The organism is Novosphingobium chloroacetimidivorans (assembly GCF_014204535.1).
Classification (GTDB): Bacteria; Pseudomonadota; Alphaproteobacteria; order Sphingomonadales; family Sphingomonadaceae; genus Novosphingobium; species Novosphingobium chloroacetimidivorans.
On the sequence record NZ_JACHLR010000015.1, the window covers coordinates 1 to 56,835 of the forward strand.

The window sequence follows — 56,835 nt, forward strand, 5'->3', positions numbered from 1 at the left end:
TCCGTCAAATCAAACCGCGCCATATCAATCCCCTTCTCGGAGAATGAATCAGATCGCCGCCCCTTTGGGAATCCTGTTTATGGGTATGTGACCTAGACCAGCGCGAACACGCGCCCGGCGAGCCAGCCCATCCCGATCGAGACCACGACCGCCATCAGTCCGTAAAGCAGTCCATACTGGTCCGAGAACGCCGCGATCGCGCGCTCCACGCCGATCTTGCGCACTTCGACCGTGCTGCTCGCCGACGCGACCACGCGCCCCTTGCTGACCGCGAACGTTTCGGCGGTATATGTACCGATGGGCACGCGCGACGGAAGGCCGATGCGCGCCTGGTAGAGCACTTGCTCGCTGACCTTCACCGCGCCTTCTTCCTGCCGGTAGAGACCGTTGCCCGAGTTCAGAGCGACGAGCCCGGACGCGAAACGGGCCTGCTCGTCCGGATCGATCGAGCCGATCGGCGAAAGCTGCAGCCACTTGAGGCCGAGCTCGTAGATCGCGGCCGTCTTGTCGTCCACGATCTGGTCGATCGGCCGGGTGGACGCTATCGCGTAATAGGACGGAGCGGAGCGCAGTTCGGCACTGTCGACGTTAATCCAGATCCCGGCGACCTTCTGCTTTTCGCGCACGACGATCGACTGGGTCGGCCCCTTGAGCACGACGATGATATCGTAGTCCTGCGCCGCGCGCGTGCCCTCGGGGTTGAGCACGGCGCCGAACAGCAGCAGTTCGGTCCCCGTGAAGCCCTGGCGCAGCAGGACTTCGTGCTGCGAGACTTCGGGCACCAGGATCGGGTCACGCGCGCCCCCCAGGACCAGCAGAAGCAGCAAGGCGAGGAGCGGCCTCAAAGCGGGGCCACCGTGTAGATCTCGTCCGGCCGATAACCAAGACCCAGCGCCATCCGCAGCGCCACCATGAGGACGATGACCGCGAGCAGCAGGCGCAGCTTCACGGGACTGGCCTTCTGCGCGAACTGCGCACCGATCTGCGCGCCGGTGACCGAACCGATCAGCAGCAAGGTGGCGAGCACGATGTCGACCGCCTTGGTGGTCAGCGCGTGCATCATCGTGGTCGCCATCGTCACGAACAGGATCTGGAACAGCGAGGTGCCGACGACGACGTTGGCGCTCATGCCCAGGATGTAAAGCATCGCGGGCACCAGCACGAAGCCACCGCCGATGCCCATCAGCATCGTCAGAATACCGGTCGCCACGCCCAGCAGCAGCGGCGCCAGCGGCGAGATGTAGAGGCCCGAGCGATAAAATCGCCAGCGCATCGGCAGGTTGGCGACGAGCGGATGGTGACGCCGCTTGCGCGCGGGCAAGGGAATGCCGGTGCGCTCGGCCCGCAGGGTCTGGATGCTCTCGCGCGCCATCAGCCCGCCGATCGAGCCGAGCAACACGACGTAGAGGATGTTGATGACCGTATCGATCTGGCCGAGCCGCTCCAGCAGGTTGAACAGCAATGCGCCGATGCCGGTGCCGATGATGCCGCCCGCCACCAGCACGCCGCCCATCTGGTAGTCCACCCCGCCCCGCCGCGAATGCGCGAAGGCACCCGAGACGCTCGCGCCGGTCACCTGGCTGGCGGCGGACGCGGCCGCGACGGTGGGCGGTATGCCGTAGAATATCATCAAGGGCGTGGTCAGGAACCCGCCGCCGACGCCGAACATGCCCGAAAGCAAGCCGGTCAGCAGCCCGAGGCCCACGATGATGAGCCCGTTGACCGACAGGTTGGCGATAGGCAGGTAAACGTCCACGACCCAGCGTCGCTAGCCTACCCATGTGGCCGAGGAAAGGCGCGTCGCAGCATCCGGCGTGGCTTTATACGCTTCGCGGCACGGCTTGGCCCGCGGCTGCCTGGTCCAAGGCTATCGCTCGGATCCCCTGCCCTCGCCCGCACCCGAGGTCGCCAGGTCGCGCTCGACATGGCCGAGCGAGGTCAGCCTAGAAGCCGGTCGCCACGGTCAGAGCCGGCCCGGAGTCGGGCTCCGCGTTGCCGGCCACGCGAAAGCGGTAGTCGAGGGCGACCCGGCCGAACATCTTGGACGTCAGCGGCATCGTCACCGTGGCGCCCGGTCCGGCGTCGAGGCGCGAGGCACCTTTCTGGATACCGCCCCAGGCACCACCGCCGACCCTCGCCTCGATGCGGCCGACTGTCAGCAGCGAGCGGTCGACCCGCACCTGACCGTCCGCGAAGGGGGTAGCGTAGCGTCCGCCGACGTAGCCTGCCTGACCATAGACTTCGGCCCGCAAGGCGCCAGGAAGCGCCAGTGGCGGCACCTCTGTCACTGCGAGCACGGCTGGCTGCACCCGGCGCGACCCGTTGGTATCGGTCACCCGGCCTTCGATGGCGGCGACGATCGGGATGGCGGGCAAGGGCCGCCCGGAGAAACCCAGCGCCGCCGATGTCTCTTGGATGGCACCGAGCGATGTCGTGGTGCGAGCGTAGACCGTCGGTCGGTGCGCGTCCTGGCGACTCAGGCGATAGCGAAAAACAGCGCCGGTCTGGCTCGCCCCATACGTCGCCGGCAGCGTGCCGGCGGCCGGGGCAAAGCCGTTGTCCTTGCGCAGCAGGGCCCAAAAGTCGCCTGACCAGCGGCTGCGCTCCCTCGTCAGCCGATCCATGCGCCCGCCCAGCAGCGTTCCCGGCTCGCCCAGGCGAGCGGGCGCTGCCGGGAGCGGCGAGGTGGCGAAGGTGCCGAACTGCTCCTCGCGACGGAATGCCGCGATCGGCCGATCCTGCGGGAAGCCGGGGTAGAAGCCGGAGCCATCGCTGGCCGCCAGAGTGGCTGATGATGGACGCACAGCTGATGCGTCCTGCATCGGTCCGGCCCCATAATAGACAGGCACGTACTGGACGCGGGGTGCGAACATCGTGGGCGGGGCGGCGTAGACTTGCAGCGGATAGGCCTGGCTCGGGTATGACAGCGGTCCCACGTAGTAGCCCGCGCCGCGGGGCTCGAGCCGGACATCGGCGGCCGCGGCCGTGGCGGTGCCGACGGTCAGCACTGCCTCGGGCAGGTTGAGCCCACCTTCCGAGAAGCTGGTGATCCTGGCGCCGGTCCAGCCGAGCAGCAGCGCACCGAGCACCACCAAGGGCTGTCCGCGCAGACGACGAGCGGACGCGTTCATGCCGCGGCCTGCAGCGTTGCGGGATGGTGGCTGTGCTCGGTCTTGTCCCAGACCACCGCCGCACCTCGCAGCGTGCGCATGTAGGACACGAGCGCGCGCCGGCCGGCCATGATTGCGATGATGTTGGCGACGAACATTCGCGGGATCGAACGCAGGCCCTCGGCCAGGCCGTATTCGCGCGCGGTGAAGGCCAGGCGCATGGCGATGCGCCAGAGCATGCTAGCGAGACACACCCAGAGCATGATCTGGAGCCCGGGGGATGTGCGAGCCGGCACCACTAGGCCTGCCAGCTTGGCGACGAACAGCACGCCGGTGAGGCAAAGCCACGCATAGGCCGCCGCGAGGACCACCGCCATCAACGGTCCGCGGCGGTCGCGCAACCGCATCCACACATCGACCGGACGCCGCGACCAGCCCAGGCGATCCCAGCCCTGCAAGGCGATGCCATGAATCCAACGCGTCTTCTGGCGCACCGCCGTCTCCAGCGTGGCCGGAAAATACGCGCGGGTTGCGACAAGCCTGCCGTCCGCATCGCGTTCCCGAAGGAAGCGCGAGCGACCGCCGCCGTGCGAGAACAGGAGGCCGAGTTCGTAATCCTCGGTCAGGCACTCGGATGCGAACGGGCCGTTGCCACCCTCCGCTTCGCGCGCGGTAGCGAGCGAGCCCAGTCGCTGGCGACCGAAGCCGCAGCCTACACCTGCCGCCGGAATCGGCGCGCCCAGGGCGTCGCGCACCACCAGCGTCTTGCCGTGCGCCTCGGCGAACTCGTCCGAGTAGTGCCCCGCGATCCAGGGCGAGCTTGGCTGCGGCTCGGGCAGAACCGGCAGTTGCACGAAGTCGGCATCGGCAAGGCCCGCAGCGATCACCGCGATGGCATCGGGGTGCACCATGTCCTCCGCATCGTGCATGACGACGCCGGCAAAGCGGCGACGCTCACGCGCTTCGTCGGCGCACATCGCGCGGTAGACGCGGTTCAGGCAGTCGGCCTTGGTGGTCGGGCCGGGCCGGTCGTGGATCACGATGCGCAGGCGCGGATCATCCCCGGCGCCCGCCATGGCCGCGGCGACGGTCGCCGGATCGTTGCCGTAGCAGCCGACATAGAGCCGCAAGTCGCGCTGCGGCCAGACACGCAGCGCATGGCCGATGGTATGGCCGATCACCTGCGACTCCTTCCAGGCCGCGATGAAGACCGCGATCGCGCGCGGGTCAGGCCGTGCAGCGCAGGGCTTTTCCGCCTGCTTGCGAAACAAGCGCAAGAACAACCAGACGCAATCGACGGCGAATTCGTCGAGGGCACCGAGCACGAACCAGAACGCTGCGAAATACAGCAGCTCCTGCTCCAGCAGCTGCACAATCGACAGCATCGTCCGCAACACGTCTTCAGGCATGGTCTGAACCCCCGAAGCGCATCGTACGAATACTGAGTGAGTCGTGCTATTTACAATTCTGTAACCACGTTTCAGGCGCGCTTACGTAACGCCCGCGGCTTGTCTTGCGGTCCGACGCTCGCGGCACGGGAACGTTACCCCGCTACCCAGCCAAGCCTATCGCCTCAGCCGGTAAACGCACACGCTCCACTTTGGATGAAGGGTCGCTTACCGGCCTGCCCCTCGCTCACCAGCTTCCGACGTTGGGCATGCTCGCCCAAGGCTCCCGCGCCGGCAGGCGGCCGTCCTGCAGCAGCTCTACCGAGATGCCATCGGGCGAGCGCACGAAGGCCATGTGCCCGTCCCGCGGGGGGCGGTTGATGGTGACGCCGGCATCCTGGAGGCGCTGGCACGTCTCGTAGATGTCGTCGACGCGATAGGCCAGATGGCCGAAGTTGCGGCCGCCGGTGTACTCCTCGGGATCCCAATTGTGCGTCAGCTCGACCTCAGCGACGCCCTCCTGGCCCGGTGCCGCCAGGAAGATGAGGGTGAAGCGCCCTGCTTCGTTGGAGACGCGGCGCACCTCCTGCAGTCCGATCAGCTCGAAAAAGCGGATGGTCGCATCGGGATCGCTCACGCGGATCATGGTGTGGAGGAATTGGGTCATGCGCAGCCTCGATCATCGGTTCTGGCGCGAGCGTGTGGCGCCCACGCGTGTCAAGCGGGGCAAGTGCCCGAACAAGCGCGGTTTCGCAAGGCGAGGCGCTCTTGCAACCTTTGGGAACACTGTTGCTTTTCGGGCACTTGTTCAGGATCAGGCCACGTCTTGCCCACTAAGGCGCGAGCGGATATGGTGCAGCGCAACACGATGAAAAGCTTACTTCGCAAGCTCACAGGCCGATCCGCGCAGCCACCTCGGCTCACCGCGCCCGCCGCGACGGCGCCTGGAACCCGGGTCTACGCGGTAGGCGACATTCACGGCCGGCTCGACTTGTTCGAGGAGATGATCCGCTCGATCGAGGCCGACGATGCCAGCCGCAAGCCGGCGCGCACCAGCGTCGTCCTGCTTGGCGACTTGATCGATCGCGGCCCGGACAGCGCCGGCGTCGTCGCCCGTGCCCGTGCCTGGGCCAAGGAGCGGGCGATCAAGCTCATCATGGGCAACCATGAGGAAATGTTCCTCGACAGCTTCAGCAAGCAAGGCATCCTGCGCAGCTTCATGCGGTTCGGCGGACGTGTGACCCTGCTGTCCTATGGCGTGCCACCGCGCGTGCTGGCCGAAGCGGATGGCGAGGAACTGCAGCGGATCATGGCGGACGCCGTCCCGCAGGAAGATCGCGATTTCATCGCCGGGTTCGAGAAGATGGTGCGGTTCGGCGATTACATCTTCGTCCATGCCGGCGTGCGCCCCGACATGCCGCTCGAACGCCAGACCGGACAGGATTGCCGCTGGATCCGCGAGCCGTTCCTCAGCCACGACGGCGATTTCGGCGGCATGATCGTGCACGGGCACACGGTGACCGAGCAGCCCGAACTGATGCACAACCGCATCGGCATCGACACCGGCGCGTTCATGAGCGGCAAGCTGACCGCGATCGGCCTCGAGGGCACCGAACGCTGGCTGATCCAGGCCTGCGAGCAGGAAAGCGGCAAGATCGCCTCGTTTGCGCAGGCAGCCTGAACGCATTTCGACGGCACCCGGTGAGATAAACGGTCTTACTCTCCGTTAAGCTTATCTTGTCGACTATCCCTTAGGCCCATGTCAGGAATTCTTGGTGTGGGTGATGCACGTCGATCTTCTGACACTTTACTGCCTTGCTGTCGGCACCCTCCTGCTAAGCGCCGCGATGACGCTGTGGGAGTGCCCGGCCCGGCCGAAGCGCTCGCGAGAGATGGGCGTGCTCGCCGGGGGCTACTGTGCCCTGGCGCTGGGCTGCGCGATCGCCACCGCCAGGGCCGCGCTCCCAGGGGCCTGGGGCGCCGCACTCAGCAACGTGACGATGCTCGGCGGCTATCTGCTGGTGCTGGACGGAGTGGCGGCCCTCGACGGAAGGCATCACCGACCGGCCAGCATCGGCCTCCTGGTCCTGTCCGCCTGTACCTGGGCCATCGGTGGCGCGGTTTGGCAAGCGCAAGTCTGGAACTACCTGAGCGCGCTGCCGATCGCCGTCGTCAGCGCCGCAACGGCCTGGGAAATGCGTCGCAACCGGTCCATGGGCACCATGCGCGCGCATCGCGTCGTCATCGCGGTGGCAGGCATCCACGCGCTGTTCTATCTTGCCCGATGCTTTGCCCTGCCCGTGCTGGCGGCCGCCTATGGCGCGCAGGCCGTGACGGTTGCGGGCAAGCTGACGATGTACGAAGGCGTGCTCTACTCGGTCGGACTGCCGATGGCGCTGCTGGCGTTGATCCGCGAGGAGGCGCATGCGCAGCTGCTGGAGGCGTCGCACACCGACTACCTGACCGGGCTCGGTAACCGGCGCTGGTTCTTCGAGCAGGGCGAGGCGTTGCTGTTTGACCAGCGAGGCGCCGCGGTGCTCGCCTTCGATCTCGATCACTTTAAAGCGATCAACGACCGGCATGGCCATGCCACCGGCGACCAGGTCCTCAGCCACTTCGCCGATGTCGTGCGATCCGTGGCCGGTGCCGACGCTCTGATTGCACGAATCGGCGGCGAGGAGTTCGCAGCCGTGCTGCCGGGCCATGATCGCCAGCAGGCGAGTCTCGTCGGCGAAGCGGTCGCGAGGCGATTCGCGGCCGTCGTGGTGCACGATGGGCATGACGAGCCTGTCAGCGCCACCGTGAGCATCGGCGTGGCCGAACTCGGCTGCGACGGCCTCGATCTCGGCTCGCTGCTCTCCGCAGCCGACCAGGCTCTATACCTGGCCAAGGCGCGGGGTCGCAACCGCATCGAATTCGCACCTTCCCCCATCTCCGCGGCTGCCTGACTCGGGCACTTGTCGCCATCCATTGCTCCCTGCGCAGGCGGGGGCCTGCTGCTTGTGAACGGGCGCGAGCCAACGAGGAACAAGCGGGGTTACCGCCTGCAGGGGGGGACGACTGGTAGGTCGCGGGACAAGTCGACCGCGGCGTAACTTGCGCCCATCCCTTCATCGTCGCACGGAATACGCCGGGGAGCCTGTAAGCCGGGTTCTGTCTTGCGGTCGGTATCCGTGGACCCAGCCCGCATGGGCAGCCATTCCTCTTACGCGGCGCATCGCTGCACCGCTCCAGCGACCAACCCGGGCTGTCGGGTCCGAAACAGACCCGCCTTTGGCCAGAAGCCTCGGCGCGCAGCCCCTATTCGGTCTTGCTCCGGGTGGGGTTTGCCATGCCGCTTGCCGTTACCGGAAGCGCGGTGCGCTCTTGCCGCACCCTTTCACCCTTACCTTGGCTTTGAAAAGCCTTGGCGGTCTGCTCTCTGTGGCACTTTCCCTAAGCTTCGCAGTTCCGAAGAACCACTCGCCCGGCGGGCGTTACCCGCCACCCTTGTTTCGTGGAGCCCGGACTTTCCTCGGCACCTCAAACGGGGTGACGCGGCTGCCCGGCTCCCCGGCGCGGGGGCTCACCTAGCACGACCGGTGTCGCGTTCCAACAGGAGCTCGAGCAGGATGCCGCCGATCTCCCCGTCGATCTCGCCATCGATGTACTCGGGCCGAAAGCGGCGCTGGAACGCGGCGACGGCGGCGCGGCCGTCGATGATGTCGTAGCCGAACCGCTCCAGCGCCAGGTAGAACGCACCGGGGTTGTCGTAGAACAGGTTCATCTTGGCCTTCGGGATCTCGAGCGCGAGGCCCAGTTCCCCCAGCCGTGCCCAGTCGAAGTACTCGCCCGGATCGACCTTGCGCGCTGGCGCCACGTCGGAGTGACCGACCACGTTGGCGCGCGGGATGTCGTGGCGGTCCATCATGTCGGCGAGCAGCGGCAGCAGCGCATCCATCTGCGGCTCGGGGAACGGGCGATAACCGAACTCGTGCCCCGGATTGACCAGCTCGATGCCGATGCTGGCCGAATTGATGTCGGTCACCCCGCGCCAGTATGACTTGCCCGCATGCCAGGCACGCTTGTCCTCGGGCACGAGGTTGATGACGGTGCCATCCTCCTCGATCATGTAGTGGGCCGAGACTTGCGAGGATGGATCGCACAGCCGCGCCAGGGCTTCACCCGAGGTGCGCATGCCGGTGTAATGCAGCACCACCATGCTGATCGGCAGCAGCCGATCGTTGAAGTTGGGCGAGGCGATGACCTTGTTGACCAGCCAGCGGTTCATTGGTGCGCCCCAGCCTCCCCTCGCTCGCCGCCGAACCCGTCAGGCCGCGTCCGGCAGCATCGCGCCCAGCACCAGCGCGTCGTCGCCCAGCATGTACTGCAATTGCCCGCCCACCGTCCCGGCCAGCGCGGCCAGCATTGCCGATGGCGCGGTGCGGCTGGACAAGTCGGATGCGGGCAGCTGCGCTTCGAGAGCACGACCGATGTCCCGGTCGAACGCGATGCGCGGACCTTCGGCACGCACCACGATCTCGCTGGCGCCCTCCCGCTGCTCCGCCGCGAGGGAGAGCACTCCGCCGCGCGGCAGCGCCTCCATGCCGATCAGCGCGAAGTTCAGCAGCGTCTTGATCGCAGGCTTGGGCAGGGCGTCGCTGCCGAACGCCCATTCGACGGTGATGCGCGGGTTGTTGGCGACCAGCGCGTCGACGAGCACGCGCGCCTCGTTCACCGGCACCAGTTCTCCGAACCCGCCCGCCGCGCCGAACGCGAGGCGGAAGAACTTGAGCTTGTCGGCCGAGATCCGCGCGCTTTGCTCCAGCAGCTCGAAGCAGCGCTGGCGCATCTCGGGGTCCTTTTCGTCCGCGAGCAGTTCGAGCCCATTGCTCAGCGCACCCACGGGGCTCAGCATGTCATGGCACAGGCGCGAGCAAAGCAGGCTGGCAAGGTCGAGCGCACTGGTGGTCATGGGATCGATTATCCGTTTCTTTGGCCGTTGTTCGTCTCGGCGCCGAGAGGCCGCCGGCGCTCTAGCCTTCGACAACCTGACAGGAAAGTGGCGTAAATCCATTCCCGCTATCGCGCCAGAATGCAACCTTGCCACCTCCGACTATGGCCCAGACGCGCAAATCGCCGGTGGAATGTTCGCAGTCGGTGGCCGAGGGCACCGGGTGGCCGCTGGGGTGCGAGTGGTAGTAGCCCAGCACTTGCGCCCCGCCGGCTCGTTCGGCCTTGTGCGCGGCAAACAGCGTCACCGGATCGATCTCGAAGCGGACCAGCGGTTCGGTCGAGACGTTGGCGGCAGGCAGCGCCTCGTCGATCCGCTCGCCCTTTCCCAGCAGCACGCCGCAGCACTCCTGCGGAGCCGCACGCGCCGCTTCCTCCAGCAGTGTGGCCATCGCGCCACTTGTCACTTCCAGTGCCATGCCCACGTACTAAGCATGCCAGGGGGGTCGCTGCACATCGAATTCACGCGCTGTGTCGCGCGATTTTCCGGTTCACGCGGAGGCGCGGAGACGCGGAGAAGTGGCAGGACGGTATTCGCGCAGAGACGCCGGGGCACCGGCCAACAGGCTTCGGCCGCCCGGCCGCTACTCTGCATCTCCACCCCTCCGTGTGAATTCCCTTCGGGTACGAGAGGCTGATGACGAACGCTCCTCTCACCGGAATTACAGGGCCAGAACAGGCCCGTCTCGACAAGGCGCTCGCCGAAGCTACCGATCTCTCACGCGAGAGGGTGAAGGCGCTGCTCGCAGAAGGCCGCGTGACGCTCGCCGGTGTCGTCGTCACCCAGGCATCACTGAAAGTCGCGCCGGGTACACCCTTCGCCATCGACGTCCCCGCGGCCGCGCCGGCCGAGGCCGAGGCCCAGGACATCCCACTGGTCATCGCCTACGAGGACGAGCACCTCATCGTCATCGACAAGCCCGCCGGGCTCGTCGTCCACCCGGCTGCCGGCAACCTCGACGGGACACTGGTCAACGCCTTGCTGCATCATTGCCGCGGGCAACTCTCTGGAATCGGCGGCGTAGCGCGGCCCGGCATCGTCCATCGTATCGACAAGGACACCTCGGGCCTGCTCATCGCCGCCAAGACCGACGTTGCCCATGAGGGACTCGCGCGGCAGTTCGCCGACCATTCCATCGTACGCGCTTACCGGGCTGTCGTGTCGGGTCACCCTCGCCAGCCGGCTGGCCGTATCGAAGGAGCGATCGCCCGATCGAGCACCAACCGCAAGAAGATGGCGCTGGTCGAGGACGGTCGCGGCAAGCATGCCGTCACTCACTACAAGGTTGTAAAACCACTGAAATTTGCCGCCTTGGTAGAGTGTCGCCTGGAAACCGGACGCACGCATCAGGTGCGCGTTCACATGGCGTCAATCGGTCATCCGCTATTGGGAGATCCGACTTATGGACGCACACCAGCCCAGCTGCGGCCGCTTCTCCAACGGCTCGAATTCCACCGCCAAGCGCTTCATGCTGCGGAACTCGGCTTCGTCCATCCCGTTAAAGGAGAAACGGTCCACCTCGTCAGCCAGTTACCGGAAGATATGGTAACTCTGATCGGGGGATTGCAAGACTGAAATCGGATATGTGTGCTATACTGCACAGGTGGCCCCAAGTTAAGACGCCGGCATGGGTCTTCGACCGTGGGCCGACACAGAAAGGACGGATCACGTGACTAAGGAACGCAATCTGCCAGCCGTTCCCTCACTCGGGGGCGAGCAGAGCCTCAACCGCTATCTCTCCGAGATCAAGAAGTTCCCGGTGCTGGCGCCAGAGCAGGAATACATGCTCGCGCAGCGCTACCGTGAACATGAGGATCGCGAGGCGGCGGCGCAACTGGTGACCAGCCATCTTCGCCTCGTAGCCAAGATCGCCATGGGCTATCGCGGCTACGGCCTGCCGGTGTCCGAGCTGATCTCCGAAGGCAACATCGGCCTGATGCAAGGCGTCAAGAAGTTCGAGCCGGAGCGCGGCTTCCGCCTTGCGACCTACGCGATGTGGTGGATCAAGGCCTCGATCCAGGAGTACATCCTGCGCTCGTGGAGCCTCGTCAAGATGGGCACCACTGCCGCGCAGAAGAAGCTGTTCTTCAACCTGCGCCGCATGAAGAAGAACCTGGATGCCTACGAGGATTCGGACCTGCATCCCGAGCACGTGGCGGCCATCGCGACCAAGCTCGGCGTGTCCGAGACCGAAGTGGTCAACATGAACCGCCGCATGATGATGGGTGGCGACGCTTCGCTCAACGTCTCGCTGCGCGAGGAAGGCGAAGGCCAGTGGATGGACATCCTGCAGGACGACAATCCGCTGCAGGACGAGATCGTGGCCGAGGCCGAGGAGAAGACCGTGCGTCATGACCTGCTGGTCGAGGCCATGGACTCGCTCAACGAGCGTGAGCGCGACATCCTGACCGAGCGTCGTCTGACCGACGACCCGAAGACGCTCGAGGAGCTGAGCCAAGTCTATCACGTCAGCCGCGAGCGCGTGCGCCAGATCGAGGTGCGCGCCTTCGAGAAGCTGCAGAAGGCAATGAACCGCATCGCTACCGACAAGCGCCTGCTGCCTGCTCTGGGATGATGCCGGCGATCTGAGACTCAGACCATGATGCGCTAAGAGGGTCGTCCGCAAGGGCGGCCCTCTTTCGTTGTGCTTGCCCTCACCGCCGGTCGCGGCACGCTGCCGTGATCCCAGCGGAGCACCGGCATCACAAGCACATGACCGCCGTCGGAGGCTCCCCGCACCGCAGCCGGGCTTGGCGCGCGTATGCCCATGCTGCAGGAGCGCTTGAGTCAGCGTCTGCAGCACCTGTCACGGCACCTCAGCGATGCGCGCTGTCCCGAAGGCGAGTTCACCGCAGGCGACGTGCTGATGGCATTTGCGCCGCCGGGGTCGGGGCATTTTGGACGGCCACCCTAATCTCATCGACTGTCATGCTCGCGCCGATCAGAGGCGGGCCTACAACTGCGCCTAATCCGCGCAACGCGCCATGTACTAGAGTAACCAAGGCAATCGTTAACGCACTCCCACTGCGAAATGCATCCATCGCTCACAAGCATCGCTCGGTCGCATGACAGGAACAAAGACCATCGCTGAAGCGTCGCTCCTACAACAGCCAAGCACACGAACAATGGAGAGATACTAATGCGTAAGATGCTTCTTCTCGCCGCCGCGGCCATCATGGTTCCGGGAGCCGTGAGCGCACAGTCTAACGTCAACGATCCAGCCGCAAACCAGCCCAATTCGTCGACAACGACGAATGCGCAATCCGGAATGGGCGACACCGCCAATCCGATGGCCAGCGATACCAGTGCACAACCGAGCGGCGCCATGGACAACAGCGCGTCCAGCTCGACCGCGGGCAGCGCCATGAGCTCCAGCATGGATAGCGCCGCACCCTCGACCAGCGCCGCGGATGCCGGCATGTCGACCGACAGCGCCACCAGCGGCACCGCGGCGACCCCCTCGTCCGACATGAGCGGCACCGCCTCCGCCGATGCGACCTCGCCCAGCGCGTCGATGAACAAGTCCTACCCCACTTGCACGCGCACGCTGCGTGACTCGTGCCGGAACCCCGGCGGCAAGTGAGCCGCTGACGCCGACTGAGTGAGGTCGGGAGCAGGAGCGGGCAGCGCGCGGCGCCGCCCGCTCTTTGCTTATGCGCGGAAGGTCAGCTGCGCTCGCCGCTGACCTTTGCCGTCCCGAACATACCCATCTTGCACTTGCCGGTGATCGCATCACCCGCAAGTTGCAGGTCGTACTTCAGCGTGATCTTCATCGGCTTTTCGACGGCCAGATTGAACTTGGCGTTGCCGTCGCTCCAGGTGCCGCCGGAGAAGTCCTGCCGCCCCTCAGGCGCTTCGAGGTAACCCGATAGCGCTCCGCCCTCCACGTCGAAGTGCGCCTTCATCGCCTGCGGACCCATCGGCGTCTTGAGCACCATGTTCCAGTCACCCGCGATCGTCGCGTCCTGAGCTGGATGCACCCCGCCCGGCAGCACGACAGCGTCGACCGGCGGAACCTGTCCGCTGGTTGGATCGGGGGCCGGTACATCGGCCATCTGGGCAACCTCGACAGCGGTGCCATGTCGGTGCGCGCGGGTGCCTGAGACATCGCGCTGCTCGATGACGTCGAGAATGCGCGCCGGTGTCAGCGGCAGCACCAGTTCCTCGATCTCTCCGAACGGGCTGAGCGCATCGGCAATGGCGTTGACCAGCGTAGGCGGGCCGATGATCGCGCCGCCCTCACCCACGCCGCGCATGCCGCCGATCGTCTTCGACGGCGTATTGGCGTGGACGTACTCGAACACCGGCACGTCGGTGATCGCGGGCAGCAGGTAGTCCTTGAACGTGGCGGCAGTCGGGTTGCCCCGCGCGTCGTACGGCATGTCCTCCAGCAGGACCATGCCGATCGCCTGTGCGAGCCCGCCGGCAACCTGGCCCTCGACCACCGCGGGGTTGATCACGGTCCCGCAGTCTTCCGAGGCGATCCAGCGCAGGATCTTTACGAAACCGGTCTCGGCATCGACTTCGACCACGCAGGCATGCGCGGCGCTGGTCATCGTCATCGGCGGCGGCTGGTAGCGGAACTGCACCTCCAGGCCGGCTTCGAACTCGGGCGGCAGGCGGTGGGGCTCGCCGTAGGCGATGTTCGCCAGCTCCCCGATCGGCCGCGACATTTCGGGCGCGCCGGCGACATGCACCATGCCTTCCTCGATCGACACGCTTTCCACCGACGCATTGTAGAGGTGCGCGGCAAGCGTCTTGACCTTGTCCGCCAGCATCTCGGACGCGCGGATCGCCGCGCCGCCGCCGATCACGCCTTGGCGGCTGCCCGCCGCACCCGGGCCGAAGCCGCCACGGGTGTTGTCGCCCTCGTAGACGGTAACGTCCTCGTAGCGCACGCCAAGGCGGTCGGCGATGCACTGCGCCATCGTCGTCGCCGTGCCGTGCCCTTGCGAGTGCGTCGACATCGTCGCGGTGACTTTGCCGGTCGGCTCGATCCGTACTTGCGCGAGTTCGCCCGTCATCGGCGCCATCGATCCGGCCGATCCGGTCGGTTCGATATAAGCAGCGATGCCAAGCCCCAGGTACCGGCCTTGCTGACGTGCCTCCGCCTGCTCTCGGCGAAAGGCGGGCACGTCGAAGTGCTGGATCAGCTTGTCGAGGCACTCGCCCGGCGTGATGTCATCCACCGGGATGCCCATGCTTGATGTCGACGGCTGATCGCTCAGATAGACAAGGTTGCGCCGCCGCAGCTCGATCGGATCGATGCCGATCTTGCGCGCCGCCTTGTCGAGCAGCGTCTCGCGCACCAGCGACTCCATCGCCCACGGCCCGCGATAGGCAGCAAGCCCGTTGGTGTTGGTGTACCAGCCGCGCGAGAGGAAGCTGTAGGCCGGCATCTTGTACGCCGGCCACATGAACATGTGCACGGCGATGTTGGCGTCGGCGCCCTGCGGATAGGCGCCATTGTTGCAATCATAGATGCTGTGCGCGCCCAGCAGCCGTCCCTCGTCGTCGAAGGCGACGTCCAGCTTGATCTCCTGCTCGCGTGCCTGCGGCGAGGCGGTCAGCGCCTCGTAGCGGTCCTCGGTCCACTTCAGCGGACGCGGGAACAGCATGGCCGCGCAGACCACCGCGCACTCCTCCTTCCACGGCGTATTCTTGAGGCCGAACGAGCCGCCCACGTCCTTCGCGATCACCCGGATCGCGCCCTCGGGCAGGCCGAGCGCGGTGCTGAACCAGCGCGCGATGTTGTGCGGGCTCTGGCACGTGATGTAGAGCGTCAGCTCTTCCGGCCCCTCGCGCGTGGCGAGCACCGCGCGGTTCTCCATCGGCGCCTGCGAGATGCGCTGGTGGATCACCGTCTGCGTGATTAGGTGCGCGGCGCCCTCCAGCGTGGCCGCAAGCTGCTCGGGTACTTCGTCGTCGCCCATCTCGACCGAGACGTTGCTGTCGGTGTCGGGGTGGATCGGCTCGCCTGTCATGGCCTGGGCGATGGTGACGACCGGCTCCAGCTCCTCGTACTCCACGGCGATCAGCGCCGCCGCATCCTCGGCGATTGCGCGGGTCTCGGCGATGACCAGTGCCAGCGGGTCGCCCACGTACTGCACGTAGCCGTCCGCCAGGGGGGTAATTGGCACCTCCGATGGCGTGAAGAAGAAGCTCATCATCGTGAGCGGCTGCCTGGCGATATCCTTGGCCAGCATCATCGCGTGGACGCCGGGTATGTCGAGCGCGGCACTGGTGTCGATCGACACGATGTTGCCGCGCGCAATCTGGCTGCGCGCGAAGGCGACGTGCAGCGTGCCGGGCAAAGTCACGTCGTCAGTGTACTGGCCACGACCGGTCAGTAGCCGCGCATCCTCCTTGCGGGGCACGCGCTTGCCGATCCAGCGCGCCGCCCCAATCCCGTGGGCCTGGGGATCCGCCTCGCTCATGCCGCGCCTCCTTCGACCAGGATCTTCGCCGCCTTGCGGATGCCCTGGTAGCCGGTGCAGCGGCAGATGTGCCCCGACATCGCGGCGATCAGCTCGTCCTCGGTCGGCTTGCAGTCCTCGGCGGTGAGCGCGGCGAAGGTCATCACCACGCCCGGCGTGCAGAAGCCGCATTGCAGCCCGTGCGAATCGCGCATCGCCTGCTGGACAGGGTGCAGAGTGCCCTCGGGATCGGCCAGGCCCTCCACCGTCGTCACCTCCGAACCGTCCGCCTGCACGGCCAACACCAGGCACGAGCGCACGGCGCGCCCGTCGACCACGACGGTGCAGGCTCCGCACACGCCATGCTCGCAGCCCAGGTGCACGCCGGTGTAGCCCGCATCCATGCGCAGGAAATCGCCCAGCGAGGTGCGCGCTTCGACCGTGCCGGTCTGGCGGCGGCCGTTGATGGTCATCGAGATCGAGTGGTCGCTCATGCGGGTTCTCGCAAGCTGAGGGCCTCGCGCAAGGTCCTGGCGAAAGTGCGCCGGCCGACGGTGCGGCGGTATTCGGCGCTGGCGTGATGGTCGTCGAAGGGCGCGGTGTCGGCGATGGCAGTGGCGGCGAGCGCATCGGGGTCGAGATCGTCGAGACTCTTGCCGACCAGCGCCGCTTCGAGCTGAACCATCGCCACCGGCGTCGGGCCCATTCCGAACCACGCGAGACCGGCGCGGCCAACCGTGCCGCTCTCCACCACCGCAGCGCCCACCATGCCGACAAGCGCGAAGTCGCCCGGACGTTGCGCCACCTCGCGGAACAGCACGTGGTGACTCTCCGGCCAGTCGGGATAGACGATGCCGGTGACCAGTTCGTCGGGCTCCAGCACGGTCATGTAGGGACCGACATAGAACTCGCGCGCTGGAACACGCCGAGTGCCCCGCACGGAGGCGATCTCGATCGTGGCGCCCAATGCCACCGCGGTCGCCGGCATCTCCGCCGCAGGTTCACCCAGCGCGATCGAACCCCCGACGGTGCCACGGTTGCGCGTCTGGTGATGGCCCACATGGCTCAGCGCCTTGACGAAGGCAGGCAGGTGCCGCGCCAGGATCGTGTCCTGAAGCGCATCGGCCTGCCTTGTCGCCGGGCCGATGCGTGTGCCACCATCAATGCGGGTGACCCCCGAGAACCCTTCGATGCCGTTGATGTCGACCAGGATGAAGGGCTGGCTCATGCGCAAGTTCAGCAGCGGCATCAGCGTCTGGCCACCGGCGATCACGGTGGCGCCGCCGCCAGCCTCGGCGAGCACGCGCAAGGCCTCCTCGATCGTGCGCGGGGCGACGTAGTCAAACGGTGCGGGCTTCACGTGCGCCCTCCCCGCCGACCCGCTTCGTAGCCTGCCGCCGCAGCCAGGATCACCAACACCGCAACGGCGAGCGCGACGACGCCGTGGTAGTGGCTCCGCCCCAGCATGAAACCAGTGAGCACGGCCAGCACGAGCGCCACCACCCACGGCCAGAGCGGCGCCGGGCTCACCACCGACGAAGCCGCTGCGACAGGAGCGGACGGAGCCATGGTCGGAACCGGTCCGAGAGGCGCCGCAGCCGGAACCACCGCCTCGCCATGCTCCGGCGTTGCGGCTGCAGGCTCGCTGCCCCCCGCCACCACTTCGCCGAACTTGGCGAAGAACTTGCCCGCCAGGTTCTTGGCCGTCGCGTCAATGATCGGGCCGCCGAGCTGCGCCATGCGTCCGCCAACTTCGGCATCGACATCGTAGGACACCAGCGTACCGCCGCCCGGCGCGTCGGACAGGCGCACGCGCGCACCGCCCTTGGCCGAGCCGGCGATCCCGCCATTGCCCGAACCCGTGATCGTGTAGCCGTTCGGTGCGTCCAAGTCGGACAGCGCGACATTGCCTTTGAAGCGCGCGCCGATCGGCCCGATCTTGACTTCGGCGACGGCCACGAAGCGGTTCTCGCCATCGCGCTCCAGGCTTTGGCACCCCGGAATGCACTGCGCCAGCACGGCGGGATCGTTGAGCGCCTTCCACACTTCGTGTCGGTCCGCGGCTATTAGCTGCTCACCCGTCATGCGCATTGGCTACTCTCCCATCGGCAGGCCACGCTTGCACGACCCAGCGATCCACACTGGCTCATTTCATCGCGCGAGTGCGTCGCTAATGCAAGCCCGCAGCGGAAGAGGGATGCGCGATCGTCGGTGCGTTAGGACCCTGAACCAGCGCAACACCTCGAACCCACGAAGAATGGGACAGCGGGCCATCCGGGCGGCCTGAAGTGTACCTCTTGCACGAGGGCGGGGCATGACTGGTAGTGGAGAACAGCCGCCTTTGCGCCTTTGAGCGCGCCAATTCTTCTGTCCCTGTCACCTGTGGATGCGATCTTGCCGCCCGATGGCCGCACCCTCTAGGGTGAAGCCATCGCGCCAGCAGGGGATCTCACAAGCGCATGTTGCGTCTCGCCGCCAAGATCGTGTTCTGGTTCGTCGCCATCAGCATCGGCCTGACCGTGCTGTTCCGCTTCGTGCCGCCGCCAGTGACCGTAACGATGCTGGTCGACGCCAACGGCATCACCAAGGACTGGACGCCGCTCAGCCGTATCGACCGCAACATGGTCGCCGCCGCAATCGCCGCCGAGGACGGCAAGTTCTGCAGCCACAACGGCTTCGACACGATCGCGATCGAGCAGGCGATGGAACGCAACATGCGCGGCGATCGCATCCGCGGCGGCTCGACGATCAGCCAGCAGACGGCCAAGAACGTCTTCCTGTGGCAGGGCGAAGGCTGGACGCGCTACGTGCGCAAGGGCCTGGAGGTCTGGTTCACCTTCCTGATCGAGAGCCTGTGGGACAAGCGCCGGATCATGGAGATGTACCTCAACGTCGCCGAGACGGGCATCGGCACTTACGGGGTCGAAGCCGGCTCGCAGCGCTACTTCGGCATGTCCTCGGCGCATCTCACCCCGGCGCAGGCGGCGCGCATGGCCGCCGCCCTACCCAGCCCCAAGAAGCGCAGCGTCAAGAACCCACGCGGCTTTACCCGGCGCTACGGCAACTCGATCGCGGCCCGCATCGGCGTGGTGAAGCGGGGCGGTCTCGACGCCTGCGTCTACGATTAAGCTTGAGCGAGCGGCGCGTCTAACCGGTCAGGCATTGCGCGCTGTTGCGAATGTACAAAGGCTGCGCCGTATGCTGCCATCCGCGCATCTCGCGCAAATGAAAAAGGGGAGGCTTTCGCCTCCCCGATCCCAAGCTTAGATGATCCGATCGATCAGAAACCCATGATGAAGGTCGCGCTGACCGCCCGTGGCGAGCCAAAATTGACGAACGTGCTGGAGTTGCTCGCGAGCGTGTCCAGGCCGCCGCTGAACGAACCGGCGTAGAACTCGTCGAACAGGTTGGTCACGTTGAGCTGGATCTCGCTCTTCGCCAGGCCGAGCTTCTCGAGCTTGTAGCGCAGGTTGAGGTCGACGACCGTGTAGCCCTTGAACTTCGCACCCGGGAAGATGAGGGTCGGGGTGGACCCAACCTGGACCGTCTGGATCTCGCCGTTCAGGTCGTTCAGGAAGCGCGATCCGGTGTACTTGGCCTGTGCGCCGACCTGGAAGTCACCCACGTCCAGCTGCGCGCGGCCGCCGAACAGCCACTTGGGTGCGGCCCGTTCACGCTTGCCCGACGTGCGCAGGTACGCGATGCCGCCCTGCACATAGCACAGGTTGGCGCGTGCGAGGTCGCTGGTAGCCGCGCAGCTGCTGGTCACCGTGTCGTTCTGGATCTCTGATTCGATCCACGATCCGAACGCATAGAGCGACAGTGGCTCGATCGGGCGAACCGAGACGCTGGCATCGACGCCGTACTTCTTCACCTTGCCCAGGTTGGTGTCGGTGGCATTGCCGTCGATGTCATAGGCGGTGACCAGACGGTTGTTGTAGCCCGAATACCATCCGGTGACGGCCGCCTGTACCTTCGACGACTGATAGCGCAGGCTCAGGTCGAAGCTGTCCGACGTTTCCGGCGTGCGATACGAGGTTTCGTCGTTCGCCGGGAAGAAGAAGGCATTGTACAGGGTGTCGGTGCTCGGAACCGAAAGGTTCTTCGCATAGCTCGCTGCGATGCTGACCTGCGGCGTGATCTTGAAGACCGCGCCGACGTTCGGAAGGATCTTGTCGTACTTCAGCTTGCGCGATTGCGGAAGCGCCGCACCCGACGGGCGACCCGTGACGGGGTTGAACGAGTAAGGATTGGCAGCAGCGTAAGCGGCGGCCTGATCGTCAGGCACGCAGTTCACGAAGGCGCCGGAGGCGCCGCCGGTGCTCGTCGTGAAGCAGTTCTGGTTCAGGTCGCGCGTGAAGAACGGCGCACGAACGCCGAGCAGCACCGTCAGTCGATCGTCCATGAAGCCGCCGCGATACTCGCCCGCGATCTGGTGCAGCGTCGCGAAGGACTTGCGATCACGCTTCTGAAGGATGTTGCCGGCGCGATCGACCAGTGGATCGTTGACGGCAAAGACATCGGTCGGCTCGCCATTCAGCAGCAGGCTTCCGGCCTCACCGGTCTGGCGGTGCTTCGCACGGTCGAACGAATACGACAGACGAACCCGGTTCGTGTCGTTGATCTCGTATGCGAGGTTGGCGATCGCAACGTAGCGGTTCGTCTTGGTCTGGCTCGGCTGGAGCACAGTCAGGCGGTCCGACTCGGTGCTGCCGTCGATGATGCCGTTGCGGTTGGTATCTACGCCGAGATTGCCGTCGTTGTTGAGGTCGCGACCGAAGTAGAACGCACCGCCATAGTTACCGGTGAACCCGCGACCGCCGCTCAGGAAGAAGCCCTCGTTCGCGGACGTGGTGCCACCACCGTTGGCCTTCACGTACTGATAGGCGCCATCGACCGAGAGCGTCAGCTTATCGGTCAGATGAAAGAGCGAAGCCAGACGCACGTTGCCGGTGTTCGAGGGATTGTAGCGACGCTCGAAAGAAGTGCCGCACGTGTTGGGCGTGCCGCTCAGGCTCACCGTGCAGGGGATGCCACCCGGGATGTTGTAGAACCGGCCGCGCTTGTCACCGCCGAACGCGTTGGGTCGCAGCGGCGATCCGCCGAAATTGTTGCGGTTCTCGTTATAGTGTCCGGCGATCTGGATGAAATCGCCATCGACGCCGATCGGCTGGTAGACCTTGCCGTTGAACTGCTTCTTCTCGACCTGACCATAGTCGGCGAACGTGGCGCCATTCCGGGCGTACGAGCCCGCGAACCAGGCCTTCGTGCCGATCGAGGTGAACGCACCTGTCTGAACCATGCCGAAGAAGCGCTGGAACGAACGGTCCTCGCCACCCGAACCCTTGGCGGCGATGTCGCCGTAGCTCAGGCTGGTGAGCGCGCCGAATTCGTCCGACGGGGTGATGGTGTTGATGTTGACGGTGCCGCCCACGGCTGCGGCCGTCGGGCTGTCGACGTCCGTGGAACCGAGGTTCACGTTGACCGTCTCGACCAGTTCGGCATCGACCTGCTGGTTGCTGTAGATCGCATAGTTGCCGGAATCGTTCAGCGGGATACCGTCGAAAGTCTGGGAAATTCGGCTCGAGTCGAAGCCGCGGATGGTGAACGAACCGCCGCTCGAGCCCCACGGATCGTTGTTCGTGAAGCTGACGCCGGGAACCAGGTTGATGATTTCGTTGATCGACTGGCCTGCCCGCTGCGCATCGATGATCTCGCGCCCGATCTCGACCTTTGCCTTGGGCGAATCGGGAATGCGGATACCGGCCACGTCGCCAAGACGGCTGCCGGTGACGACGATCGCGTCATCGAAGTCGGCCGAGCCGGTCGACTGTGCGTAAGCCGGGACGGCCGCAGCGGCGATACCGATCGCCAGCGTGCTCGTCGCCTGCGCGAGAACAGTGTGCAGTTTCATTCGTGGACCCCTGTGAAGGATATTTCGCTTAGTTGGCGGTGCTGATGGCGTCGCCGCGGCATTGCTGCAGCTGCTAAGAGCAGCGATCTATGACACTATCCTGACACGTTGCACCCAAAACTGCACACAGTGGCGCATTTTTACCGCTGGAGAGTTAGCACCAACCGGGATCGAGTGTTTTATTTCGATAGATCAACATCTTAAATCACTGATCACCAAGCGCACCTGCTGCAAAGATGTCACACCAATCGTCGGCGACTCGTGACACACACATGCCTTCCGAGCGTCATCCAATCTTAATACTTGCGGGCTCGCGGGGCTCGGTGCGAATGCACTTCACGATGAGCCTCTCGCACTCGCACAACCATCGGACAGGTCCTGAGCATGGCTCTGGCCACTCGCATGGCCACCACCACCATGCCACCGCGCCGGCACCCGGAGGCGGCTCGGCTTTCGCGCTCGCGATCGGCCTCAACTTGGCCTTCGTGCTCGCGGAGAGCGCCGCTGGCATTCTCAGCGGATCCATCGCGCTGGTCGCGGACGCGGGGCATAACCTGTCGGACGTGCTCTCGCTCGTACTTGCGTGGGTCGCGAGCACGCTGGCGCGACGGGCGCCGTCGGACCGGTTCACCTATGGGCTGAAGAGCTCCTCCATCCTCGCCGCCATCGCCAATGCCGCACTGCTGTGGGTGGCGGTGGGCGGTATCCTGGTGGAGACGATCCGCCGCCTGGCCGAGCCGGCGCCGATCGGGGGCATGACGATGATCGTGGTCGCGGCGGCGGGCATCCTGGTCAACGGCGCCTCGGCTCTGCTGTTCGCCAAGGGCAGCAAGTCGGACCTCAACTTGCGCGCCGCCTTCGTCCACCTGATGGCGGATGCCGCGGTCTCGGCGGGCGTGGTCATCGCCGGAGTGCTGATCCTCGCGACCGGCCTGGCCTGGATCGATCCCCTCGCGTCCTTGCTGGTCACTGCCGTGATCGGCTGGTCGAGCTGGGGCCTGATGCGCGACTCGCTGCACCTAGGCCTGCTCGGCGTCCCTGCCAGCATCGACCTTCGCGAGGTCCGCGGTTTCCTCGAAGGACTGCCCGGAGTGACCCGCGTGCACGACCTGCATGTATGGCCGATGAGCACGACCGAGGCTGCGCTGACGGCGCACCTGGTGATGCCGGAGGGGCAGCCGGGCGACACCTTCCTCCACAAGGTCGCGCACGATCTCGATCTTCGCTTCGGCATCGGCCATCCCACCTTGCAGATCGAGCTCGGCCACGGCGACTGCGCGCTTCAGAGCGAGGGAGTGATCTGACCGGGCCGTTCAGCCCACGAACTCGAGGCGTGCGTCGAAGAAGGCCTCGCGACGCCATGAGCTCTACCATGTGGTCGGTGACGTAGCGCAGCGTGGCATCGCGGTCCTCCGCGGGAAGATAGTTCTCCGCGAACACCAAACCGCCGAGCGCATCCTTGTAGAGCCGGCGACACCGCGCGATGTCTGTCATCGCGTGGATCGTATGACAAGCAAGGCGGCGACACTCGGATACAATATCGCGATTGCGGGGCACCCGTGGGATGCTACGCCTCGACAAGGTCGAACTTGGGGTCGTGTGCCATGAGAACAATGCATCTGCGTACAGCCCTGCTGCCGCTCGCGCTGGCTGCCGGGGCCCTTGCCGGACCGGCGTGGGCCGATTCCAAAAGCGACTTCCAGGCACGATACGACCAGCTGGAAAAAGCCATGGAAACGCGCGAGCCGGAGCAGGTGCAGCCGTTGGTGACGCCCGACTACAGCGTCACCGATATCGGCGGACGCAAGCAGGACCTGGAAGGGATGCTCGATCGCCTGTCGATGATCCCCGTCGATCCGGAGCGGCGCGAGAAGGTCACCATCGACTCGGTCGAGTTGCATGGCGACACCGCAGAGGTGCTCAAGCACCGCGAGCGGAGCGGCACGCGCGAAGGACCTGACGGCAAGGAGCACACGATGAGCTTCGTCGTCGCTTCGCGGGACGCCTGGGTGCAGAGCCCCAAGGGTTGGCTGCTGAAGAGCAGCGAAGCCCAGACGATGACGATCACGCGCGACGGGCAAGTTGTCCGCCAGATGAAGCAGGGCGATCCGATGCCGCTACGTGGCATGCGCCGCGGTGGCCGTGGGCCAGGCGGCGACGGCATGACACCGCCTCCCGGAGGGCCGCCGCCTGCCAGCGATGGTGACTGAAGCCTGACGAAGCTAAGTGAATTCCCTAGGCACTTCGTCATCCCCGCTCAGGCGGGGATCCATCTCCTGAGGTCGCTTAGCGGGAACCACCTGCAAGTGGACTTCCGCCTTCACCGGCAGGGCAAAATCTAGACGTTCGGACCGGTCCGCGATCCGCCGGCTGATACCCCGGCGCTAGCAAGCTCCAAGACTGCCGCTGGTCGTCCTGACCGCGCTCCAGCCTAGCCCTTCTGCTGCACCACGCAAGGCATGGACAGGAGGAACGTCGGCCTCAGGCTGCTTCCTCGGCCTTGTCGCCCTTGTGCACGCGGATGGGTTCCTTGCGGCCTTCCACCACGTCCTTGTCGACGACGACTTCGGCGATGTGGTTCTCGGTCGGCAGGTCGAACATCGTGTCGAGCAAGATGCGCTCGACAATCGAGCGCAGGCCGCGCGCGCCGGTCTTGCGCTCGATCGCCTTCTGCGCGATCGCCTCGAGCGCGTCGTCGGTGAACGTGAGTTCCACGTCCTCCAGGTCGAACAGCTTGGCGTACTGCTTGATCAGCGCGTTCTTGGGCTCGCGCAGGATCTTCACCAGCGCGACGATGTCGAGGTCTTCCAGCGTTGCGATGACGGGCAGACGGCCGACGAATTCGGGGATCAGGCCGAACTTGAGCAGATCCTCGGGCTCGGCCATCTGGAGCAATTCGCCGATGCGGCGCTTGTCGGGATCGGCGACATGGTTGCCGAAACCGATCGAGCGCTTCTGCAGGCGATCGGCGATGATCTTGTCCAGACCGGCGAAGGCGCCGCCGCAGATGAAAAGGATGTTGGTCGTGTCCACCTGCAGGAACTCCTGCTGCGGATGCTTGCGGCCGCCCTGCGGCGGCACCGAGGCGGTGGTGCCTTCCATCAGCTTGAGCAGCGCCTGCTGCACGCCCTCACCCGACACGTCGCGCGTGATCGAAGGGTTCTCGGCCTTGCGGCTGATCTTGTCGATCTCGTCGATGTAGACGATGCCATGCTGCGCCTTCTCGACGTTGTAGTCGCTCGCCTGCAGCAGCTTGAGGATGATGTTCTCCACGTCCTCGCCGACGTAGCCGGCTTCTGTCAGCGTGGTCGCATCGGCCATGGTGAACGGCACGTCGAAGGTCTTGGCCAACGTCTGCGCCAGCAGCGTCTTGCCCGAACCGGTAGGACCGACCAGCAGGATGTTCGACTTCGAGAGCTCGACATCGCCCGACTTGCCCGAGTGCTTCAGCCGCTTGTAGTGGTTGTGCACCGCCACAGAGAGTACGCGCTTGGCGCGGTCCTGGCCGATCACGTAATCGTTGAGCGTCTCGCAGATCTCGCGCGGGGACGGCACGCCGCCGTCCTTCTTGCCAGCGATCCCGGCCTTGGTCTCTTCGCGGATGATGTCGTTGCAAAGCTCGACACATTCGTCGCAGATGAAGACCGTGGGCCCGGCGATCAGCTTGCGCACTTCGTGCTGCGATTTACCGCAGAAACTGCAGTACAAAGTGCTCTTGGCGTCAGATCCGCTCAATTTGGTCATTCTCGTTCTTGCTGCCCCGGCGCGGGGCGACTCGCCACCCTTACTCTGCAGGTGGCCTGTTGATCAATCCTAGCGCGCGATCCTTGCGGCGAGGTGAAGGGTGGCCTTGCGGCCACCCGAGGTTCTATCACTTTGTCTCTTCGGCCTTTTCGGCATCCGGGCGGCTTTCGAACACCTTGTCCACAAGGCCGAAGGCCAATGCTTCGTCGGCCTCGAGGAAGGTGTCGCGATCCATGGCTTTCTCGATCTCGTCCAGCGACTTGCCGGTGTACTTGACGTAGAGATCGTTCAGGCGGCGGCGCATCCGCAGGATCTCGCGCGCCTGGATCTCGATGTCCGACGCCATGCCCTGTGCCCCGCCCGAAGGCTGGTGGACCATGATGCGCGCGTTCGGCAAGGCAATGCGCATGCCCGGCTCACCGGCGGCGAGCAGGAAGCTGCCCATCGAGGCAGCCTGGCCGATGCACACGGTCGAGACGCGCGGGCGGATGTACTGCATGGTGTCGTGGATCGCCATGCCGGCCGTCACCACGCCGCCGGGCGAGTTGATGTACATCGAAATATCCTTGGAGGGGTTCTCGCTCTCCAGGAACAGCAGCTGCGCGACGATCAGCGAGGCCATGTGGTCCTCGACCGCGCCGGTGATGAAGACGATGCGCTCGCGCAGCAGACGCGAGTAGATGTCGAAGCTGCGCTCGCCGCGGCTGGTCTGCTCGACCACCATCGGCACCAGCGCGCCCGTCACCGGGTCTTGCGTGAACTTACCCTGGGCGCCGCTTGCGCCGAACAAGTCGATCATGGAGGTCCTCTTCAATCTGGAACCGCTATGTCGCGTGCTGACCGCTCGAGTTCAAGGGGATTAACCGAGGTATCGGCAGGGCGGGTGGCATGTGGCTGGGGATTGTTCCGGTTCGTGCAGGGATGAGGCTAGTGCCGCCAGCCGGCGCGTGGCGCTTCGAGGTGCCCCAGCGTCGGGCGAGCATACCAGTAGCCCTGGTGATAGCGGACGCCCAGTTCATGCAGCGCATGCGCTTCGGCCGGCGTCTCGACGCCTTCGGCGATGAGGAGCGTGTCGAGCTCGGCGCAGAGGCCGACCATGGCCGAGACAATGGCGCGCCGCCGACGATCTGTGTCGATGCCGCGCACCAGTTCCATGTCGAGCTTGATCTCGTCCGGATAGAACCGGGCGAACATATCCAGGCCCGAATGGCCGGCGCCGAAATCGTCGATCGCCACGTTGAACCCGATCTGCTTGTAGGTATCGATGATCGAGGAGACATGTTCGGGCGAGCCCATCTGCTCGTTCTCGGTGAACTCGAAGATCAGCCGGTCGATCGGCATACCGACCTCACGGGCGGTCTTGAGCGTCAACTGGATGCAGGCCATCGGCGAGTAGACGGCGTTGGGCAGGAAGTTGATCGACAGCCTCGCGTCGCTGCTCATCAGCCCCGCAGCCATCGCGGTCTCTATCGCCTTGACCCGGCAGGCCTGGTCGAAAGCGTAGCGATTGAGGTCGTCGACCTTGTCCAGCACGGACGCCGCGCCCGATCCGTCGGCGCCGCGCACCAACGCCTCATAGGCGAAAACCGTGCCGGTGAGCGTATCGACGATTGGCTGGTAGGCCATCTCGAAAGCCACGTCGAACCCGGTGCCGTCACGGCAGCCGCTGCAGATACGCTCCATCTTCATGCGCGATGGTTAACCGCCGTATCGCTAAAAAAACATGAAGATGCCGCAACTTAGATTGAACCCCTTCGCAAACTATGTCGCCTGGACGCAAGAAAGGCGCCGTCGGGTTCTCCGCGGCGCCTTTCGTTGCAGGTCACCGGCACGGCAGAACCGCGCCGGCAAGCCAATCAGTCTTCGGTTTTCGCGGCAGCCTTTTTGGCCGGGGCCTTCTTCGGCTTGGCCTCGCCTTCGGCCGCGACGTCGCCCTCGTCAGCTTCGGGCTTCTTCTTCGCCGCCGCCTTCTTCGCAGGCTTGCCTTCGGCTTCCGCGCCATCGTCGGTCGCCGGCTCCGCTGCCTTGGCCTTCTTGGCAGGTGCCTTCTTGGGCTCGGCATCGATCACGGCTTCGCCCGCCTCGGTGTCCGTGGCGGCCTCTTCACCGGCTTCGGCCTTCTTCGCCTTCTTGGCGGCGGCCTTCTTCGGCTTGGCGTCGGTCTTCACCTCGTCGGCATCGGCCTCGATCGCGGCCTGCAGCTCGTCGCGGGTGACTTCACGCTCGGTGACCTCGGCCTTCTCGATCAAGAAATCGACGACCTTGTCCTCGTAAAGCGGAGCACGCAGCTGGGCGGCGGCCATCGGATCCTGGCGCACGTAGTCAACGAAGCGCTCACGATCCTCGGGGCGGTACTGCTGCGCGGCCTGCTGCAGCAGCATCTGCATTTCCTGCGCCGACACCTCGACGCCGTTCGCCTGGCCGATCTCCGAGAGGAGCAGGCCCAGACGCACGCGGCGCTCGGCGATCTTGCGGTAGTCGTCCTTTTCGGCCTCGATCTCGGCGCGCGCGGCTTCGGGGTCTTCCTCGTTCGCGGCTTCGTTCTGCAGCTGCTGCCAGATCTGCTCGAACTCGGCCTCGACCATGGTCGGCGGCACGTCGAAGTCATGACCGGCGGCAAGCTGGTCGAGCAGCTGGCGCTTCATCTGGGTGCGGGTGAGGCCGGCGGTTTCCTGCTCGAGCTGGCCGCGCAACAGGCCCTTGAGCTGGTCGAGGCTGTCCAGGCCCAGCTGCTTGGCGAAATCGTCGTCGATCTTGGTCTCGCCGGGCACCTTCACTTCGTGCACGGTGATGTCGAAAGTCGCTTCCTGGCCCGCCAGGTTCTCGGCGCCGTAATCCTCGGGGAAGGTCACGGTGATGGTGCGCTCTTCCCCGGCCTTGGCGCCGATCAGCTGCTCCTCGAAGCCCGGGATCAGGCGGCCCGAGCCGATGACGATGGCCTGGCCCTCGGCCTTGCCGCCCTCGAACTCCTCGCCGTTCAGCTTGCCGACGAAGTCGCACAGCACCTGGTCGCCATCCGCGGCGGCGCGATCCTCGACGGTTTCGTAGCTCTTCTGCTGCTCGGCGAAGCGCTGGACCTGCTCGTCCACCGACTCTTCGCTGACCGGCACGGTGAGCTTCTCGAGCTTGAGGCCGTCAATCGCGGGCGCCTCGATCTTGGGAAGGACTTCGAGGCTGACCGACAGCTCGGCGTCCTTGCCCTCTTCGTAGCCTTCGCCGAGCGAGACGTCGGGCTGCATCGCAGGACGCAGCGCGTTGTCGGCGACGAGCTTGTCCATCGCTTCCTTGATCGAAGTCTGCAGAGCTTCCTGGTGCAGCGCCGGGCCATGCATCTTCTTGACGAGGTTGGCCGGGACCTTGCCGGGGCGGAAGCCGGGCATCTTCATCTGCGGCGCCATGCGCTTCACTTCGCCCTCGATGCGGGCGGAGATCTCGGTGGCGGGGATGGTCACCGTGTAGGCGCGCTTCAGCCCCTCGTTGGTGGTCTCGACGATCTGCATTGGTCCGATGCCTTCCTGTACGCGTGGCACTGGGCATCCTCGCAGCGGCGGAAACTGGTGCGGGCGAAGGGACTCGAACCCCCACATCTTTCGATACTGGTACCTAAAACCAGCGCGTCTACCAATTCCGCCACGCCCGCAAAGAAACCCGTGGTCTGAAACTCAAGGGACGTGCCCTTATAGCGCGCGGCCGCTTTGGGCAAGGGTCGCAGCGAGGCGCCGCAACTTGGCCGCGCGCGAGGCGTTGATAGGGCAAGCAAACGCAAAGGACATGCTCATGGCCACCGACCCCGGCGCCCCCTCCCCCGACATCGACCGCCCCGACGTGGCGCCCGACGAAACTCCCGTGCCGAACGAGCCGAGCCAGCCCGGCACGCCGGACGGCCCGGACGAGTTTCCCGGCGAAGCGCCCAATGTCGACACCCCGGATCAGGGTCCGATCGAGATGCCGCCACCGATGGAGGCCTGAGGGCTGTCGATGTAACCTGAAGCCGGCACGGCCGATATCGATCGTTCACAACCCAACCGTCGTCCCCGCGCAGGCGGGGACCCCGCTTTTTCCTTCGGCGACGTTGCGCTTTAGGCAAGACAAGCGGGCCCCCCGCCTGCGCGGGAGCGACGGGGTGGTGAGGTCAGGCGATGTGGTTCGATCTGAATAAAGCTAATCGAACCAGCCTACTTCCCGCCCAGCGCCGCCAGCCGGAGCAGCAGCCCGCTTACCACTGAACCCTGCGGCTTGCGCGCTACCGACGGCACGCCCGGGCATTCCAGGCACATCGCCTGCATCCCCTGACCGGAGAGCATCGCCTCCGCCTGGCCCAGCGCCGCGCCCAGCTGCTCGCGCTGGCGACGCGCGGCCATGGCGGCGATGTCACCACCGGCATCGCGGCGCTGGTACATCTGCAGCAGCAGCGCGTTGAGCGGGTCTTCCTTGCGGCCGATGTACTGAACGTGCCACGCATTGTTGCCCAGCTTGGCCGCCTTGGCCGCATAGGCGAGCGCAGCATCGAAGTCCCCGAAGGCGTCGACCAATCCGTTCTGCCGCGCGCGCGTGCCGGTCCAGACGCGACCTTGCGCAATGGCATCGACCTGCTGCGGGGTCTTGCCGCGCGCCTTGCCGACCAGGCCGAGGAACTTCGCGTAGGCATCCTCGATGCCCATCTGCACCATCTGCTCCAATTCAGGCGAGAGGCCACCCATCAGGTCGGGCTGCCCCGAGAGCGGCGTGGTCTTCACTCCACCCGAGTTCACGCCGATGTCCGCCAGCGCCCGCTCGAACGTCGGCAGGATGCCGAACACGCCGATCGAGCCGGTGATCGTGCCCGGCTCGGCGAAGACGTACTGCGCCGGCGTCGACACCCAGTAACCGCCGCTTGCGGCCAGGTTGCCCATCGAGGCGACGATCGGCACGCCCTTCTGCTTGTAACGCTCGATCGAACGACGGATCCGCTCCGAGGCCAGCACCGAGCCGCCTGGCGAATCGATGCGGACGACCAGCGCCTTGATGTCGTCATCGAGCGCATCGTCGAGCGCCCTGGCGATACGATCGCCTCCTGCCGTGCCGGGCCCCGCATCGCCGTCGACGATGTTGCCGGCGATGGTCACCACACCGATCGCCGCGCCACCGGTCTTCTCCGGATGGGCCGCGAGGTAGGTCGCCAGCTGCGTGCCGACGAGTGCGCCCGAGGACGTCTCCGCGACCTTGCCTCCGGAAAGCTGCGCCACGCGCGCCGCGAAGTCGCTTGGGGTGCCCAGCTTGTCGACCAGCCCGGCCGCTTGCGACGCCTTGGCGAAGTTGCCGCCCGACCGCCGCAGCCAGCCAATTGGGTCGCCGGTGACAAGCGCGAGGTTCGCCTTGGGCCGCGCCTTCTTCACGTCCGCCTGCCAGCTGCTCCACAGGCCGCCATAGAGGTCGGAGTAGGATTCGATCGCCGCCGGTGACGGTCCGTCGCGCGTATAGGGCTCGACGAAGGTCTTGTAGGTGCCGACACGGAAGACGTGGGCATTGACTTTCAGCTTCTGCAGCAGCGTGCCGAAGTAGAGATTGTTGCCGCCCGGCCCCACCGCCATCGCGCCGCCCATCGGGTTGACCCAGGCCTCGCTCGCATGCGCGGCGAGCTGGGTGCCGTCATCCGCATAGGTATCGGCATAAGTCAGCACAGGCTTGCCCGCGGCGCGCACCGCGTCCATCGCCGCGCCGATGTCGCGCAAGTGGACGAAGCCGCCGCCGGTGAAACGCGACAAGTCCATGGCGACCAGCTTGATCTTCTCGTCGCGTGCCGCCGCGCGCAGGGCACGCTGGATGTCGCGGGCGCGCACGTCGGTCGGCAGTTCGGCATTGGTGGTCTGCGCCAGGATCAGGTCGGAGGTGGTGACATCGGCGGTTTCCTCCACCACGGCGCCGTCCAGCTGGATCACCAGCGCTCCCTCGCTCACCTTCCCGGGCGTCGGCCGCATGGAGAGGACAGCGTAGAGCAGACCGAAGAACAGCAGCAGGAACATCAGGACCAGCGCGTCCTTGATCCCGACGAGCAACTTCCAGACCTTGCGCGCAAACGTCATTCAAACCTGCCTTTCCAGCGCGCCTTAGACGAGGAACGCCCGCATGGGAAAGGCGGCAGAAGGACCTGCCCTTCCCGGCACGAGGAGGGGATCGCTCGCGGAGCGATGTGGTGGTGGGGAGCCGCGTCCTCACAGCTGGCTGGGAAAGCTCTCGTCAAGCCGACATTCCCCTCCACCATGCTTCGCATGGCCTCCCCCTGCCGGGGAAGACAGACAGGCCAAGATCCTCCCCTTGCAGGGACGATCTTGGGGACAGCAGCCTGCACCCTCTTGAGCCCGCCTCTCGCCGTCCCTAAGGCCTCGTCTTCGATGACAGCGCCGACCTACATCTACCCGGCAGGCTCCGCGGCCTTCCCGCACCGCGGGCTCGTCGGCATCGCCGGACTGGCGCCGCACGAGATCCACTACATGCTCGACGAGGCCGAGCAGTGGGTCGAGCTGAACCGTCAGGCCAAGAAGACGCGCGACCTGCTCGCGGGTCTCACCATCATCAACGCCTTCTTCGAGAACTCGACGCGCACGCTGCTCAGCTTCGAGATCGCCGGCAAGCGCCTGGGCGCCGATGTCGTCAACATGGCCGTCGCCACCTCCAGCGTGAAGAAGGGCGAGACGCTGATCGATACGGCGATGACGCTCAATGCCATGCACGCCGATGCCATCGTCATACGGCATGCCAGCTCGGGCGCGGTGCAGCTGATCGCCGACAAGGTCGATTGCCCGGTGCTCAATGCGGGCGACGGGCAGCACGAGCACCCGACGCAGGCCCTGCTCGATGCGCTGACGATCCGCCATGCCAAGCGCAACTTCAACGGCCTGGTCGTCACCATCTGCGGCGACATCCTGCACAGCCGCGTCGCGCGGTCCAACATCCTGTGCCTCACCTCGCTTGGCGCCGAAGTACGCGTGTGCGCGCCGCCCGCGCTGATGCCCGCCGAGATCGAGCAGATGAACGTCGCGGTATTCCATGACTTCGGCGCGGCGCTGAAAGGCGCGGACGTGGTGATGATGCTGCGCCTCCAGCTAGAGCGCATGCAAGGCCAGTTCATCCCCTCCCCGCGCGAGTACCGCCATCTTTACGGTTTGACGCTCGATCGCCTGGCGACCGCGCAGCCCGACGCTCTGGTCATGCACCCAGGCCCGATGAACCGCGGTATCGAGATCGACAGCAACGTCGCCGACCATGTCGAGCGCTCGCAGATCACCACCCAAGTCGAGATGGGTGTCGCCATGCGCATGGCCTGCCTCGACGTGCTGACCCGCCGCGTGCGCGGTGTCGAGGGCTGGGCTATGGACGACGCACGATGAGCGCCGCCGCACCGCTGACGATCACCAACGGCCGCCTCGTCCTGCCCGACGGCAGCATCACCCCCGGCGCGGTGCGCTGCGAGGGCGATCGCATCGTCGAAGTGGGCGCTCGGGTCGCGTCGCAATCCGGCGACCGCGTGCACGACGCCAAGGGACAGCTGATCGCCCCGGGCCTCGTCGACTATGGCGTCTTCGCGATAGACAAGCCGGCGTTCCACTTCGGCGGCATCACGCGCGCGGCGCTGATGCCCGACCAGAGCCCGCCGCTCGATCGTCCTTCCAGCGTGCGGTTCGCCGCATCCTCGGGCAAGCCGGACTTCTGGGTGCACCCCCTCGCCGCGGCCACAAAGGGCCTGGAAGGCGAAAAGCTGGCCGAGATCGCGCTGATGCGTGACGCCGGCGCGCGCGGCATCGCCACGGGCCGGCAGTGGATCGGCGACTCGGGCACGATGCTGCGCCTGTGCCAGTACGCCGCCATGCTCGACATGACGGTGTGCACGCATGCGGAGGACGCTGGCCTGGTCGGCAGCGCGGTCGCGACCTCGGGCGAGATGGCCACGCGTCTGGGCCTGCCCGCCGCGCCCGCGCAGGCCGAAGCCCTGGCGATCGCCCGCGACCTGGCCATCGCGGAGATGGCCGGCTGCGCCATCCACTTCCGCACCGTCACCACGGCCGCCGGCCTCGACCTGGTTCGGGCCGCCAAGGCGCGCGGGATGCGCGTGACCGCCGGTGTGACGCCGGCCTATTTCATGCTTTCGGACCTCGCCACCGCGCAGTTCCGCACGTTCGCGCACCTGTCCCCGCCGCTCCGCTGGGAGAGCGATCGCAAGGCCGTGCTCGCCGCGTTGGCCGATGGTACCATCGATGTCGTCGCCTCGGGCCACGACCCGCGCGGCCCCGAGGACAAGCGCCTGCCCTTCGCCGATTCGTCGCCCGGCATGGCCGGCGCCGAGACGCTGCTGCCGCTCACCCTGACGCTGGTGCGCGATGGCGTGATCGGCATGGCGCACGCGTTCGAACTTCTCTGCGCCAACCCAGCCAGCCTGCTGGGTGTCGGCGCCGGCAAGCTCGAGGCCGGAGCCGAGGCCGACATCGCGGTGATCGACCCAGATCGTCCATGGATCGTCGATTCGGAAAAGATGGCCGCCAGCGCGGGCAACACGCCGTTCGATCGCCAGCCCGTGCAAGGGCGCGTCTCGGCGCTGTTCAAGGGCGGCGCGAAGGTCGGCTGATCGCCGCCTTGCTCGCAGCTGCACCCCTGACAAAAAAGCCCCCGCCACTGGGGCGGGGGCGTAGTTGGCTTCACATGGGGGTGAAGATCGAGAAGACCTAGCGGCGCGCGAGGCGCTGGGCAACAGCGCCCAAGGCGCCGGGAAGCTCGCGCTTGTGGGCATAGGCGAGGCAATCCTTGCCGCTGCCGCGCACCGACGAACACTTCGAGCGCGCCGAAGCCATATCGTAGCCCGCGGCCGCGACACGCCAGTAGCGGCGGCCGTTTACCGTCGCCTGGGTGATCCGCAGCTCGCGGTCCTTGAGGCTGGGATCCTGGCGCACGAAGATGCCCCAGGCGCGATGCGCGCCCGCTTCCGTGGTGAACGAGCCGAGTTGCACGACATGGCTCCCTTGCACCACCGGCGCGGCGGCGCGACGCGGCGCACCGGCCTTCGGCTTGGGCGCCGCAACCGGCGTTACAAGCTTGGCGCGCGCCATGCGCTGCGGGGCCGGCACTGGTGAAGCGACGTCCTGCACCACCGGGCTGGAAACGAACGCACGCACAGCAGGCGAGGCTGCCGCCAGCGCCGTCGGCAGTTCGGGCTCTGCGGCGGCCGGGAGCTCAGCCTGAGGCTCCACCATCGCGAGCGCCGGAGCATCGGCCCCGACAGGCGGCAGTTCCGACGCTGTGGGCGCTGGCGACTCGCTGACGGCGAGTGCGGGCGTGGCCGGTGACGGGTTCAGCGCCAGCTGAGACGGCACGCCCGGATCGCTGCGGAGGGGCGCGCCGATCAGCGCGGCCACGCGGGACTGCTGCGAGCCCACGCTCGCCTGCAGGGCCCACTCGCTGATGCGTGCGTCGATCTGATCGACCGGCACGTCCTGCGAGGCGATCACCCGCGCCTCGGGCAAGTGGCCGTCGAGCGCGAAGGCATATGCCAGGTTCTGGCGATGCTTGGGAGTATTGTCGCCCTGCTTGATCGCAGCGCTCAGGATCGCGACGGCCTGCGCAGGCTGTCCGGCGAGCGCCAGCGCCAGCGCATAGTCGCCGACCGGCATTGCCTCACGCCACTGCCCCAGCAGCGTGACCGCCTCGGCGTTGCGGTTCGAACCGATGTAGGAGAGCGCCATCCCGAGCGCGGTTGTCGGCGCCTTGTCGCCCAGCGCGATCGCATCCTCGAACGCGGTGCTGGCGGACACGAATCGGCCGGCCGAAAGGTAGCTCTGCGCAAGGCGCGCGCGGTTCTCCGCGCTTTGCGGCTGCTTCGCGACTGCGCGCTCGGCGGCGACGACCTGCTTTTCGGCCTTGGGATTGACCTGACCCTGGCCACCCGCGACAATGTTGCCCATCGGTCCAGCAAGCGCGAAACCGGGTGCGGCTACACAGCCGACCGCAAGCGCCGCCGCCAGGGCCGAGTGCATGCCGGTACGGCTCAGCACCAGATTGTTCAGTCTGGCCAGCTGTCGAGCCATGAGCGTGTGGGCCTGCATCGCGAACGGATCCCCCTGATCGACTTCGTCTTCGCTCGCGACGCCATGTCGCAAGCAAATTCCCTGAGAGGGGGCAATCGCAGATCGTTCCTAATTTACGGTTAAGCGCTTTGGCGTCCGCGCAGGCATCTACGGGTATCTGCGCATAAAGGCTTTGCTAAGCACTTCTTCACTATGGCACTTAACCTAGGCCACGCGAGGCAGACGTGCGGTTCGTACGATTGGCGGGGCACGCGGTGCGAAAGGATAATATCTTGGTCGTAGCAGTTCGAGGGTCGAGCAAGGCTCGCCTTGGCACGCTGGTCGCAGCGGGCCTGCTGGCCGGAATTACCGGCGTGGCGCATGCCGACGTCAAGGCCGGCGTAGACGCCTGGAGCCGCGGCGACTTCCCCGGCGCCGTGCGCGAGTGGCAGGCGCCTGCCGCTGCCGGCGATGCGGACGCGCAGTTCAATCTGGCCCAGGCCTACCGGCTTGGGCGCGGCGTGCCCAAGGACCTTGGCCGGGCCGAGCAGCTGTTCGGCGCCGCCGCCGCCAAGGGCCACCTCCAGGCGAGCGACAACTATGGCCTGCTGCTGTTCCAGCGCGGCGAGCGAGCGCAGGCGATGCCTTACATCCGCTCCGCCGCCTCTCGCGGGGATGCGCGCGCGCAGTACATCCTGGGCCTCGCGTTGTTCAATGGCGACGGCATGCCCAAGGACTGGGTGCGCGCCTATGCCTACCTGACGCTCGCACAGCAGCAGGGCCTGCCGCAGGCGAGCGGCGCGCTGGCGCAGATGGATCAGCATGTCTCCATGGCCGATCGCCAGAAATCGGTCGCCGTCGCTTCGCAGATCGCCGCCGAAACCGAAGCCACCCGCGCCCGCCAGCTTGCCGCGGTCGACCTGGGAACCGCACCCGGCCGGACTGCGGTCGACGAGACGCCGGCTGTACCTGCGAGCAGCCGCGCTCCCTCGGTGGCCACTGTCGAGCGCGCGGTCGCCGAGGCGGAGCGAGTCGCCGGCCGGTCCAGCCCGGCCAGCGCCGGAGCCGACTACACGATCACCAAGCCCCGCGTGGCTGCGGCCGCACCGCCCGCTCCTGCCCGCACGCCTGTCCCGGCCCCAAATCGCGCCCCTGCCCCAACTCGCGCCCCCGCCACCGCTCGGCCCGTTGGCCCTGCGATGCCGTCCCCGGCGCCAAACGCATCGGGTGCGTGGCGCGTGCAGCTCGGCGCATTCGGTGTGGCGGGCAATGCCGAAGCGCTGTGGGTCCGCGTTCGCGGCCGCCCCGAGCTTGCGGGCCATGGCAAGCTGCTGGTGCCCGCCGGCAGGGTCACCAAGCTGCAGGCCGGCGGGTTCACCAGCCAGGCCGACGCCGCAGCCGCCTGCGCCCGTCTGAAGAGCGCCGGCTTCACCTGCCTCGCCACGCGCGACTGAACGGTCTAGGCTGGGCGACCCATGCGCGTCGCCTCGCTCGATCTCATCCGCGGCGTCGCGGTCCTCGGCATCCTGGCGATCAACATCGCCGGGTTCGCCGGGCCATCGATCGGCACGCTGAGCCCCAACCTGCCCACGCCCGGCGGCATCGGGAACGAAGCGGCCTACGCGTTCGGCTTCGTGCTGTTCGAGGGCAAGATGCGCGCGCTCTTCGCCATCCTGTTCGGGGCAGGCCTGGCGCTCTTCATCAATCGCGTTGAGGCGCAAGGTCGCGACGGCGACCTCCTTCAGGCGCGGCGGCTGGGGTGGCTGCTGCTGTTCGGGGCCTTGCACTACTATCTGCTGTGGTGGGGCGACATCCTGTTCGCCTATGCCGCCTGTGGCCTGATCGTGCTGCTGCTCCACCGGCTGCCGCCACGGATGCTGGGCGCCGGCGCCGCCGCGCTGTTCGTGGTCATGCACCTGCCGGGCCTGCTCGCCAACCTGCCGATGGTCGACGCCGAAGAAGCCGTACGCCTGGGCACCGCCAATCCCGAGCAGACGGCGGCCGTCGCCCGCTACGGCGACTATCTCACAGCTGCCTTCCAGCGCGAGATGGAGCAGTACACCGGCGGCTACCTGCACATCCTGGCGACCAGGATGCAGGACCATCCGCTTTGGCCGCTAGGGTCCGTGCGCGACGGCTTCGGCGAGTACGTCCCGCTGATGACGTTCGGCCTGCTCCTGCAGCGCAGCGGCTTTTTCGCCGGAGCCTGGCCGCTGCGCACAATGGCACTGCTGGGGAGCGGCGCGACGCTGGCCGGGTTGAGCGCTACCCTGCTGTCGCTTGGCTGGCTGTGGGAACGGCATTTCCCGCTGATCGCGATGGACACTTCGCTGCGCTATGGCCTGGCCCTGCCGCACCTGGTCACGGCGATCGGCTATCTCACCCTGCTGGTGCTGGCGACGCCATGGCTGGGCCGCACCCGGATCGGCCAGCGGCTCGCGGCGGCGGGACGAATGGCCTTTTCCAATTACCTCGGAACCAGCCTGGTCATGACCGGGATCTTCTACGGCTGGGGCCTGGGCCTGTTCGGGCAAGTCGATGCCCTCTCACAATGGCTCTTCGTGCTGTTCGGCTGGGCGCTCATGCTGGGCTGGAGCGCGCCATGGCTGCGGCACTGGCGGCGCGGACCGCTCGAATGGCTGTGGCGGTGCCTCACGGAAGGCAAGTTGCTCTCCAACCGCGCTTAACTGCTATTGCGATCCATTCGCACGTGAGTATATTGCGATTCGAGAGGAACACGCATGTACGTCTGCATCTGCAACGCGATACGGGACTGCGAACTGCGGCAGGCGGCGCGCACCTGCCGCGGCGATGCGGAAAGCCTCTACACCGCGATCGGCCGCCCGCCCCAGTGCGGCCAGTGCCTGGAAGAGGCAGCAGACATCATCGATGAAGAGAGGATGTCCGCGCTGCTTCCGGTGCCAGCATCCATGACTGCCACGCTCGCCAAGGAGGGCCGCTTCCAGAGCATCGCCACCTAAGCGCGAATCACTCTCACGTTGCTACGGCCACTCCGTGAAGCTAAGGACCCGCTTCACGGAGCGAAGGAGTATATACGCCATGAAGGGCGATCCCCAGGTCATCGACTTCCTGAACAAGGCGCTCCTCAACGAGCTGACCGCCATCAACCAGTACTGGCTGCACTACCGCATGCTGGAGCATTGGGGCGTCAAGAAGCTGGCCGACTACGAGCGGCACGAGTCCATCGACGAGATGAAGCACGCCGACGTTCTGGCAGAGCGCATCCTGTTTCTTGACGGACTCCCGAACTTCCAGGCCCTTGGCAAGCTGCGCGTCGGCGAGAACGTGGAGGAAGTGCTCAAGGCCGACCTCGCGCTGGAGCACGACGCGCTCCCGCTGCTCAAGGAAGCGATCGCCCACTGCGAGGCGGTGCGCGACTACATCAGCCGCGAGATCTTCGAGCGTATCCTCGAGAGCGAGGAAGAGCATGTCGACTTCCTGGAAAAGCAGTTCGACCTCATCAAGCTGATGGGCATCCAGAACTACATCCAGCTCAACAGCCCCTCGGCCGGCGAAGGCAGCACCGACACGGGCGCCTGAGCGCTCGCAGGACGTTTGAAAGAACAGCGTCGTCCCGGGCTCGACCCGGGACCGGTTGCAACATCTCGCGAACTATCGGTAACGCCAATTCATCGTCGCCCCCGCGAAGGCGGGGTCCCGCTCCTTTGATCTAGCGCCAGCATAGTAGAACAAGCGGGGCCCTCGCCTTCGCGGGGGCGACGAGTGGGTCGAACCAAGCGCCCCGCGCTCGCGCCTCATCACTGCCGAGACCGGTCCCGGGTCAAGCCCGGGACGACGCGACGTCACCTGCTGGCGTCTATTTCACCCGGTACCTGTCGAACCACGCCAGGATCGCCGCGGCTTTGGCCGCCGATTGCGAGGGCCGTGCCGTCAGTCCGCCGTGGCTGGCGCCCGGCACCTTCACCAGCGCCGTCGGCACGCCCTTGATCTGCAACGCGGCGTAGTACTGCTCGGACTCGCTCACCGGAGTGCGGTAATCCTCCGAGCCCACGACCACCAGCGTCGGCGTCTTGACGTTGCCCACCAGGCTGAGCGGCGAGCGGCTCCAGTAGCTCATGGGATCCTCCCAGGGCTTCTTGTCGAACCAGTAGCGCGAGGTGAAGGTCGTCGCATCCATGGTCAGCGCCTCGCTGATCCAGTTGATCACCGGCTTCTGCGAAGCGGCCGCCTTGAAGCGGTCGGTCTTGCCCACGATCCAGGCGGTGAGCACGCCGCCGCCCGAGCCGCCGGTCACGAACAGGTTGTTCGGATCGGCGACACCATCGGCGATCGCGGCATCGACCGCGGCCATGAGGTCGTCGTAATCCGTACCCGGATAGGCCCGGTCGATCAGGTTGGCGAACTCCTCGCCATAGGACGTGCTGCCGCGCGGGTTGGTGTAGAGCACGGCATAGCCATGCGCGGCATAGAGCTGGTTGTCGGTCGAGAATGCCGGGCCGTATGCCGAGTTCGGGCCACCATGGATCTCCAGGATCAGCGGCACGCGCTGGCCGGGCTGCAATCCAGGCGGTGTGACAAGCCACGCATCGATCGCGCGGCCATCAGGTGCCGTCACCGGCAGCTTGCGTACCGGCGCCAAGGCCTTGGCCGATTTCCAGTTGGCGTTGAGGTTCGTCAGTCTTCGCCCTTCGACGTACACATCGGCGGGCGCGTCCGTGCCACCCGCGGTATAGGCGACCTTGCCGCCGTTCGAGACGCTGAACTCGCCGCCGGTATAGGGCCTGTCGTAGTGCGATCCGCCGGTCAGCCCGTCCGCCACCAGGCGCACCGAGCCATCGAGCCCTACACGCGCGACGCGCTTCTTGCCGTGATCGTCGTACGAGACGTAAAGCTGCGAGTTGCCGACCCAGCGCACCGTCTCGATCGAGCGGTCAAGTCCGGCCGTCAGCGGCCGCACGCCGGTGCCGTCCGCATTCATGACGTAGAGCTCGGTGTTCTCGTAGCTGCGATTGACGTCGTCGAAGCCGAGGTAGGCCACGTGCTTGCCATCGGGCGAGACCATCGCCTCGCCATCCGGACCCTGGCGCGATGTCAGCGCGGTCACCGCGCCGCTCGCCACATCGACTGCATAGACCTCCGAGTTGTTCGCCTCGCGCTGCCACTCGGGACGTCGGTTGCCCGAGAACACGATCCTGGCGCCATCAGGGCTCCACGAGAGCGGGCCGGCATCGTCGTAGTCGCCGAAGGTCACCTGGCGCGGCGCGCCGCCTTCGGCCGGGACCACGAAGACATGATCGAAGCCGGGCTTGGCGTAGCCACCACCATCCGCGCGATAGGCGACGCGGTCGATCACCTCCAGCTCGTCGGCCCACTTGGCGCCTTCGGGCTTCTCCGGCGCTTCTCCCAGCTTCAGCCCCTCTCCCGGCACCCGCATGGTGTAGGCGATGCTCCGGCCATCGGGTGACCAGGCAAGGCTGCCGGGGCTGTCCGGCAGGCCGGTCACCTTCACGCTGCGATCGGTGTCGACCCACATGACATAGAGCTGCGCCGCACCCTCGCCGTCCGACGACACGTAGGCCAGTCGCCTGCCATCGGGCGACCAGCGCGGCGACCGGTGCGAGCCCTTGCCGGCGACCAGCGGCGTCTGCCGGCCGCTTGCGAGATCGACCAGCCAGATCGTCGGCACTTCCTTGTCGGTCATCACGTCTGCCGTCATGCGCACGTAGGCGACGCGCGAGCCATCCGGGCTGATCTGCGGATCTGTCGCGCCCACGAGCCCGAACAGGTCCGAGCCGCTGAAGCTGCGGTTCGTCCCCGCCGGCGTCGCGGCCTGCTGCGTGGCGGAGGCAGTCTCCTGCGCCTGCGCGGTGGCGAGTGGGACCATGATAATGGCGCTCGCCGCCAACAGGAGTGCTTGGGAACGGCGCAAATCGGGTCTCCGAACGAGGGCTTCGGCGGCAGAGTGCAACGCCCTTGCGACGAAATCCAGTGCCGCGATCGCGGGTCCTGAGCTTGCCGCCTGCGGCACACGCCGGCCCTCCCGATCCCAACGCTTCGCCGCTTCCCTAGTCCGGCGCCTGCTCCTAAGGTCTGCCGCATGACCGACGGCGAACACCGCAGCTTCCGCTTCGAGGACGGCACCTTCATGGGGGTGGTCCTGGTGGTCACCCTGCTGTTCGCCTGGCTGATCTCGTCCTACTTCGGCGCGATCCTGTGGGGGTTGGTCGCGGCGATCCTGTTCGAGCCCGCGACGCAGCGACTGGCCGAGCGCCTCAATGGCCGCAAGAGCCTCGCTGCCGCGTTGGTGCTCCTGCTGATCCTGGCGCTGATCGTCATGCCCGCCCTGCTGCTCGGCTCCAGCCTCGTGCAGGAAGCAGCGACCCTCTACGAGCGAATCCGCAGCGGTCAGCTCGACATCCCGAACATGCTGAACCACCTGCGCGACGCCCTGCCGACGACCGTGCGCCGCTTCGTCGATCGCCAGGGCTGGTCGGACTTCGACTCGCTGCGCCGCATGCTCGGGTCGGGCGTGGCGAACGGCTTGCAGGACATCGCCTCGCGCGCGCTGCTGGTCGGGCAGAGCGCGCTGAGCTTCCTCGCCGCCATGGGCGTCATGCTCTACCTCACCTTTTTCCTGCTTCGCGATGGGCGGCGCTATGGCGATCTCATCCGCACCGCCCTGCCGCTGCGGACCGCCACGCGCGACCGGCTGATCGACCACTTCGTCGTGGTGGTGCGTGCCACCATGAAGGGCACGGTCGTGGTCGCGCTGGTGCAGGGCTTGCTCGGGGGCGTGATCTTCTGGTCGCTGGGGATCGAGGGCGCGCTGCTGTGGGGCACGATGATGGGCTTCCTCTCGCTCCTGCCCGCCGTGGGCACCGGCATCGTCTGGGTGCCCGTCGCCATCTACCTCCTGGTGAGCGGCGCGTGGATCAAGGGCGCGATCATGATCTTCTGCGGCGTCTTCGTCATCGGCCTGGTAGACAACCTGCTGCGCCCGATCCTGGTGGGGCGCGACACGCGCATGCCCGACTTCGTGGTGCTGATCGCCACGCTCTCGGGTCTGGAGCTGTTCGGGCTGAGCGGCTTCATCGTCGGCCCCGTCATCGCCGCCTTGTTCATCGCCGTTTGGAACATGGCGATCGAGCAACGCGCGCCGGCGATGGCGGAACTCGCGACCACGGTGCCCGACGAGGACACTCCCGGTCGGCACGCCTGATTGCTGGCGCGCGTCCAAAGTGTGACGGCATTTTGACAAGATGCTGGTGCAAGCAACCGTGATTGCCTAGGAGCGCCCCGTGCCCAAGCTCACGCGCCCCGCCCTTTCCTGCCTTGCCGCGCTGCCGGCGATGGTTTCGCTGCCGGCTTTGGCCGCGCAGGAAGACGAGCAGCTCTGGCTGCAGACCAACGTGCATGTGCCGCTGGACAGCGGCACCCGCGTCACGCTGGAGCAGATCGCCCGCTTCGGCGACCGGCCTGACGGGCTCTACACCACCGAGTTCGGGGCCTTGTTCGGCCAGAAGATTTCCAAGTCGCTGGAGTTCGGCTTCGGCTATCGCCATGTCGCCTTCCACAACGGCAACACCAATCGAGACGAAGACCGCTTTCGCCAGCAGGTGATCGGCACTTTCGGCCGCTTTTCGACCCGCTTGCGCCTGGACGAGCGCTTTCATCCCGGCGGCGACGAGATCGGCTTCCGTCTGCGACCGCTGGTGCGTTACAACCATCCGCTGAACGACAAGGGCCTGGTCCTGTTCGTCAGCCACGAAAGCTTCATCATTCCGAACACCACGCGCTGGGGCCAGCGCCGCGGTTACGAGCGGATGCGAAACCAACTGGGCTTCGCCGTGCCTCTGTCCGCCAAGGCGAATGCCGACATCTCCTACCTCAACCAGTATCGCCTGGCCCGCGGCGGCGCGCGGGCACAGATGGACCACGCACTGAGCCTTCAGCTGACCATCAACCTGGCCGCCAAGAGCAAACGAGCCGACCTCCACCAAGGCGACTGACCCGGATGCAAGAAGGGGAGGAAGTCTTGCGGCCCCCTCCCCTTCTCAGCGTTTTTCCGCGAAGATTACTGGGCCAGGCCGGCCGGGACCATCTGCTTGGCGTGAGTGAGGTGGCGCTCTACCACGGGCACGGCGGTGGCGGCGACCTGCTTGAGCGCAACGTCGGTGCCGTCGGTCGCGTAACCCTTGTGCAGCGCCCAGGCGGCCTGGTGCGCGGCGGCCTGCTGCTGCAGGTAGAGGTCGTCGAAGCTGGCCTTGGGCGCCTTCTTCAGCAGCGCGATCTTGGCGGCGTTCTCGGATGACAGCTTGGTGGACGGGCGCGCGATCGTGCGGTCGTCGTTCTTCAGCGCGGCCATCAGCGCCTTGGTGGTCTGCGTGTGATCGGCGATCATCTCACGCGCGAAGCTCTTCACGTCGTCGCGCTTGCTGCGGGTGAGCGCGAGCTTGCTCGACTGGACCTCGTACATGTCCGAATCCGCGGCGATCTTCACGTAGTCCGTCGCCGAGGTGCCCGTCAGCGGCGAGACGCCGGCGTCGGACGCTGTGAGAGTACCCTGGGCAAACGAGGGCGAGGCGATCGAGAGGGCAAGTGCACTTGCAAGAATAGCTTTGCGAAACATCAAGTTTCTTCCTTTGACAGCAACTGGCGCAGAACGGCCGTGGCAATCGAAAGGTTCCAGCTTGACGATGCTATGACTTGAGCACCCTGCGATGGTACTGGCGAAACGAAAGTAGCGCCTCTGCGCCTCTCCGAAGGTACCCGAGCCTGACGTAAGACGTGCAACTTGCATCAAGGTCCGCAGAGGGGCCTCCGCATAGCACTCCGCCCCGCCGTCAGCCTTTGGCGAACGGGTTCTTGGGGCTGCGCAGCGTCAGTCGGATCGGCACCGCGTCGAAGCCCAATTCACGCCGTATGCCGTTGATCAGATAGCGCTTGTAGCTTTCGGGCAGCGAATCGAGCCGGGTGCCGAACAGCACGAAGCCGGGTGGCCGGGTCTTGGCCTGCGTGATGTAGCGCAGCTTGATCCGCTTGCCGCCCGGCGCCGGCGGGGGATTGGCGTTCAGCGCATCGTCGAACCAGCGGTTGAGCGCGGCGGTGGGCACGCGGCGGCTCCATGCCTCGCGAATTTCGAACGCGGCCTTGATCATTTCGTCCAGGCCCTTGCCGGTGCGCGCGGACACGGCCAGCAGCGGCACGCCGCGCACTTGCGCCAGCCCTTCGTCAAGCGCGCCGCGGATGCCCTGGAACAAGCTGGACGCGCCCTCGGCCACGTCCCACTTGTTGATCGCGATCATCAGCGCACGGCCTTCCTCCAGCACCATGGACGCGATCTTGAGGTCCTGGTGCTCCAGCCCGCGCGTGGCGTCGAGCAGCAGCACGACGACCTCGGCGAAGTCGACCGCATGGCGCGCATCGGCGACCGAAAGCTTTTCCAGCTTCTCGACCACGTTGGCCTTCTTGCGCATGCCGGCGGTGTCGATCAGGCGGACAGGGCGCACCTCGCCGTTCTGTTGCGTCCATTCCCAATCGATCGCGATCGAGTCGCGGGTGATGCCCGCTTCCGGCCCGGTGAGCAGGCGATCCTGGCCGAGCAGCTTGTTGATCAGCGTCGACTTGCCCGCATTCGGACGACCGACGATGGCGAGCTTGAGGGGACCGCGCAGCAGCGCCTCCTCGTCGAACTCCTCGTCCTCCTCCTCGACCTGCAACGGCTCAAGGTGCGGCACCAGCGCTTCGAACAAGTCGCCCATGCCTTCGCCATGCTCGGCGGAGATCGCGACGGGATCGCCCATGCCGAGCGAATACGCCTCCAGCAAGCCGCTCTCGCCGGCGCGCCCTTCGGCCTTGTTGGCAAGCAGGATGATGGGCACTTTGGTGCCGCGCAGCCAGCGGGCGATCTCTTCGTCCAGCGGCGTGAGCCCGGCGCGCGCGTCCATCACGAACAGCGCGACCTCGGCGGTTTCCAGCGCAGCCTCGGTCTGCTGGCGCATGCGGCCCGGCAGGCTTTCGGCGTCCTCGTCCTCCCAGCCCGCGGTGTCGACGATCTGGAACTTGAGGCCCAGCAATTCGGCATCGCCGAACCGCCGGTCGCGCGTGACGCCGGGCTGGTCGTCGACAAGCGCGAGCTTCTTGCCGACCAGTCGGTTGAACAGCGTGGACTTGCCGACATTGGGTCGGCCGATGATGATCACCTGGGGTGCTGGCATGATCGGCGGGACGTGGCGGTTTGTGCCGGTCTTGGCAAGTCCCGCGCTCCGGCTGCGTCATGGCGGGCGCGCGAACCTCGCCCGAAACGGATCGTTTGCCGCTGGATCGCGGCCACCAATGCAGTGCAGCCGATTCTATGCGGCAAAGATGGCTGCGGATCAGCAGGGTTAATGGGGGCAAGATGGCGGTCTGTGACCATCAAGCCGGCACGAAACTGCCATTGCACGGCAATATCTTGCCGCGGCGTTTACCCTTGCTGGATACCATGCCTGTCAGAGTAGCCCTAACCAGCCGGTGCGATTAAGGGCGCATGAGGGGCAGAAATCTCACATGCATCGTCGGCATGCTGGTCGCAGGCGCGCCGCAGGTCCACGCCAAGTCCGCCATTCCGCTCTATGAGCCGGCGGGCGGTGGCGGTCCGATCGCCGCCATGCCGGGCGTGCTGCAGTGCGTGCCGTTCGCACGCGATACGTCCGGCATCCGCCTCTACGGCGACGCGCATACCTGGTGGAATCAGGCCGAAGGCAAGTACGCCCGTGGCCGCGCGCCCCGTCCCGGCGCGGTGATGGCAATCGAGCCGCACGGTGGCTCGCAGTTGGGCCATGTCGCGACGGTGCGCCGGGTGGTGAACGCGCGCACGATCCTGATCGACCATGCCAACTGGTCCGCTCCCGGCAAGATCGAGCGCAGCGTCACCGCCGTGGACGTGTCGCCCGCCAACGACTGGAGCGAGGTGCGGGTGTGGTACGCCCCGATCCAGAACCTGGGCGGCGGGCACTGGCCGGTGTCGGGATTCATCTACAACAGCAGGCCGGCTGCGCCGCCTGCCAAGGTCCTCGCGCCGGCGAAGCTGGTGAAGACGTCGACCCTGGTGAAGTACGTGCCCGGCAAGACCAGGGTCCGCTTCGGCGTCGATCCGCTGTTCGTCGCGGCGGCCTCGCCTCGCAGCATGCCCGCGGGGGCGACAAAGGCTAGGCAGTCGCCAGTGCGGGTGTCCTCGGTGCGCGCGGCGTCCGTTCGCCTGGCCAAGACGAGCGGCCGCAAGGACCCCATCGGCGCGATCATCGCCAGCGCGCGCTGACCACACCCCTCGTCACTCCCGCGCAGGCGGGAATCCAGCTCCCGTGTCCTCGTGTGACATCACGGCAGTGTGGCGCACCGCGCGTGCTGCACGGATCCGGCCCGCCTCCACCGTCAGCTAACCGTAAACCTCCGGAGATGGATTCCCGCCTGCGCGGGAATGACGAAGGAAGGGACGAGGGGAAAAGGGGGATGGAGCCCCCCTGTCGCCTACTTCGCGACCGGCGCGTCCTCGCCCAGATCCTCGTACCATGCTTCCACCGGACCGCTCAGCTTGAGCGTCAGCGGCTGGCCATGACGGTCCTTGGTCTTGCCCGCCTGCACCCGGATCCAGCCTTCCGAGATCGAGTACTCCTCGACATTGGTGCGCACCGCGCCCTTGAAGCGGATGCCGATGCCACGCTGCAGCTTGTCGGCATCGAAATGCGGGCTGCGCGGGTTGATCGCCAGCCGATCGGGCGGCACGTCCGGACCGGCAGCCGCGGTTTCGGCAGCGTTGGTTTCGGGGGCGAGGTCTTCGGGGGTGTCTTCGCTCATGGCCGCTCGTTTAGAGTCGATTGCCCGCTTGTCAACGCAAGCCGCCTCGGCTAGGGGCGCGCCTTCCGCATGGTAGCGGGCGCGTAGCTCAGCGGTAGAGCACACCCTTCACACGGGTGGGGTCACAGGTTCAATCCCTGTCGCGCCCACCAGGCTGCAGCCTGGAACCTCCTCACATCTCGCGTTGAACGTCACATCCGCGTTGAAAGGGGCCGCCCTAGCGGGTAGGCGCGCGGCCATGCACGATATCCGCCTCATCCGCGACGATCCCGCCGCCTTCGACGCCGCCCTCGCCCGCCGCGGGGTCGAGGCTGTTTCGGCACGCATCCTCGCGCTCGACGAATACCGCCGCGGCGTCGCCACGCGACTGCAGGAAGCGCAGAACCGCCGCAACGAAGCGTCCAAGTCGATCGGCACGGCAATGGGCAAGGGCGACAAGGATACGGCCGAGGCGCTCAAGGCCGAGGTCGCGCAGATCAAGGACCTGCTGCCCGCGCTGGAAGCCGACGAGCGACAGCACGACGAGGCGATCCGGGCCGAGCTCGCCCGCCTGCCCAACCTGCCCGCCGCCGACGTGCCCGAAGGCGCGGATGAATCGGACAACGTCGAGGTCGCCCGCTGGGGCACCCCGCGCGAGTTCGCGTTTACGGCCAAGGAGCACGCCGACATCGGCCCCGCGCTCGGCCTCGACTTCGAGACCGGCGCCGCGATCTCCGGCGCGCGCTTCACCTTCCTGCGCGGACAGGTCGCACGGCTTCACCGGGCTCTCGCGCAGTTCATGCTCGACACCCAGGTCGACACGCACGGCTACACCGAATGCGCGCCGCCGCTGCTGGTGAAGGACGATGCGGCATTCGGCACCGGCCAACTGCCCAAGTTCGCAGAAGACCTGTTCCGTACCACCGATGGACGCTGGCTGATCCCGACGTCCGAGGTCTCGCTGACCAACTCGGTGCGCGAGCAGATCATGGGCGCCGATACGCTGCCCTTGCGCATGACCGCGCTCACCCCCTGCTTCCGCTCCGAGGCGGGCGCGGCGGGTCGCGACACGCGCGGGTTCATCCGCCAGCACCAGTTCGAAAAGGTCGAGCTCGTCACCGTCTGCAAGCCGGAGGAGAGCGCCGCCGAGCACGAGCGCATGGTCGCTGCCGCCGAATCGATCCTGAAGGCGCTGGAGCTGCCTTACCGCAAGATGCTGCTGAGCGCCGGCGACATGGGCGCCAGCGCGCGCAAGACGTTCGACCTTGAAGTCTGGCTGCCCGGGCAAGCCGCCTATCGCGAGATCAGCTCGGTCTCGAACTGCGGCGACTGGCAGGCCCGGCGCATGAACACACGCTTCAAGCCCGAGGGTTCGAAGAAGACCGAGTTCGTCCACACGCTGAACGGCTCGGGCCTCGCGGTCGGACGTACGCTGGTGGCGGTGCTGGAGAACTATCAGGACGAGGACGGGTCGGTGCGGGTGCCCGAAGTGCTCAAGGCCCGCATGGGCGGGATCGAGCGGCTGGTGCCGGCTTGATCATCCGACCTGTTGAAACCTCCCCTCGTCATCCCCGCGAAAGCGGGGATCCATCTCCCGAGGCTGCCTAAAAGGAACCACCTGGAGATGGATTCCCGCTTTCGCGGGAATGACGAAGTTCTATCTCGGCCACGTTCTCTCTAGGATCATTCCATGCGCATCCTGCTCACCAACGACGACGGCATCAACGCCCCCGGCCTCTACGTGCTGGAGAAGATCGCCGCGCAGCTGTCCGACGACATCTGGATCTGCGCGCCGTCGGAGGAGCAGTCCGGCGCCGGCCATTCGCTCACGCTGAATCGTCCGGTGCGCCTGCGCGAGCATGCGCTCAAGCGCTTCTCCGTCACCGGCACGCCGACCGACGCGGTGACGATGGGCCTCAAGAAAGTGCTGCCCGGCCCGCCCGACCTGATCCTCTCGGGCGTCAACCGCGGTGCCAACCTTGGCGACGACGTGACCTATTCCGGCACCGTGTCGGCAGCGCTGGAGGGTGCGCTCGCCGGCATCCGCTCAATCGCGCTCAGCCAGGTCTATACCCGCGAGGATATCGGCGAGGACGTGTCGTTCGCCGCGGCCGAGGCGTGGGGCGCGAAAGTCATAGGACCTTTACTTAACGAGCCATTTGCCAGCAGGACCTTGGTTAATGTAAACTTTCCTCCGGTGGCGGCAGCAGACGTCAGGGGGATACGGGTGGTTCGTCAAGGTTTTCACGATTATGCACGCGGCTCGCTGGTCGAAAGCGTCGATCCGCGCGGCTTTCCATATTTCTGGTTCGGCCTGCACGGGATCGAGCACACGTCGGGACACGACACCGACCTGGAGGCGATTTCGGACGGTTTCGTGTCGGTCACGCCGCTTCACGTCGACCTGACGCACGAGGCCTCGCTGGCCAAGCTCGCCGGGCGCTACAGCCAGTGAGAGGGCTTCGTTTCCTCATCGCGGCGGCATTGCTGCTCCTCTCCTCGCTACCCCTCTCCTCGCCGGCGCTCGCCGCCGAGACCGAGCACGTCGTGGGCGAAGGCGAGACGCTGAACGGCATCGCCAATCGCGCGGGCGTGACGGCCAAGGCGCTGGCGGATGCGAACGGCCTCAAGGCGCCCTTCGCGCTGCGCACAGGGCAGAAGCTGAAGATCCCGGTTACGGCGGCGGCGAAAGCTCCGACGAAGGCGGCTGCAGCGGCCAAGCCGGCGCTCGCCGCCAAGCCGAAGGCACCGGACAATCCCGCTCTGGTCAAGGAGAGCGTACACCTCGTCAAGGAAGGCGAGACGCTGGGCGGCATCGCCAACCGCGCCAAGGTGCCCCGCGTGCTGATCGCCGAGGCCAATGGCTTGACCCCGCCCTACGATGTGCGTCCCGGCCAGAAGCTGCTGATCCCGCGCACCCGGCATTATGTGGTGAAATCGGGCGATACCGGGTTCGATATCGCCTATCGCCATGCCGTGCCGTGGAGCCAGATCGCCGTGGCCAATGGGCTCGACGCGAACGCCGCCGTGGTGCCCGGCAAGGAACTGCTGATCCCGACCGTGTTCGACCCGCAGCTGCCCTCGCAGGCGGACAAGGTCGCGGTGAAGACGGCGGCGACGGCCAACGCCGTCGCCAGCGCTGCGGTGGCCGCGGCCAGGGCCCCGGCAGGTCGCAGCGCGCCGCGCTTTGCCTGGCCTCTGGAGGGCACAGTGCGGCGCGGCTGGAAATCGACCGCTGCGGCCGATCATCACGACGGGCTCGACATCGTCGCCCCGACCGGAACCGCCGTGCGTGCCGCGGCGGCGGGCACGGTGCTGTTCGCCGGGCCGGAGGCGGACCAGTTCGGCAACCTCGTGGTGCTCGACCATGGCGACGGATGGAACACGGCCTACGGCTTCCTCAGCCGCATCACCGTGAAGAAGGGGGCGAAAGTGGCGGCCGGAGAGCGTGTCGGCCTGATCGGCAACTCCGGCAAGGCGCGCGGCACGGAGCTGCACTTCGAAGTGCGGCAGGACGGCAAGCCGGTCGATCCCGAACCGGAGCTGCCCAAGGCACCGTGATCCGTCACTTAATCTGACGATCCCCCTGTACAGCGGCCGCGCAAAATGATCAGCCTGCGCCGATGAGACGCCCCCGCCATCAGCGCCTGACCAACCCGCTGCGCCGTGCGCTGGCGGTGCCCGTCTGGGCCGACCTTGCCCTGCGCCTCGGCGCCGCGCTGGCGCTGGTGTTCTTCGTGGTGATGATCCACTGGCTCGACCGGGGAGGCCTGAAGGACACGCACGACGGCGCGGTCAGCTTCCTCGACGTCGTCTATTTCACGATGATCTCGATCACCACGACTGGCTTCGGAGACATCGCACCGGTCAGCGACAAGTCTCGCCTGATCGAGGCGGTGATCGTCACGCCGATACGCTTCGCGGTGATCTTCATCTTCGTGGGCACCGCCTATCAATTCGTGATCAGGCGCAGCTGGGAGAAATGGCGCATGCGCCGCATTCAGGAGAATCTGGCCGGGCACATCGTCGTGCTCGGCTACGGCGTCAGCGGCGCCGAGGCGGTCGGGGAGCTGATCGCGCGCGGCACGACACCGTCCGAAATCGTCGTCATCGACGCCGCCGAGGCTCAACTGCGCCAAGCGGAGGAGGTCGGCTGCAACGTGCTGGAAGGCGACGCCACCCGCGACGAGACGCTGCGCGCGGTGCGCATCGACCAGGCCCGCGCGGTGCTGATTTCGGCGGGGCGCGACGACACCTCGATCCTGATCATCCTCACGGCGCGGCACATGGCGCCGGGCGTGCCGATCACCGCCGTGGTGCGCAACGACGACAACGAACTGCTCGCCCGGCAGGCCGGCGCCGACAACGTCATCAATCCGGTGCGAATCACAGGACTGCTCCTCGCCGGCTCCGCGCAGGGGCGGCACGTGTCGGAATACCTGTCCGATCTCGCCTCGGTTGGCGGGCGGGTGCAGCTGGTGGAGCGGCCGGTGAGCGCGGAGGAAGTCGGCAAGCCGCTGTCACAACTGGCGAGCGGCGGACGCGGCTTGCGTATCTACCGCGGCGGCAAGGCGATCGGCTTCTGGGAAGAGGGCGCACAGCGGCTGGAACCCGGCGACCAGATCGTCGAGATCGCGCCGACGTGCGAGGAGGAGAGCAAGCCGGTGTCGGGTTGAGGCGAACTTCCTTGCGAAATCGCTAGCCTATTTCCACCGTCGCCCCCGCGCAGGCGGGGGCCCCGCTACTTTCTTCCTCGGTGGTGAAGTAGCAACAAAAAACGGGGTCCCCGCCTCCTCGGGGACGACGTGTAAGTGTCTGGTACAGCCAGACATGTAACTCACCCCAGCAACCAGAACACCACGCCCATCGCCAGATACGCCGCCAGCCAGAACCCGCAGTCGAGCACGCGCCGCATCGGCTCGGTGCCGTTGCGCGCATGCGTCAGCCATACCGCCGGAATGACGAAGAACAGCGCCACGCCGCCCGTCTGCATGAAGTAGAGCCAGGGCCTGGCGTCCAGAACCGCCGCGCCGATCCGTGCGAAGTTGTGACCCAGCATGATCGCTGCCAGCAGGAAGATCACGCCTGCCAGCCAGAACTTGCCGCTGCCCTGCACACGCCCGCTCAGCAGCGGTCGTCCGGTACGGAACAGCGGTCCGTTCCACACGAGCCCGACCGCGAGCGCCAAAGCCGCCGCCAGCACCACCGCCAGCCAGTTCACCGGACCCATCAGCCTCTCCTCCCCTGTTTGTTCTCTACGGTAGCGAGAATCGGCGAAGAGGTATATGGGCCCGCGTTCCATGGCATTAGAACTTCCCTCAGCCCCCAAGGTGGGCATGGTCAGCCTCGGCTGCCCCAAGGCGCTTGTCGATAGCGAGCGCATCCTCACGCGCCTGCGCGCCGACGGCTACTCCATGAGCGCGGACTACCAGGGCGCCGACGTGGTGCTGGTCAATACCTGCGGCTTCCTCGATTCGGCCAAGGAGGAAAGCCTGGCCGCCATCGGCGAGGCGATTGCCGAGAACGGCCGCGTCATCGTCACCGGATGCATGGGCAACGAGGCGGAGGTGATCCGTACCCGATTCCCGCAAGTGCTAGCGGTGACCGGCGCGCACCAGTACGAAGCGGTGGTCGAAGCGGTGCACCAGGCCGCGCCGCCCGAACTCAGCCCCTATCTCGACCTCATCCCGCAAGCCGCCGCGGACGAGCGCGGGATCAAGCTGACGCCGCGCCACTACAGCTACCTGAAGATCTCGGAAGGCTGCAATCACGCGTGCGCCTTCTGCATCATTCCGCAACTGCGCGGGAAGCTGGCCAGCCGCCGGATCGACGCGATCCTGCGCGAGGCGGAGAAGCTGGTCGCGTCGGGCACGCGCGAGTTGCTGGTGATCAGCCAGGACACCTCGGCCTATGGTGTCGACATCGGCCACGAGCCGCGCGACTTCCACGGCACGCCGGTGCGCGCGCACATGACCGACCTTGCCCGCGAACTCGGCGGCTTGCGCGCACCGGACGGCCAGCGCCCCTGGGTGCGGCTGCACTACGTCTACCCCTATCCGCATGTCGATGCGGTGATCCCGCTCATGGCTGAGGGGTTGTTGACGCCGTACCTCGACATCCCGTTCCAGCACGCCTCGCCCAGCGTGTTGCGCGCGATGAAGCGCCCGGCCAACGAAGCCAAGGTGCTCGACCGCCTGCGCAAGTGGCGCGAAATCTGTCCTGACATCGCGATCCGCTCCAGCTTCGTTGTCGGCTTTCCCGGCGAAACGGAGGCGGATTTCCAGTACCTGCTCGATTGGCTGGACGAAGCGCAACTAGACCGCGTCGGCGCCTTCCGCTTCGAACCCGTGGAAGGTGCAACCGCCAACGTCCTGCCCGACGCCGTTCCGGAAGAGGTCAAGGAAGAGCGCTACGCCCGCATCATGGAAAAGACCGCGGCGATCAGCGCCGCCAAGCTCGCGGCGAAAGTCGGCCGCGTGCTGCCGGTCATCATCGACGAGGTCGGGGAGCCCGACGAGGACGGCGACATCGGCGCCACCGGCCGCTCTCAGGCGGACGCGCCGGAAATCGACGGCGCGGTCTACTTGCGGCAGGTCGATTCTTCCACCGCACCGGGCGACATCGTCGAGGTGCTCATCGAGGATGCCGACGCGCACGACCTCTATGGAGCAGTAGTTACCACCTGAGCCTTGTTGCGAAAACTGCAACTCAGGCGTTTTCTTTCGCACTTGCAGCATGACGTAATCGTCAGCATAAAGGGCGTGCCTTTCAGGCATCCTCTCCCAAACTTTCAAAGGGCTGGTCTTCGGACCGGCCTTTTTTTTTGGCCTTGGATCTTCTCCTGCAAGGTGATGTTGCGCTTGCGAGGTGTGAGGGGCGCCACCGCTCGGAGAGTGCGCGGGCGAGAGGGTCGCGCCCTCGGTCGGCTTGCAGACTGCCACCTACGTTGGAGGGATCTGTCCTCCCCGGTACGGGGAGGGGGACCGCGCGAAGCGTGGTGGAGGGGAGTCTCCGCAAGGCGTGAGGCTGCCGGCGGGTTCCTCCAAGGTTTGCGGCAGGACGCGAGTCCCCACCACCACCAGCTTCGCTGGCGGTCCCCCTCTCCGCATCGGGGAGGACAGCCTTGATCCTCCCCTGCAAGGGGAGGTGGCGCGCCTGAAAGGCGTGACGGAGGGGTGTCACCGCTGGCGGAGTGCGCGACCGAGAGGGTTACACCCCTCCACCACTCACTGCGTGAGCGGTCCCCCTCCCCTTGCAGGGGAGGATCTAGGAAGCTGACAACTCGCCCACCTCTGAAGAGGGAGGGGTGGGCACAACTCGACCTCCGCCGGCGAATGCGGACCTTACGCCAAAAGGAAAAACTCACGACGGACGTGCGGCCGGCGCGGCCTGGCGCGACAGGCTTGGCTCGGGTTCCGGTTTGCGAACGGCTGGCGGGGGAACACGAAAGCGTGCCGCCAACTCGGCCTTGTTCGTGCGAAGCGCCGGCGGGCAAGGCTCGCGGGAACTGTGCCGGCTCCGGGCTGGAGTGCAGCCTCCAGGCGGGATAAGGCTTCGCATCTGGGGTGCAGGCGCCCGTCTCTAGGCGCCGGCCGCATGGTGCGGGGTTGGTCGAATGAGGCCTCGCTCACCCGCACCCGCCGTGTACCGGAGCCGAGCTTTCACTTGACTTCAGCGCTGCGGCATATAACCTAAATGGTTCACCATGTCAAGCCGGATCGTTGACCCCGCCCCCATCTTCCGACAACATGCCACGCCGGTTGCGTCAGGCATGGCACACCGTCAGCGTCGGCGCGCGGTGCTTGATGCGGCCGGACATGGCTCGGCCCAGGTCGATGCCGGATCGCTCGACCAGGCGGTATGTCAGGCTTGCCAGCAGGAGTGTCACTGTCATCGAGAGCGGCACCGCCCAGGCGGAAGGCACCACGCTGCGTATGGCGTCGTAAGTCTGGCCGTGCACGAGATAGACCGAGTAGCTGATCGCCCCCAGGTACGCCGCGATGGGATTGCACAGTAGCGGGCTGGCGCGCGCCCGTGGGATCAGCACCACCAGCAGGAACAGCGTGAGGCCGAACAGCCATGGGTACAGCGCCTGCGCGAATCCGACGCGGGCATGGCTGTGCAACTGGAAGGCGAGATAGAACGAGGGCACCAGCAGCAGCACGAACAAGGCCACGCTTGCCAGGAAGTGCCGCAGCCGCATTTCGCCTTCGGTAAGCAGGAACGCCTTGTAGCCGATCACTGCGGCATAGAGCATGAAGATCCGCCCGGCGGGGATGCGCACGCCAGTGGCCAGAGTCACCACCAGCGTGATCAGCGTCACGCCCACGATCGCGCGCTCCAACCGGCGGGCGACACCGGTGCGGCAGGTGGTGATGAAGACCGCGAACAGGCCGTACCACAGGAACTCGAGCGGCAGCGTCCACGCGGCACCGATGATCGGCTTCTCGCCCACGTACTCGGACACCAGCAGCAGCGCGGCGATCCAGCGGACGGCGTCGAACGTGGGGCGAGCGGCGAGACCCAGCCCAGTGACCTGATAGAAGGCAAACGGCACCAGGCACACCAAGTACAGGGGGTAGATCCGGCTGACCCGACGTATGGCGAAGTCGATCGGATTGAACCCGCGGGTCACCGAGAAGGGGATGATGAAGCCGCTGACGAAGAAGAACAGCGCGACCCCGGCGACACCTGGCTGGAGGGTTCGGACCACCTGCGTCATCACGCCGGTGCGGTGCTCGAAGTAGTGCTGTAGCACGACCATGGCAGCAGCGATGAAGCGCAGGCCATCGATGTAGGTGATGCGGCTGGTGTTCGTGGTCACACGTTGGATGGTATTAAGGGCGGCGCGGCAGCGGAATACGGGTAAATACAGGGCTAGCGAGCGACTTGATCCACGGTGGAGGCATCGTCGCCCCGGGTCGAGCCCGGGGCGACGTGGGCCTTCTTGCATTGCGTTTTGCCGATCCTGCCGCTAAGGGCCGGCGCTTCGCGGTGCCTCGGCGCCGTGGATTCGCGCGGGAGGAAGGGGCAGCCTTTCCGTTTGACCGCTTAACATGAGCCGGGGCCGCGCCTCGGCGACAGTGTGAAAGGAGGCCCCTCGTGGCCAAGAAGATCAACGGTTACATCAAGCTGCAGGTTGCAGCCGGTGCCGCAAACCCCTCGCCGCCGATCGGTCCGGCGCTGGGTCAGCGCGGCGTCAACATCATGGAGTTCTGCAAGGCGTTCAACGCGTCGACGCAGGAGCTCGAAAAGGGCATGCCGATCCCGACGATCATCACCGTCTACTCGGATCGCAGCTTCACCTTCGTCACCAAGACCCCGCCGGCCTCGTTCCTGATCAAGAAGGCCGCCGGCCTGAAGTCGGGCTCGAAGACCCCGGGCAAGGCGTCCGCCGGCACCATCAAGCGCTCGCAGCTCGCCGAGATCGCCCAGACCAAGAT

General features: G+C 66.4%; 49 protein-coding genes, 2 tRNA genes and 1 other RNA gene (1 of these 52 only partly in view). 25 read left to right on the forward strand and 27 right to left on the reverse strand.

Annotated features, from left to right (window positions below; translation table 11 throughout):
• Positions 1-92: 92 nt before the first annotated feature.
• From HNO88_RS15695 to HNO88_RS15715, 5 genes are all read right to left on the reverse strand, one after another.
• Positions 93-845 carry a TIGR02186 family protein gene (locus tag HNO88_RS15695; protein ID WP_184247603.1) on the reverse strand — a complete coding sequence of 251 codons (753 nt, stop codon included), beginning with the start codon at positions 843-845 and terminating at the stop codon, positions 93-95.
• Positions 842-1,756 (reverse strand): sulfite exporter TauE/SafE family protein, encoded by a 915-nt coding sequence (locus tag HNO88_RS15700; protein ID WP_184247605.1) that lies wholly within the window; start codon positions 1,754-1,756, stop codon positions 842-844. The genes HNO88_RS15695 and HNO88_RS15700 overlap by 4 nt, the downstream gene beginning before the upstream one ends.
• A gap of 187 nt (positions 1,757-1,943) precedes the next feature.
• Positions 1,944-3,131 (reverse strand): hypothetical protein, encoded by a 1,188-nt coding sequence (locus tag HNO88_RS15705; protein ID WP_184247607.1) that lies wholly within the window; start codon positions 3,129-3,131, stop codon positions 1,944-1,946.
• A complete protein-coding gene (locus tag HNO88_RS15710) occupies positions 3,128-4,519 on the reverse strand; it encodes a glycosyl transferase family protein (RefSeq protein WP_184247609.1) in 1,392 nt (463 codons plus the stop codon). The genes HNO88_RS15705 and HNO88_RS15710 overlap by 4 nt, the downstream gene beginning before the upstream one ends.
• A gap of 226 nt (positions 4,520-4,745) precedes the next feature.
• Positions 4,746-5,165: a VOC family protein gene (locus HNO88_RS15715; RefSeq protein WP_184247612.1), complete on the reverse strand. Its 420-nt coding sequence runs from the start codon at positions 5,163-5,165 to the stop codon at positions 4,746-4,748.
• 201 nt (positions 5,166-5,366) lie between these two features.
• On the opposite strand from HNO88_RS15715, the gene HNO88_RS15720 reads away from it, so the two are divergent.
• Together HNO88_RS15720 and HNO88_RS15725 are read left to right on the forward strand one after the other, a co-directional pair.
• On the forward strand, positions 5,367-6,179 hold the full coding sequence (locus HNO88_RS15720) for a metallophosphoesterase family protein (RefSeq protein ID WP_184247615.1): 813 nt from the start codon (positions 5,367-5,369) through the stop codon (positions 6,177-6,179).
• 103 nt (positions 6,180-6,282) lie between these two features.
• Positions 6,283-7,446, forward strand: a complete 1,164-nt coding sequence (locus HNO88_RS15725; protein WP_184247618.1) for a GGDEF domain-containing protein — start codon at positions 6,283-6,285, stop codon at positions 7,444-7,446.
• A 178-nt stretch (positions 7,447-7,624) separates the two neighbouring features.
• On the opposite strand, the gene rnpB is transcribed toward HNO88_RS15725, so the two are convergent.
• From rnpB to HNO88_RS15745, 4 genes are all read right to left on the reverse strand, one after another.
• An RNA gene (gene rnpB, locus HNO88_RS15730) (RNase P RNA component class A) lies at positions 7,625-8,054 on the reverse strand.
• 9 nt (positions 8,055-8,063) lie between these two features.
• On the reverse strand, positions 8,064-8,768 hold the full coding sequence (locus HNO88_RS15735; protein ID WP_184247621.1) for an N-acetylmuramoyl-L-alanine amidase: 705 nt from the start codon (positions 8,766-8,768) through the stop codon (positions 8,064-8,066).
• 39 nt (positions 8,769-8,807) lie between these two features.
• A complete protein-coding gene (locus HNO88_RS15740; RefSeq protein ID WP_184247625.1) occupies positions 8,808-9,452 on the reverse strand; it encodes a histidine phosphotransferase family protein in 645 nt (214 codons plus the stop codon).
• Positions 9,453-9,513: 61 nt separating this feature from the next.
• Positions 9,514-9,909, reverse strand: a complete 396-nt coding sequence (locus HNO88_RS15745; protein ID WP_184247629.1) for a M67 family metallopeptidase — start codon at positions 9,907-9,909, stop codon at positions 9,514-9,516.
• 218 nt (positions 9,910-10,127) lie between these two features.
• Here HNO88_RS15745 and HNO88_RS15750 point away from each other — a divergent pair, with 218 nt between their 5' ends.
• The 3 genes from HNO88_RS15750 to HNO88_RS15760 all read left to right on the forward strand — a co-directional run bounded on the left by HNO88_RS15750 (position 10,128) and on the right by HNO88_RS15760 (position 13,074).
• A complete protein-coding gene (locus HNO88_RS15750) occupies positions 10,128-11,066 on the forward strand; it encodes an RluA family pseudouridine synthase (protein WP_184247633.1) in 939 nt (312 codons plus the stop codon).
• A gap of 94 nt (positions 11,067-11,160) precedes the next feature.
• The gene (rpoH, locus tag HNO88_RS15755; protein ID WP_184247636.1) at positions 11,161-12,066 is read left to right on the forward strand and encodes an RNA polymerase sigma factor RpoH; all 906 of its coding nucleotides are present in this window, start codon (positions 11,161-11,163) and stop codon (positions 12,064-12,066) included.
• 564 nt (positions 12,067-12,630) lie between these two features.
• The gene (locus HNO88_RS15760) at positions 12,631-13,074 is read left to right on the forward strand and encodes a hypothetical protein (RefSeq protein ID WP_184247907.1); all 444 of its coding nucleotides are present in this window, start codon (positions 12,631-12,633) and stop codon (positions 13,072-13,074) included.
• Between the two features lie 82 nt (positions 13,075-13,156).
• On the opposite strand, the gene HNO88_RS15765 is transcribed toward HNO88_RS15760, so the two are convergent.
• The 4 genes from HNO88_RS15765 to HNO88_RS15780 are packed head-to-tail and all read right to left on the reverse strand — an operon-like array spanning position 13,157 to position 17,998.
• Entirely contained in the window at positions 13,157-15,928 is a 2,772-nt protein-coding gene (locus tag HNO88_RS15765; RefSeq protein WP_184247639.1) for a xanthine dehydrogenase family protein molybdopterin-binding subunit, read from the reverse strand.
• Entirely contained in the window at positions 15,925-16,401 is a 477-nt protein-coding gene (locus HNO88_RS15770; protein ID WP_184247642.1) for a (2Fe-2S)-binding protein, read from the reverse strand. Before HNO88_RS15770 ends, HNO88_RS15765 begins: the two co-directional genes overlap by 4 nt.
• Positions 16,398-17,267 (reverse strand): FAD binding domain-containing protein, encoded by an 870-nt coding sequence (locus HNO88_RS22870; protein ID WP_184247645.1) that lies wholly within the window; start codon positions 17,265-17,267, stop codon positions 16,398-16,400. The genes HNO88_RS15770 and HNO88_RS22870 overlap by 4 nt, the downstream gene beginning before the upstream one ends.
• Complete coding sequence (locus HNO88_RS15780; RefSeq protein ID WP_184247648.1) at positions 17,264-17,998, reverse strand: SRPBCC family protein; 735 nt, start codon at positions 17,996-17,998, stop codon at positions 17,264-17,266. Before HNO88_RS15780 ends, HNO88_RS22870 begins: the two co-directional genes overlap by 4 nt.
• A 368-nt stretch (positions 17,999-18,366) precedes the next feature.
• On the opposite strand from HNO88_RS15780, the gene mtgA reads away from it, so the two are divergent.
• On the forward strand, positions 18,367-19,035 hold the full coding sequence (mtgA, locus tag HNO88_RS15785) for a monofunctional biosynthetic peptidoglycan transglycosylase (RefSeq protein ID WP_184247651.1): 669 nt from the start codon (positions 18,367-18,369) through the stop codon (positions 19,033-19,035).
• Between the two features lie 152 nt (positions 19,036-19,187).
• On the opposite strand, the gene HNO88_RS15790 is transcribed toward mtgA, so the two are convergent.
• A complete protein-coding gene (locus HNO88_RS15790) occupies positions 19,188-21,821 on the reverse strand; it encodes a TonB-dependent receptor (RefSeq protein WP_184247654.1) in 2,634 nt (877 codons plus the stop codon).
• A 341-nt stretch (positions 21,822-22,162) separates the two neighbouring features.
• Here HNO88_RS15790 and HNO88_RS15795 point away from each other — a divergent pair, with 341 nt between their 5' ends.
• Positions 22,163-23,125 (forward strand): cation diffusion facilitator family transporter, encoded by a 963-nt coding sequence (locus tag HNO88_RS15795; RefSeq protein WP_184247657.1) that lies wholly within the window; start codon positions 22,163-22,165, stop codon positions 23,123-23,125.
• A gap of 309 nt (positions 23,126-23,434) precedes the next feature.
• Positions 23,435-24,031: a nuclear transport factor 2 family protein gene (locus tag HNO88_RS15800; RefSeq protein ID WP_184247660.1), complete on the forward strand. Its 597-nt coding sequence runs from the start codon at positions 23,435-23,437 to the stop codon at positions 24,029-24,031.
• A 271-nt stretch (positions 24,032-24,302) separates the two neighbouring features.
• Here the strand turns inward: HNO88_RS15800 and clpX are convergent, their stop codons facing one another.
• The 5 genes from clpX to HNO88_RS15825 all read right to left on the reverse strand — a co-directional run bounded on the left by clpX (position 24,303) and on the right by HNO88_RS15825 (position 29,205).
• On the reverse strand, positions 24,303-25,565 hold the full coding sequence (gene clpX, locus HNO88_RS15805; protein WP_159864901.1) for an ATP-dependent Clp protease ATP-binding subunit ClpX: 1,263 nt from the start codon (positions 25,563-25,565) through the stop codon (positions 24,303-24,305).
• Between the two features lie 127 nt (positions 25,566-25,692).
• A complete protein-coding gene (gene clpP, locus HNO88_RS15810) occupies positions 25,693-26,364 on the reverse strand; it encodes an ATP-dependent Clp endopeptidase proteolytic subunit ClpP (RefSeq protein ID WP_184247663.1) in 672 nt (223 codons plus the stop codon).
• A gap of 128 nt (positions 26,365-26,492) precedes the next feature.
• Positions 26,493-27,248: an EAL domain-containing protein gene (locus HNO88_RS15815; RefSeq protein WP_184247866.1), complete on the reverse strand. Its 756-nt coding sequence runs from the start codon at positions 27,246-27,248 to the stop codon at positions 26,493-26,495.
• Positions 27,249-27,421: 173 nt separating this feature from the next.
• Positions 27,422-29,065, reverse strand: coding sequence for a trigger factor (gene tig, locus HNO88_RS15820; protein WP_184247869.1), 1,644 nt, complete (start codon positions 29,063-29,065; stop codon positions 27,422-27,424).
• 55 nt (positions 29,066-29,120) lie between these two features.
• Positions 29,121-29,205, reverse strand: a tRNA-Leu gene (locus HNO88_RS15825).
• 137 nt (positions 29,206-29,342) lie between these two features.
• Between HNO88_RS15825 and HNO88_RS15830 the strand changes: the two genes are divergently transcribed.
• Positions 29,343-29,534 carry a hypothetical protein gene (locus tag HNO88_RS15830; protein ID WP_184247910.1) on the forward strand — a complete coding sequence of 64 codons (192 nt, stop codon included), beginning with the start codon at positions 29,343-29,345 and terminating at the stop codon, positions 29,532-29,534.
• Positions 29,535-29,740: 206 nt separating this feature from the next.
• Here the strand turns inward: HNO88_RS15830 and sppA are convergent, their stop codons facing one another.
• Positions 29,741-31,627, reverse strand: coding sequence for a signal peptide peptidase SppA (gene sppA, locus HNO88_RS15835; RefSeq protein WP_184247666.1), 1,887 nt, complete (start codon positions 31,625-31,627; stop codon positions 29,741-29,743).
• A gap of 309 nt (positions 31,628-31,936) precedes the next feature.
• Between sppA and HNO88_RS15840 the strand changes: the two genes are divergently transcribed.
• Both HNO88_RS15840 and HNO88_RS15845 read left to right on the forward strand, forming a co-directional pair.
• Positions 31,937-32,932, forward strand: a complete 996-nt coding sequence (locus tag HNO88_RS15840) for an aspartate carbamoyltransferase catalytic subunit (protein WP_184247671.1) — start codon at positions 31,937-31,939, stop codon at positions 32,930-32,932.
• Positions 32,929-34,164, forward strand: coding sequence for a dihydroorotase (locus HNO88_RS15845; protein WP_184247674.1), 1,236 nt, complete (start codon positions 32,929-32,931; stop codon positions 34,162-34,164). Before HNO88_RS15840 ends, HNO88_RS15845 begins: the two co-directional genes overlap by 4 nt.
• A 97-nt stretch (positions 34,165-34,261) precedes the next feature.
• On the opposite strand, the gene HNO88_RS15850 is transcribed toward HNO88_RS15845, so the two are convergent.
• The gene (locus HNO88_RS15850) at positions 34,262-35,689 is read right to left on the reverse strand and encodes a tetratricopeptide repeat protein (protein WP_184247676.1); all 1,428 of its coding nucleotides are present in this window, start codon (positions 35,687-35,689) and stop codon (positions 34,262-34,264) included.
• Between the two features lie 200 nt (positions 35,690-35,889).
• Between HNO88_RS15850 and HNO88_RS15855 the strand changes: the two genes are divergently transcribed.
• The 4 genes from HNO88_RS15855 (at position 35,890) to bfr (ending at position 39,157) form a co-directional block, all read left to right on the forward strand.
• Positions 35,890-37,050, forward strand: a complete 1,161-nt coding sequence (locus HNO88_RS15855; RefSeq protein ID WP_246381881.1) for an SPOR domain-containing protein — start codon at positions 35,890-35,892, stop codon at positions 37,048-37,050.
• A 21-nt stretch (positions 37,051-37,071) separates the two neighbouring features.
• Positions 37,072-38,283 (forward strand): DUF418 domain-containing protein, encoded by a 1,212-nt coding sequence (locus HNO88_RS15860; RefSeq protein WP_184247679.1) that lies wholly within the window; start codon positions 37,072-37,074, stop codon positions 38,281-38,283.
• Positions 38,284-38,337: 54 nt separating this feature from the next.
• The gene (locus HNO88_RS15865) at positions 38,338-38,577 is read left to right on the forward strand and encodes a (2Fe-2S)-binding protein (RefSeq protein ID WP_184247682.1); all 240 of its coding nucleotides are present in this window, start codon (positions 38,338-38,340) and stop codon (positions 38,575-38,577) included.
• A gap of 79 nt (positions 38,578-38,656) precedes the next feature.
• A complete protein-coding gene (gene bfr / locus HNO88_RS15870; protein WP_184247685.1) occupies positions 38,657-39,157 on the forward strand; it encodes a bacterioferritin in 501 nt (166 codons plus the stop codon).
• 277 nt (positions 39,158-39,434) lie between these two features.
• Here bfr and HNO88_RS15875 read toward each other — a convergent pair whose 3' ends face one another.
• Entirely contained in the window at positions 39,435-41,462 is a 2,028-nt protein-coding gene (locus HNO88_RS15875) for a S9 family peptidase (RefSeq protein WP_184247874.1), read from the reverse strand.
• 213 nt (positions 41,463-41,675) lie between these two features.
• Between HNO88_RS15875 and HNO88_RS15880 the strand changes: the two genes are divergently transcribed.
• Entirely contained in the window at positions 41,676-42,797 is a 1,122-nt protein-coding gene (locus HNO88_RS15880; RefSeq protein WP_184247688.1) for an AI-2E family transporter, read from the forward strand.
• A 79-nt stretch (positions 42,798-42,876) separates the two neighbouring features.
• Positions 42,877-43,587, forward strand: coding sequence for a DUF2490 domain-containing protein (locus tag HNO88_RS15885; RefSeq protein WP_312857093.1), 711 nt, complete (start codon positions 42,877-42,879; stop codon positions 43,585-43,587).
• Positions 43,588-43,652: 65 nt separating this feature from the next.
• On the opposite strand, the gene HNO88_RS15890 is transcribed toward HNO88_RS15885, so the two are convergent.
• Together HNO88_RS15890 and der are read right to left on the reverse strand one after the other, a co-directional pair.
• A complete protein-coding gene (locus HNO88_RS15890; protein WP_184247691.1) occupies positions 43,653-44,207 on the reverse strand; it encodes a DUF4142 domain-containing protein in 555 nt (184 codons plus the stop codon).
• A gap of 214 nt (positions 44,208-44,421) precedes the next feature.
• A complete protein-coding gene (der, locus tag HNO88_RS15895; protein ID WP_184247694.1) occupies positions 44,422-45,795 on the reverse strand; it encodes a ribosome biogenesis GTPase Der in 1,374 nt (457 codons plus the stop codon).
• Positions 45,796-46,106: 311 nt separating this feature from the next.
• Here der and HNO88_RS15900 point away from each other — a divergent pair, with 311 nt between their 5' ends.
• Positions 46,107-46,877, forward strand: coding sequence for a CHAP domain-containing protein (locus HNO88_RS15900; protein ID WP_312857094.1), 771 nt, complete (start codon positions 46,107-46,109; stop codon positions 46,875-46,877).
• A gap of 209 nt (positions 46,878-47,086) precedes the next feature.
• Here HNO88_RS15900 and HNO88_RS15905 read toward each other — a convergent pair whose 3' ends face one another.
• On the reverse strand, positions 47,087-47,413 hold the full coding sequence (locus HNO88_RS15905) for a DUF3297 family protein (RefSeq protein ID WP_184247697.1): 327 nt from the start codon (positions 47,411-47,413) through the stop codon (positions 47,087-47,089).
• A 77-nt stretch (positions 47,414-47,490) separates the two neighbouring features.
• On the opposite strand from HNO88_RS15905, the gene HNO88_RS15910 reads away from it, so the two are divergent.
• The 5 genes from HNO88_RS15910 to HNO88_RS15930 all read left to right on the forward strand — a co-directional run bounded on the left by HNO88_RS15910 (position 47,491) and on the right by HNO88_RS15930 (position 52,068).
• Positions 47,491-47,565 (forward strand) — tRNA-Val (locus HNO88_RS15910).
• Positions 47,566-47,651: 86 nt separating this feature from the next.
• Entirely contained in the window at positions 47,652-48,929 is a 1,278-nt protein-coding gene (gene serS / locus HNO88_RS15915) for a serine--tRNA ligase (RefSeq protein ID WP_184247700.1), read from the forward strand.
• Positions 48,930-49,082: 153 nt separating this feature from the next.
• The gene (gene surE / locus HNO88_RS15920) at positions 49,083-49,847 is read left to right on the forward strand and encodes a 5'/3'-nucleotidase SurE (protein ID WP_184247701.1); all 765 of its coding nucleotides are present in this window, start codon (positions 49,083-49,085) and stop codon (positions 49,845-49,847) included.
• Positions 49,844-50,953: a LysM peptidoglycan-binding domain-containing protein gene (locus HNO88_RS15925; RefSeq protein ID WP_312857095.1), complete on the forward strand. Its 1,110-nt coding sequence runs from the start codon at positions 49,844-49,846 to the stop codon at positions 50,951-50,953. The genes surE and HNO88_RS15925 overlap by 4 nt, the downstream gene beginning before the upstream one ends.
• Before the next feature lie 62 nt (positions 50,954-51,015).
• Positions 51,016-52,068, forward strand: coding sequence for a potassium channel family protein (locus HNO88_RS15930; RefSeq protein WP_184247704.1), 1,053 nt, complete (start codon positions 51,016-51,018; stop codon positions 52,066-52,068).
• A 161-nt stretch (positions 52,069-52,229) separates the two neighbouring features.
• Here HNO88_RS15930 and HNO88_RS15935 read toward each other — a convergent pair whose 3' ends face one another.
• Entirely contained in the window at positions 52,230-52,622 is a 393-nt protein-coding gene (locus HNO88_RS15935; RefSeq protein ID WP_184247707.1) for a DUF1761 domain-containing protein, read from the reverse strand.
• 70 nt (positions 52,623-52,692) lie between these two features.
• Between HNO88_RS15935 and rimO the strand changes: the two genes are divergently transcribed.
• Positions 52,693-54,078, forward strand: coding sequence for a 30S ribosomal protein S12 methylthiotransferase RimO (gene rimO, locus HNO88_RS15940; protein WP_184247710.1), 1,386 nt, complete (start codon positions 52,693-52,695; stop codon positions 54,076-54,078).
• 1,079 nt (positions 54,079-55,157) lie between these two features.
• Here rimO and HNO88_RS15945 read toward each other — a convergent pair.
• Complete coding sequence (locus HNO88_RS15945) at positions 55,158-56,216, reverse strand: acyltransferase family protein (protein WP_184247713.1); 1,059 nt, start codon at positions 56,214-56,216, stop codon at positions 55,158-55,160.
• Between the two features lie 278 nt (positions 56,217-56,494).
• Between HNO88_RS15945 and rplK the strand changes: the two genes are divergently transcribed.
• Positions 56,495-56,835 carry the 5' portion of a 50S ribosomal protein L11 gene (gene rplK, locus HNO88_RS15950; protein ID WP_184247716.1) on the forward strand. 91 nt of this gene lie beyond the right edge of the window, so 341 of the gene's 432 nt are visible here — the first part of the coding sequence; it begins with the start codon at positions 56,495-56,497; the stop codon falls past the right edge of the window.

Coding starts and splice junctions, on each gene's coding strand:
- HNO88_RS15780 (WP_184247648.1), bottom strand. CDS start 17,998: ATGCGCATGACGGGTGAGCAGCTAATAGCCGCGGACCGACACGAAGTG.
- HNO88_RS15740 (WP_184247625.1), bottom strand. CDS start 9,452: ATGACCACCAGTGCGCTCGACCTTGCCAGCCTGCTTTGCTCGCGCCTG.
- HNO88_RS15930 (WP_184247704.1), top strand. CDS start 51,016: ATGAGACGCCCCCGCCATCAGCGCCTGACCAACCCGCTGCGCCGTGCG.
- HNO88_RS15880 (WP_184247688.1), top strand. CDS start 41,676: ATGACCGACGGCGAACACCGCAGCTTCCGCTTCGAGGACGGCACCTTC.
- HNO88_RS15760 (WP_184247907.1), top strand. CDS start 12,631: ATGCGTAAGATGCTTCTTCTCGCCGCCGCGGCCATCATGGTTCCGGGA.
- HNO88_RS15795 (WP_184247657.1), top strand. CDS start 22,163: ATGAGCCTCTCGCACTCGCACAACCATCGGACAGGTCCTGAGCATGGC.
- HNO88_RS15865 (WP_184247682.1), top strand. CDS start 38,338: ATGTACGTCTGCATCTGCAACGCGATACGGGACTGCGAACTGCGGCAG.
- HNO88_RS15790 (WP_184247654.1), bottom strand. CDS start 21,821: ATGAAACTGCACACTGTTCTCGCGCAGGCGACGAGCACGCTGGCGATC.
- HNO88_RS15840 (WP_184247671.1), top strand. CDS start 31,937: ATGACAGCGCCGACCTACATCTACCCGGCAGGCTCCGCGGCCTTCCCG.
- HNO88_RS15770 (WP_184247642.1), bottom strand. CDS start 16,401: ATGAGCGACCACTCGATCTCGATGACCATCAACGGCCGCCGCCAGACC.
- surE (WP_184247701.1), top strand. CDS start 49,083: ATGCGCATCCTGCTCACCAACGACGACGGCATCAACGCCCCCGGCCTC.
- HNO88_RS15935 (WP_184247707.1), bottom strand. CDS start 52,622: ATGGGTCCGGTGAACTGGCTGGCGGTGGTGCTGGCGGCGGCTTTGGCG.
- tig (WP_184247869.1), bottom strand. CDS start 29,065: ATGCAGATCGTCGAGACCACCAACGAGGGGCTGAAGCGCGCCTACACG.
- HNO88_RS15860 (WP_184247679.1), top strand. CDS start 37,072: ATGCGCGTCGCCTCGCTCGATCTCATCCGCGGCGTCGCGGTCCTCGGC.
- HNO88_RS15720 (WP_184247615.1), top strand. CDS start 5,367: ATGAAAAGCTTACTTCGCAAGCTCACAGGCCGATCCGCGCAGCCACCT.
- clpX (WP_159864901.1), bottom strand. CDS start 25,565: ATGACCAAATTGAGCGGATCTGACGCCAAGAGCACTTTGTACTGCAGT.
- HNO88_RS15765 (WP_184247639.1), bottom strand. CDS start 15,928: ATGAGCGAGGCGGATCCCCAGGCCCACGGGATTGGGGCGGCGCGCTGG.
- HNO88_RS15725 (WP_184247618.1), top strand. CDS start 6,283: ATGCACGTCGATCTTCTGACACTTTACTGCCTTGCTGTCGGCACCCTC.
- serS (WP_184247700.1), top strand. CDS start 47,652: ATGCACGATATCCGCCTCATCCGCGACGATCCCGCCGCCTTCGACGCC.
- mtgA (WP_184247651.1), top strand. CDS start 18,367: ATGTTGCGTCTCGCCGCCAAGATCGTGTTCTGGTTCGTCGCCATCAGC.
- HNO88_RS15710 (WP_184247609.1), bottom strand. CDS start 4,519: ATGCCTGAAGACGTGTTGCGGACGATGCTGTCGATTGTGCAGCTGCTG.
- HNO88_RS15750 (WP_184247633.1), top strand. CDS start 10,128: ATGACGAACGCTCCTCTCACCGGAATTACAGGGCCAGAACAGGCCCGT.
- HNO88_RS15715 (WP_184247612.1), bottom strand. CDS start 5,165: ATGACCCAATTCCTCCACACCATGATCCGCGTGAGCGATCCCGATGCG.
- HNO88_RS15705 (WP_184247607.1), bottom strand. CDS start 3,131: ATGAACGCGTCCGCTCGTCGTCTGCGCGGACAGCCCTTGGTGGTGCTC.
- der (WP_184247694.1), bottom strand. CDS start 45,795: ATGCCAGCACCCCAGGTGATCATCATCGGCCGACCCAATGTCGGCAAG.
- bfr (WP_184247685.1), top strand. CDS start 38,657: ATGAAGGGCGATCCCCAGGTCATCGACTTCCTGAACAAGGCGCTCCTC.
- HNO88_RS15845 (WP_184247674.1), top strand. CDS start 32,929: ATGAGCGCCGCCGCACCGCTGACGATCACCAACGGCCGCCTCGTCCTG.
- HNO88_RS15900 (WP_312857094.1), top strand. CDS start 46,107: ATGAGGGGCAGAAATCTCACATGCATCGTCGGCATGCTGGTCGCAGGC.
- HNO88_RS15745 (WP_184247629.1), bottom strand. CDS start 9,909: ATGGCACTGGAAGTGACAAGTGGCGCGATGGCCACACTGCTGGAGGAA.
- HNO88_RS15890 (WP_184247691.1), bottom strand. CDS start 44,207: ATGTTTCGCAAAGCTATTCTTGCAAGTGCACTTGCCCTCTCGATCGCC.
- HNO88_RS15905 (WP_184247697.1), bottom strand. CDS start 47,413: ATGAGCGAAGACACCCCCGAAGACCTCGCCCCCGAAACCAACGCTGCC.
- HNO88_RS15830 (WP_184247910.1), top strand. CDS start 29,343: ATGGCCACCGACCCCGGCGCCCCCTCCCCCGACATCGACCGCCCCGAC.
- HNO88_RS15875 (WP_184247874.1), bottom strand. CDS start 41,462: ATGGTCCCACTCGCCACCGCGCAGGCGCAGGAGACTGCCTCCGCCACG.
- sppA (WP_184247666.1), bottom strand. CDS start 31,627: ATGACGTTTGCGCGCAAGGTCTGGAAGTTGCTCGTCGGGATCAAGGAC.
- HNO88_RS15800 (WP_184247660.1), top strand. CDS start 23,435: ATGCATCTGCGTACAGCCCTGCTGCCGCTCGCGCTGGCTGCCGGGGCC.
- HNO88_RS15815 (WP_184247866.1), bottom strand. CDS start 27,248: ATGGAGCGTATCTGCAGCGGCTGCCGTGACGGCACCGGGTTCGACGTG.
- clpP (WP_184247663.1), bottom strand. CDS start 26,364: ATGATCGACTTGTTCGGCGCAAGCGGCGCCCAGGGTAAGTTCACGCAA.
- rimO (WP_184247710.1), top strand. CDS start 52,693: ATGGCATTAGAACTTCCCTCAGCCCCCAAGGTGGGCATGGTCAGCCTC.
- HNO88_RS15735 (WP_184247621.1), bottom strand. CDS start 8,768: ATGAACCGCTGGCTGGTCAACAAGGTCATCGCCTCGCCCAACTTCAAC.